At 62.5% G+C, this 57671-nt stretch carries 45 protein-coding genes, 1 tRNA gene and 1 pseudogene (2 of these 47 running past the window's edge); 30 read left to right on the forward strand and 17 right to left on the reverse strand.

What is annotated here, in order from left to right:
• Window positions 1-652: the 5' portion of a M15 family metallopeptidase gene (locus AC1DYO_RS18860; protein WP_477265768.1), read on the reverse strand. The gene continues 635 nt to the left of window position 1, outside the view; only the first 652 of its 1287 coding nucleotides appear in the window; the start codon lies at window positions 650-652; the stop codon falls past the left edge of the window.
• Between the two features lie 799 nt (window positions 653-1451).
• Here AC1DYO_RS18860 and AC1DYO_RS18865 point away from each other — a divergent pair.
• From AC1DYO_RS18865 to AC1DYO_RS18875, 3 genes are read left to right on the forward strand one after another with little or no spacing between them, the layout of a single operon-like run.
• Window positions 1452-2666 (forward strand): glycosyltransferase family protein, encoded by a 1215-nt coding sequence (locus AC1DYO_RS18865; RefSeq protein ID WP_477265770.1) that lies wholly within the window; start codon window positions 1452-1454, stop codon window positions 2664-2666.
• 1 nt (window position 2667) lies between these two features.
• The gene (locus AC1DYO_RS18870; protein WP_477265772.1) at window positions 2668-3912 is read left to right on the forward strand and encodes a glycosyltransferase family 4 protein; all 1245 of its coding nucleotides are present in this window, start codon (window positions 2668-2670) and stop codon (window positions 3910-3912) included.
• Window positions 3909-5057, forward strand: a complete 1149-nt coding sequence (locus AC1DYO_RS18875; protein WP_477265774.1) for a glycosyltransferase family protein — start codon at window positions 3909-3911, stop codon at window positions 5055-5057. The genes AC1DYO_RS18870 and AC1DYO_RS18875 overlap by 4 nt, the downstream gene beginning before the upstream one ends.
• Window positions 5058-5220: 163 nt before the next feature.
• On the opposite strand, the gene AC1DYO_RS18880 is transcribed toward AC1DYO_RS18875, so the two are convergent.
• On the reverse strand, window positions 5221-5895 hold the full coding sequence (locus AC1DYO_RS18880) for a class I SAM-dependent methyltransferase (protein WP_477265776.1): 675 nt from the start codon (window positions 5893-5895) through the stop codon (window positions 5221-5223).
• Window positions 5896-6157: 262 nt separating this feature from the next.
• Here AC1DYO_RS18880 and AC1DYO_RS18885 point away from each other — a divergent pair, with 262 nt between their 5' ends.
• Genes AC1DYO_RS18885 through AC1DYO_RS18895 form a run of 3 tightly spaced genes read left to right on the forward strand, consistent with a single transcriptional unit; the run spans window position 6158 to window position 10231 of the window.
• Window positions 6158-8872 (forward strand): ABC transporter transmembrane domain-containing protein, encoded by a 2715-nt coding sequence (locus AC1DYO_RS18885; RefSeq protein ID WP_477265778.1) that lies wholly within the window; start codon window positions 6158-6160, stop codon window positions 8870-8872.
• Between the two features lie 34 nt (window positions 8873-8906).
• On the forward strand, window positions 8907-9353 hold the full coding sequence (locus tag AC1DYO_RS18890) for a cyclic nucleotide-binding domain-containing protein (protein WP_181060586.1): 447 nt from the start codon (window positions 8907-8909) through the stop codon (window positions 9351-9353).
• A 23-nt stretch (window positions 9354-9376) separates the two neighbouring features.
• Window positions 9377-10231 (forward strand): MBL fold metallo-hydrolase, encoded by an 855-nt coding sequence (locus tag AC1DYO_RS18895; RefSeq protein WP_477265780.1) that lies wholly within the window; start codon window positions 9377-9379, stop codon window positions 10229-10231.
• Between the two features lie 63 nt (window positions 10232-10294).
• On the opposite strand, the gene AC1DYO_RS18900 is transcribed toward AC1DYO_RS18895, so the two are convergent.
• Entirely contained in the window at window positions 10295-11056 is a 762-nt protein-coding gene (locus AC1DYO_RS18900) for a polysaccharide deacetylase family protein (RefSeq protein WP_477265782.1), read from the reverse strand.
• Window positions 11053-12141, reverse strand: coding sequence for a glycosyltransferase family 4 protein (locus tag AC1DYO_RS18905; RefSeq protein WP_477265784.1), 1089 nt, complete (start codon window positions 12139-12141; stop codon window positions 11053-11055). Before AC1DYO_RS18905 ends, AC1DYO_RS18900 begins: the two co-directional genes overlap by 4 nt.
• A gap of 74 nt (window positions 12142-12215) precedes the next feature.
• Here AC1DYO_RS18905 and AC1DYO_RS18910 point away from each other — a divergent pair, with 74 nt between their 5' ends.
• The 8 genes from AC1DYO_RS18910 (at window position 12216) to AC1DYO_RS18945 (ending at window position 23186) form a co-directional block, all read left to right on the forward strand.
• Window positions 12216-13397: a DUF3095 domain-containing protein gene (locus AC1DYO_RS18910; protein WP_477265786.1), complete on the forward strand. Its 1182-nt coding sequence runs from the start codon at window positions 12216-12218 to the stop codon at window positions 13395-13397.
• 110 nt (window positions 13398-13507) lie between these two features.
• Complete coding sequence (locus tag AC1DYO_RS18915) at window positions 13508-14851, forward strand: nucleotide sugar dehydrogenase (RefSeq protein WP_477265788.1); 1344 nt, start codon at window positions 13508-13510, stop codon at window positions 14849-14851.
• A 234-nt stretch (window positions 14852-15085) separates the two neighbouring features.
• On the forward strand, window positions 15086-16426 hold the full coding sequence (locus AC1DYO_RS18920; RefSeq protein ID WP_477265790.1) for an adenylate/guanylate cyclase domain-containing protein: 1341 nt from the start codon (window positions 15086-15088) through the stop codon (window positions 16424-16426).
• A gap of 153 nt (window positions 16427-16579) precedes the next feature.
• Window positions 16580-18475, forward strand: a complete 1896-nt coding sequence (locus tag AC1DYO_RS18925; RefSeq protein WP_477265792.1) for an ABC transporter ATP-binding protein — start codon at window positions 16580-16582, stop codon at window positions 18473-18475.
• Window positions 18476-18501: 26 nt separating this feature from the next.
• The gene (locus tag AC1DYO_RS18930; protein WP_477265794.1) at window positions 18502-20370 is read left to right on the forward strand and encodes an ABC transporter substrate-binding protein; all 1869 of its coding nucleotides are present in this window, start codon (window positions 18502-18504) and stop codon (window positions 20368-20370) included.
• 2 nt (window positions 20371-20372) lie between these two features.
• Window positions 20373-21371, forward strand: a complete 999-nt coding sequence (locus AC1DYO_RS18935) for an ABC transporter permease (protein ID WP_181060595.1) — start codon at window positions 20373-20375, stop codon at window positions 21369-21371.
• On the forward strand, window positions 21368-22549 hold the full coding sequence (locus AC1DYO_RS18940) for an ABC transporter permease (protein ID WP_477265797.1): 1182 nt from the start codon (window positions 21368-21370) through the stop codon (window positions 22547-22549). The genes AC1DYO_RS18935 and AC1DYO_RS18940 overlap by 4 nt, the downstream gene beginning before the upstream one ends.
• Window positions 22550-22694: 145 nt before the next feature.
• Window positions 22695-23186: a class I SAM-dependent methyltransferase gene (locus AC1DYO_RS18945; RefSeq protein ID WP_477265906.1), complete on the forward strand. Its 492-nt coding sequence runs from the start codon at window positions 22695-22697 to the stop codon at window positions 23184-23186.
• Here AC1DYO_RS18945 and AC1DYO_RS18950 read toward each other — a convergent pair.
• Window positions 23171-24586 (reverse strand): DUF5939 domain-containing protein, encoded by a 1416-nt coding sequence (locus AC1DYO_RS18950; RefSeq protein WP_477265799.1) that lies wholly within the window; start codon window positions 24584-24586, stop codon window positions 23171-23173. The two genes, AC1DYO_RS18945 and AC1DYO_RS18950, sit on opposite strands and share 16 nt — an antisense overlap.
• A gap of 206 nt (window positions 24587-24792) precedes the next feature.
• Between AC1DYO_RS18950 and AC1DYO_RS18955 the strand changes: the two genes are divergently transcribed.
• The 3 genes from AC1DYO_RS18955 (at window position 24793) to AC1DYO_RS18965 (ending at window position 27647) form a co-directional block, all read left to right on the forward strand.
• Complete coding sequence (locus AC1DYO_RS18955) at window positions 24793-25617, forward strand: hypothetical protein (protein ID WP_477265801.1); 825 nt, start codon at window positions 24793-24795, stop codon at window positions 25615-25617.
• Window positions 25618-25749: 132 nt separating this feature from the next.
• Window positions 25750-26268 (forward strand): GNAT family N-acetyltransferase, encoded by a 519-nt coding sequence (locus AC1DYO_RS18960; protein WP_477265803.1) that lies wholly within the window; start codon window positions 25750-25752, stop codon window positions 26266-26268.
• A complete protein-coding gene (locus AC1DYO_RS18965) occupies window positions 26268-27647 on the forward strand; it encodes a hypothetical protein (protein WP_477265805.1) in 1380 nt (459 codons plus the stop codon). Before AC1DYO_RS18960 ends, AC1DYO_RS18965 begins: the two co-directional genes overlap by 1 nt.
• A gap of 16 nt (window positions 27648-27663) precedes the next feature.
• On the opposite strand, the gene AC1DYO_RS18970 is transcribed toward AC1DYO_RS18965, so the two are convergent.
• Entirely contained in the window at window positions 27664-29427 is a 1764-nt protein-coding gene (locus tag AC1DYO_RS18970; protein ID WP_477265807.1) for an adenylate/guanylate cyclase domain-containing protein, read from the reverse strand.
• A gap of 291 nt (window positions 29428-29718) precedes the next feature.
• Here AC1DYO_RS18970 and AC1DYO_RS18975 point away from each other — a divergent pair, with 291 nt between their 5' ends.
• The gene (locus AC1DYO_RS18975) at window positions 29719-32997 is read left to right on the forward strand and encodes an adenylate/guanylate cyclase domain-containing protein (protein ID WP_477265809.1); all 3279 of its coding nucleotides are present in this window, start codon (window positions 29719-29721) and stop codon (window positions 32995-32997) included.
• 21 nt (window positions 32998-33018) lie between these two features.
• Complete coding sequence (locus AC1DYO_RS18980; RefSeq protein ID WP_477265908.1) at window positions 33019-33699, forward strand: peroxiredoxin-like family protein; 681 nt, start codon at window positions 33019-33021, stop codon at window positions 33697-33699.
• 66 nt (window positions 33700-33765) lie between these two features.
• Here AC1DYO_RS18980 and AC1DYO_RS18985 read toward each other — a convergent pair whose 3' ends face one another.
• From AC1DYO_RS18985 to AC1DYO_RS18995, 3 genes are all read right to left on the reverse strand, one after another.
• Window positions 33766-35208 carry a DUF5939 domain-containing protein gene (locus tag AC1DYO_RS18985; RefSeq protein ID WP_477265811.1) on the reverse strand — a complete coding sequence of 481 codons (1443 nt, stop codon included), beginning with the start codon at window positions 35206-35208 and terminating at the stop codon, window positions 33766-33768.
• A 180-nt stretch (window positions 35209-35388) separates the two neighbouring features.
• On the reverse strand, window positions 35389-37542 hold the full coding sequence (locus AC1DYO_RS18990; protein ID WP_477265813.1) for an SAM-dependent methyltransferase: 2154 nt from the start codon (window positions 37540-37542) through the stop codon (window positions 35389-35391).
• A gap of 555 nt (window positions 37543-38097) precedes the next feature.
• Complete coding sequence (locus AC1DYO_RS18995) at window positions 38098-39117, reverse strand: MBL fold metallo-hydrolase (RefSeq protein ID WP_477265815.1); 1020 nt, start codon at window positions 39115-39117, stop codon at window positions 38098-38100.
• A 367-nt stretch (window positions 39118-39484) separates the two neighbouring features.
• Between AC1DYO_RS18995 and AC1DYO_RS19000 the strand changes: the two genes are divergently transcribed.
• Both AC1DYO_RS19000 and AC1DYO_RS19005 read left to right on the forward strand, forming a co-directional pair.
• On the forward strand, window positions 39485-39988 hold the full coding sequence (locus tag AC1DYO_RS19000) for a TetR/AcrR family transcriptional regulator (RefSeq protein ID WP_477265817.1): 504 nt from the start codon (window positions 39485-39487) through the stop codon (window positions 39986-39988).
• Between the two features lie 59 nt (window positions 39989-40047).
• Window positions 40048-40119: pseudogene (locus AC1DYO_RS19005) on the forward strand (cation transporter); the annotation flags it as partial.
• Window positions 40120-40263: 144 nt separating this feature from the next.
• Here AC1DYO_RS19005 and AC1DYO_RS19010 read toward each other — a convergent pair.
• Window positions 40264-40338 (reverse strand) — tRNA-Gly (locus tag AC1DYO_RS19010).
• A 226-nt stretch (window positions 40339-40564) separates the two neighbouring features.
• Between AC1DYO_RS19010 and AC1DYO_RS19015 the strand changes: the two genes are divergently transcribed.
• The 4 genes from AC1DYO_RS19015 to AC1DYO_RS19030 all read left to right on the forward strand — a co-directional run bounded on the left by AC1DYO_RS19015 (window position 40565) and on the right by AC1DYO_RS19030 (window position 43336).
• On the forward strand, window positions 40565-41062 hold the full coding sequence (locus AC1DYO_RS19015) for a prolyl-tRNA synthetase associated domain-containing protein (protein WP_477265819.1): 498 nt from the start codon (window positions 40565-40567) through the stop codon (window positions 41060-41062).
• A gap of 86 nt (window positions 41063-41148) precedes the next feature.
• Window positions 41149-42144, forward strand: a complete 996-nt coding sequence (trxA, locus tag AC1DYO_RS19020) for a thioredoxin (protein WP_477265821.1) — start codon at window positions 41149-41151, stop codon at window positions 42142-42144.
• Between the two features lie 185 nt (window positions 42145-42329).
• The gene (locus tag AC1DYO_RS19025; protein ID WP_477265823.1) at window positions 42330-43001 is read left to right on the forward strand and encodes an LON peptidase substrate-binding domain-containing protein; all 672 of its coding nucleotides are present in this window, start codon (window positions 42330-42332) and stop codon (window positions 42999-43001) included.
• A gap of 95 nt (window positions 43002-43096) precedes the next feature.
• Window positions 43097-43336, forward strand: a complete 240-nt coding sequence (locus AC1DYO_RS19030; RefSeq protein WP_477265825.1) for a Trm112 family protein — start codon at window positions 43097-43099, stop codon at window positions 43334-43336.
• 260 nt (window positions 43337-43596) lie between these two features.
• Here AC1DYO_RS19030 and AC1DYO_RS19035 read toward each other — a convergent pair whose 3' ends face one another.
• From AC1DYO_RS19035 to AC1DYO_RS19045, 3 genes are read right to left on the reverse strand one after another with little or no spacing between them, the layout of a single operon-like run.
• Window positions 43597-46875: an error-prone DNA polymerase gene (locus AC1DYO_RS19035; protein ID WP_477265827.1), complete on the reverse strand. Its 3279-nt coding sequence runs from the start codon at window positions 46873-46875 to the stop codon at window positions 43597-43599.
• On the reverse strand, window positions 46872-48374 hold the full coding sequence (locus AC1DYO_RS19040) for a DUF6504 family protein (RefSeq protein WP_477265829.1): 1503 nt from the start codon (window positions 48372-48374) through the stop codon (window positions 46872-46874). Before AC1DYO_RS19040 ends, AC1DYO_RS19035 begins: the two co-directional genes overlap by 4 nt.
• Window positions 48292-49326 carry an ImuA family protein gene (locus AC1DYO_RS19045; RefSeq protein ID WP_477265831.1) on the reverse strand — a complete coding sequence of 345 codons (1035 nt, stop codon included), beginning with the start codon at window positions 49324-49326 and terminating at the stop codon, window positions 48292-48294. Before AC1DYO_RS19045 ends, AC1DYO_RS19040 begins: the two co-directional genes overlap by 83 nt.
• Before the next feature lie 183 nt (window positions 49327-49509).
• On the opposite strand from AC1DYO_RS19045, the gene AC1DYO_RS19050 reads away from it, so the two are divergent.
• Complete coding sequence (locus AC1DYO_RS19050; protein WP_181060613.1) at window positions 49510-49932, forward strand: metallopeptidase family protein; 423 nt, start codon at window positions 49510-49512, stop codon at window positions 49930-49932.
• 226 nt (window positions 49933-50158) lie between these two features.
• Here the strand turns inward: AC1DYO_RS19050 and AC1DYO_RS19055 are convergent, their stop codons facing one another.
• Together AC1DYO_RS19055 and AC1DYO_RS19060 are read right to left on the reverse strand one after the other, a co-directional pair.
• Window positions 50159-50365 (reverse strand): DUF1737 domain-containing protein, encoded by a 207-nt coding sequence (locus tag AC1DYO_RS19055; protein WP_477265833.1) that lies wholly within the window; start codon window positions 50363-50365, stop codon window positions 50159-50161.
• Window positions 50366-50408: 43 nt separating this feature from the next.
• Entirely contained in the window at window positions 50409-51290 is an 882-nt protein-coding gene (locus AC1DYO_RS19060; RefSeq protein ID WP_477265835.1) for an HpcH/HpaI aldolase/citrate lyase family protein, read from the reverse strand.
• A gap of 346 nt (window positions 51291-51636) precedes the next feature.
• Here AC1DYO_RS19060 and AC1DYO_RS19065 point away from each other — a divergent pair, with 346 nt between their 5' ends.
• The 4 genes from AC1DYO_RS19065 (at window position 51637) to AC1DYO_RS19080 (ending at window position 56697) form a co-directional block, all read left to right on the forward strand.
• Complete coding sequence (locus tag AC1DYO_RS19065) at window positions 51637-53172, forward strand: DUF4153 domain-containing protein (RefSeq protein ID WP_477265837.1); 1536 nt, start codon at window positions 51637-51639, stop codon at window positions 53170-53172.
• Between the two features lie 2 nt (window positions 53173-53174).
• Window positions 53175-53867 carry a response regulator gene (locus tag AC1DYO_RS19070; protein WP_477265839.1) on the forward strand — a complete coding sequence of 231 codons (693 nt, stop codon included), beginning with the start codon at window positions 53175-53177 and terminating at the stop codon, window positions 53865-53867.
• The gene (locus AC1DYO_RS19075) at window positions 53855-55450 is read left to right on the forward strand and encodes a sensor histidine kinase (RefSeq protein WP_477265841.1); all 1596 of its coding nucleotides are present in this window, start codon (window positions 53855-53857) and stop codon (window positions 55448-55450) included. The genes AC1DYO_RS19070 and AC1DYO_RS19075 overlap by 13 nt, the downstream gene beginning before the upstream one ends.
• An 80-nt stretch (window positions 55451-55530) precedes the next feature.
• The gene (locus tag AC1DYO_RS19080) at window positions 55531-56697 is read left to right on the forward strand and encodes an NAD(P)/FAD-dependent oxidoreductase (protein ID WP_477265843.1); all 1167 of its coding nucleotides are present in this window, start codon (window positions 55531-55533) and stop codon (window positions 56695-56697) included.
• Window positions 56698-56740: 43 nt separating this feature from the next.
• Here AC1DYO_RS19080 and AC1DYO_RS19085 read toward each other — a convergent pair whose 3' ends face one another.
• Both AC1DYO_RS19085 and AC1DYO_RS19090 read right to left on the reverse strand, forming a co-directional pair.
• Window positions 56741-57232: an SRPBCC family protein gene (locus tag AC1DYO_RS19085; RefSeq protein ID WP_477265845.1), complete on the reverse strand. Its 492-nt coding sequence runs from the start codon at window positions 57230-57232 to the stop codon at window positions 56741-56743.
• 38 nt (window positions 57233-57270) lie between these two features.
• Window positions 57271-57671: the 3' portion of an SRPBCC domain-containing protein gene (locus AC1DYO_RS19090; RefSeq protein ID WP_477265847.1), read on the reverse strand. The gene runs 49 nt beyond the window's last position; only the last 401 of its 450 coding nucleotides appear in the window; the start codon falls outside the window, past its right edge — the gene reads right to left on this strand; the stop codon is at window positions 57271-57273.

Genomic DNA, 57671 nt, shown 5'->3' on the forward strand with positions numbered 1-57671 from the left:
TGCTGAGTTGCGTGGGCGAGTTGACATTGGGCCTTATGTTGAAGCCGCCGACGCTCTTGATCTGGTCCAGTGCTGTCAGCGCCTTCTTGGCGGTAAGCAGCGCGACGGTGTTGGCCAACCTGGTCTTGAGTGCGGGATGCACCGGCGACTTGAAGCTCGCCCTCGGAAAACCGGCGCCCAGCATCTGCTTGTAATAGGCGTTGACCCGGTCGATCGCCTTGGCCGGATCGCTGGGCGCGCCGAACTTCGCATACAGCCGGGTACGAATATTCTGAAATCCGGAAAAGCCATCGCTGATGTTGTTTCTGACGAAGGCCGAGAGCTTGTTCCATTCCGCCAGTATGTCGGCAGCACTTGCGGACGAGGCGGCCTCGAGAGGGTTGATCCGGTCCAGCGCCGTCAGCAGCGCCAGCCGTAGCGTAGCGGCCAGTTCGCGCCGGTTGAGCGCCTGCGGCAACGCGGTCACGGCCGGCGCCTCGAACCCGGGAAACAATGTCGTCTGCAGGTGGCCGTCATAGGCCATCAGTTGCTTTTCGAGCTGCGGCCACAGCCAGATCAGCGCCTCGCGGTCCGTGATCCGCGCCGTGATCGCCGCAACGATCGCCTCGACCCCGTACTTGGCAATCTGATCGACATTGGCATCGGCTGTCATGGCAAATCCCCTAGGATATGGCGCGACTCAGTCAGAAAGACCGCAGAATCGCGCGCCTCCCATCTTGCCGGCCAGCGCTTGAAAAAAGACGAATCCACTGCACCCCCCGGTCAAGCAGTCGCAAACATCTGACGCGATATTATCGCATCCCGTTTTTCTTTCAACGGCGAAGTGATGCTTTTGTCTCAGAACTATAGTTTGCTCTCCGCAAGCGTCAAAGTCACGAACAACTTGGGCTGTGAGCGGTTGCACCTTGTGGCGATCCGCGTCACCGAAATCAGCGTTGACCGATTGGGCAGATCATCCGCGCCCAACTGTTTTCCTTGGCCCAGGTGCGGCGGGCGCTATCCGGAAATCCTCCACGTAACGGAGGCTTGCTACCGGCCGAGGGTGATGGCAGGATAAAAGGCCGCAACGAGCGGCCTCTGGCGGTCGTTGCGTTCCGATGGATTTTGAAGCATTTTCCCAAGGTGCGGGTTCTCCTCACAATGTGCGGCAGCCTCGTTTCTCCTTGGTCGCCCTTAACTTTTCGCAATGTGCGCTCTGCCTGCCTCAGGCCGCAGGGCATGTAATTCCACGGGGTCAAGCCTCATGACAGAGATTTGTGCTCGAGGCGTATGCCGTCGGCGAAGACAAGGCATCGCGTCACAAACAGCGGCCCTTGGCATTCGTGTCCGGGCGAAGAATGCCGTTGCGTACCTCACGCCCTTATGTCTCAAAACAGGTCGGTAGACCTGCGGATGATTTCGAAGCTGCGGGGTTGCCCACGGTCCGGCGAGAATTCTAAAAGACGTTCATAATGACACAGCACGCAAAAGACGCTCGAATTCTCATGTACAGCCACGACACGTTCGGGCTCGGCCATTTGCAGCGCTGCCGAACGATTGCGCATTCGCTGGTCGGGGATTTCCGCGGACTTCAGGTGCTTATCATTTCGGGTGCGACGATCGCCGGCGCCTTCGACTACCGCGCCCGCGTCGACTTCGTGAAGATCCCCAGCGTCATCAAGCTGCGCAACGGCGAATACACCTCGTTGGAAAAGGATATCGACCTGCATGAGACGCTGAGGATGCGGCAATCGATCATCCGCCACACGGCCGAGAGCTTCCGGCCGGATATCTTCATCGTCGACAAGGAACCGCTCGGCCTTCGCGGCGAGATCGAGGACACGCTGTCCTACCTCAAGACGCGGGGCACCACGCTCGTTCTTGGCCTGCGCGAGGTGATGGATGCGCCACATCTGCTCGAAGCGGAGTGGGCACGCAAGGATGTGATGCGCAAGATCGGCCTGTTCTACGACAAGGTCTGGGTCTATGGCCCGCCGGATTTCTACGATCCGTTGACCGGCCTGGATGTGCCGCCGGCGGTCAGGGCAAAGATGAAGTTTGTTGGTTTCCTGCAACGGAGCCTGCAGCAGAACCAGTTGCCCGGTCACCGGCCCGAGGGCGACTATATTCTGGTAACCACCGGTGGCGGCGGCGACGGTGCCGAACTGATCCACAACGTCATCGACGCCTATCAGCAGGATCCGCGATTGCAGCACAGGGCGCTGATCGTGCTTGGCCCCTACATGCCGGCGCGTAAGCGCAACAAGCTGGTCAGGAAGGGGGCCAAGATCCCCTATGTGAAGATCATCGAGTTCGACAACCGCATGGAAGAGCTGATTGCCGGCGCCAAGGCGGTGGTGGCGATGGGCGGTTACAACACCTATTGCGAGATATTGTCTTTCGACAAGCCTGCGCTGATCGTGCCGCGCGTCACGCCGCGCGAGGAACAACTGATCCGGGCACGGCGTGCAGCCGAACTCGGCCTCATCGATATGCTTTTGCCGGAAGAAGCCGAGGATTCCCAGCGGTTTGCCGATGCACTGGAGATGTTGCCGAACCGGCCCCGCCCATCGCAGAGCAATGCGCACATGACGCTGGAAGGACTGCCTCATATCTCCGAAATCGTCGCGGAACTGCTCGACCGCCGGGCCGGCCATTACCTTTCGGTCATTGAAGGCATGAACTGAGTTGCAAAACCGCAAGATCGTCGTGGTTCTGAAGGGCTATCCGCGGCTCTCGGAAACCTTCATTGCGCAGGAATTGCTCGGCCTGGAGCGTGCGGGCTTCGACCTCATACTTTTCGCGCTCCGGCGGCCGACCGACGCAAAGCGCCACCCCGTGCACGACGAGATCAAGGCGCCCGTCCATTATCTGCCGGAATATCTGCATAGGGAGCCGTTGCGCGTGCTTCGGTCGCTGTTTGCTTGTCTGCCGCGGCCGGGCTTCTGGCGCGCGCTCGGATCGCTGGCTGCCGATATCCGCCGCGACTTTACGCGCAATCGCGTGCGCCGCTTCGGGCAAGCGCTGGTGCTGGCGGCCGAATGGCCGCAAGACGCGGGCTGGCTGCATGCCCATTTCGTGCACACGCCGGCATCGGTGACGCGCTATGCCAGCCAGCTTCGTGGCCAGCCCTGGAGCTGCTCGGCCCATGCCAAGGACATCTGGACGTCGGCGGACTGGGACCTGGCCGGCAAGCTTTCCTCCGCGCGCTGGACGGTCACCTGCACGAAAACCGGCTTCGACCATTTGAAAAAACTCGCCAACGGCAACTCGTCCGTGCATCTGAGCTACCATGGGCTCGACCTTGACCGCTTCGGCAGTTTCGGCGCGGCGCGACAGCAGCATAACGGCTCGGCGCAGGGCGAACCGGTCATCATCCTGAGTGTCGGGCGCGCCGTTGCAAAGAAAGGTTACGACACGTTGCTGGAGGCTCTCGCCCTCCTGCCTGGTGATCTGGCGTGGCGTTTCGAGCATATCGGCGGCGGTGAGGAACTGGAACGGCTCAAGGCGCTGGCGCGAAAGCTCGGACTGGATGGTCGCGTCACCTGGAACGGTGCGCTGGCGCAGAAGGAAGTACTTGAGCACTACCGCAGCGCCGACATCTTCGCCCTGGCCTGCAGGATCACCGCGGATGGCGACCGGGACGGTCTGCCAAATGTTCTGGTGGAGGCGGCCAGCCAGCGGCTTGCCTGCGTGTCGACCGATATTTCCGGCGTGCCGGAGCTTTTATCGTCGGATGAAACAGGGTTGCTGGTGCCGACGGAAAACCCGACTGCCCTGGCACAGGCGCTGGAGCGCCTGATCCGTGATCCCGTGCTGCGCGCCCGCCTCGGCGACGCCGCAGAGCGGCGCGTGCGCGGCAATTTCGATCATATGGCAAGCATCGGACAGCTCAAGGACCTGTTCGAGCGGGAGTGGCGGGCCGCCGAATGACGCGGCTGCGCGCTTTCTTCTATGTCCAGCACCTGCTCGGCATCGGCCATCTCGCGCGCGCCAGTCGCATTGCGGCGGCTCTGGCCGATGACGGGTTTGACGTAACCGTCGTGACCGGCGGAGCGCCGATCGCGGGCTTTCCGGGACTGGGCGTGAAATCCGTAACCCTGCCGCCTGTGACCTCCGGTGACGAAGGATTTTCCGGCCTTGTCGACCTGCAGGGCAAACCCATCGACGATGATTTCAAGAAATCGCGCTCCGAGATGCTGCTGCAGGCATTCCGCGATTGCAGGCCTGACATTGTCATTGTCGAGGCGTTTCCCTTTGGGCGCCGGCAGATGCGTTTCGAACTCTTGCCGCTGATCGCGGCCATCGATGCGACGTCGCCCAGACCGCTTTTGGCGACGTCCGTCCGCGACATCCTTCAGGAGCGGGTCAAGCCGGGCCGAAACGAGGAAACGGTCGATCTCGTCAACAGGCATTTCGACCTTGTCATGGTCCATGGCGATCCGGCTTTCGCAACCATCGACAAGACATTTCCACTGGCTGGGGCGATCAGGGCCGAGGTCGCCTACACCGGACTCGTTGCCGCGCCGCCCGCGCCCGCGGCCGAGCGCTTCGACATTCTGGTGTCGGTTGGCGGCGGGGCTGCCGGAAAGAGCCTTGTCCGGTCCACTGTCGCAGCGGCGCGGAATGCCGACAACGCCTGGAAATGGTGTTTGATCACCGGCCCAAACCTGCCGAAGGACGAGTTTGACGTGATCTCAGGCGATGCCGTGCCGGGCCTGTCCATCTTCCGGTTCCGTGAGGATTTCGCCAGCCTGCTGACCGGCGCCCGGCTGTCGGTCTCGCAGGCGGGTTACAACACGGTCTGCGATGTCCTGCGCGCGGGGTGCCGCTCGCTGCTCGTTCCCTTTGCAGCCGGCGGGGAAACCGAACAGACGGTTCGCGCCCTGATGCTCGAAGAACTCGGTCTTGCTACCGTGCTGACGGAAAAGGATCTGACGCCTGAGGGTCTGGCGCAAGCGATCGAACAGGCGCTTGCGGGGCCGGCGCCAGCCGCGCATCGTCTCGATATGGAAGGCGCGCGTCGCTCGGCGCAAATCCTGCGCGAGCGGCATCGAACCTGGTCCCCGAAATCCTAGAACGGTTCACCGTTTCACGGAAACACCGAACCGCTCTATCTCTTTGTTTTTACGCAATTCCCAAGGGAAAGCGCACCGCGCTTTTCCCGGGAAAACCGTTTCACACTTTTCCTGGAATTGCTCTAACGCAGGTCGCATCTCGGTTGGATTCGCGCAACGCGCTTCAGACAGTTCCAATCAGCATGAAGCGTGTGTATTTTTTTGTCGGCAGTTCGCCGGAGAACCTGATCTCCCGTAGCGCCGCCATGGCTTCGAAGGCTGCAATTGAAGGCACGCAGTTGATGTGCGTCGGCTCGCTGAAATAATCGTTCGATTGCAGCAGCACATTCGTGCCCCGCGGAAGCAGGGCAAGCCAGGCACCCAAGTCGGCTATGTGTTCGCAGCTCGTATTGACCACTAGGTCGGGCCGCCCGGCCGCATAGTCGAGTGCGTACATGTCTGCCGTCAGCGCCCGGAAGCGGTCGCCGGCTTCCCGGTTGAGGGTCCGGGCGACCGGCCCGACTTCAGGATCGATGTCGATGCTGTCGATCGTCGCGATGTCGAAACGGGCGTCGTTGAAAAGCATTGCCGGCAAGACGCCGTACCATCCACCCAGAACCCATATGCGCCCGAAGCGGCCGCCGTCGCTTTCGAACAGCTTGTCGAGCGCCCACATCTTGCAGGCGACCTGCTTGTGGTTGAAGGCGTTGGCGATATCGGCCTGCGGATGCTTGGCGATGACGCGCGCCAGCCCGGCCACGAGAGGATGGTTGACGTAGGCGGCAATTCCCCGTGTTAGGTCCAGGGCTTGCTCGTGCCCGTCCAAGCCGGCATTGCGTGGTTGCGTGACATCCATCATATTCGTCTTGTAGGGTGGGATTTCGGGCGACACAACGCAATCTTGCCCCCTGCAAGGCTGTTTGATCCGCGGACATGATTATGCTGCTAGCCGCTTCGCCATTGCCCGGAGAGAACCGGTTGCATCTGTCCGGACCCTTGGTGTCCTGCATGCATTGCGGCTTCGAGTTTGTCGTTGGCGACGAAGACATTGCCGATACGCCCTTCGCCGGCAGGTGCTTTTGCATCCTGCATCCTGCCAACTGAAGGACCCACAGTCGCATATGGAACCCAGCCTAGCCCGCTATATCTGGAAGCACACCAGGAAGCAGCAGATCTGGATATTGGCGATCGTCTTGCTTTCGATGATCCCGTATTTCATGTCCTTCGACCTGCCGAAGCTGATCGTCAACGGCCCGATCCAGGGCAAGGGGTTCGAGCAACCGGGCGCGACCCTGCCATTCATGAGGCTGCACTATAACCTTCCGTTCATTGGCGAGGTCCAGTTCTTCTCCGGTTTTCAACTCGACCGCACGGAGACGCTGCTTGCCCTGAGCCTCGTGTTCCTCTTGCTGGTCGTCATCAACGGCCTGTTCAAACTCTACATCAACACCTACAAGGGCCGCCTCGGCGAACGCATGCTGCGACGTATCCGCTTCGATCTGATCGATCGTGTGCTGCGGTTTCCGCCGATTTACTTCAAGCGGGTGAAATCCGCCGAAGTGGCGACCATGGTGAAGGACGAGGTGGAGCCGCTGGGCGGCTTCATCGGCGATGCCTTCCTGCAGCCGGTGCTGCTCGGCGGCCAGGCGCTGACGGCGATGCTGTTCATTATGGTCCAGAACATCTGGCTCGGAATGATAGCGATGGTGATCGTGGCGGTCCAGATCGTGCTTATTCCGCGAATGCGGCGGCGGCTGATCGTGCTCGGGCGCCAACGGCAATTGACGGCGCGCGCGCTTTCGGGCCGGGTTGGCGAAATCGTCGACGGCATCGGCGCGGTTCACGTCCACGACACGTCAAACTACGAGCGCGCCGACATAGCAGCCCGGCTCGGGCTCATCTTCAAGATCCGCTTCGATCTTTACCAATGGAAATTCATGGTAAAGTTCCTCAACAATTTTCTCGCGCAGCTCACGCCCTTTCTGTTCTACATGATCGGCGGCTATCTGGTCATCGGGGGCCGGCTGGACGTCGGCCAGCTGGTGGCCGTGATCGGCGCCTACAAGGACCTGCCCGGACCGATGAAGGAACTGATCGACTGGGATCAGGATCGGCAGGATGTCCAGGTCAAATATCAGCAGGTCGTTGAACAGTTCACCGTCGAGGATATCATTGCGCCGGGAATCGGAGCACTGACGATCGACGATCCTGGTCCAATGACAAACCCGCTGTCGGCGGTCGGTCTGTCCATAGCAGACGATGGCGGTGCAATGCTCCTCAACCGTATCTCCATGCAGGTCAAGCCGGCTGAGACGGTGGCGCTGGTCAGCACCCCAACAGGTGGAGCGGAGGCGCTGGCAGAAGCCTTCGCGCGGCTGAACTGGCCGGAAAGCGGAAAGGTCGCTTCGGGCGCCGATGACCTGCTTGAACTCCCGGAAGCAGTGACCGGCCGGCGCATGTCCTACGCCTCGTCGGATGTTTTCCTGTTCCAGGCAAGCCTGCGCGATAACCTGCTCTACGGGTTGAAGCATGCGCCGCTGACATCGGTGACTTATGACGGCGCCGCGGCAGACCAGCAGCGCTGGAACATCGACGAGGCGCGCCGGTCGGGCAATCCGGATTTCGATACCCACAGCGACTGGATCGACTATGCTTCCGCCGGTGCTACCGGCCCGCACGACCTCTTTGAAGCCGTGCGCCGGGTGCTCGACGCGGTTCTTCTGTCGCGCGACATTCTGGATCTTGGCTTGCGCTCTTCGGCCGACCTCACGCGTCACACGAAGCTTGCCGGGCGGATCGTCGAACTGCGTGCAGCGCTGCGAACCCGGCTGGAACAGGAAGGGCTGCGCGAACTGGTGGTTCCTTTCGAGCCGGGCGCTTACAACACGGAAGCGACGATCGGCCAGAACCTACTCTTCGGCGCTGCCGCCGGCCCCGAACTGGCCGACAAGGCACTGGCGGCCAATCCCTATTTTGCTTCCGTGTTGAAGCAAGCCGGCCTCGACCGCACGCTCTACGAAATGGGTATGGAGATCGCCGAACAGGCGATCGAGCTGTTTGCCGACCTGCCGCCCGATCACCAGTTCTTCCAGCAGCTCGCCTTCATGAGCGCCGAGGAGATACCCGCCTACGAGACCTTGCTGCAGCGGCTCAAGAACCGTCCCTACGAGGCGGTTTCGGAGGCCGACCGGGCCATGATCATCACCTTGAGCTTTGCCTATATCGAGCCCCGGCACCGCTTCGGTCTGCTGACCGACGAGCTGATGAGCAAGATCGTCGCCGCACGCAACCAGTTTTATGAAAACCTGCCGTCCGAGCTGCAAAACGCGATCGAACGGTATGATCCTGGCAAATACATTGCCGCGGCCACCGTCATGGACAATGTCCTGTTCGGGCGTGTGGGCAACAACCATCCCGACGCGCCGGACCGCATACGCTCCATCGTCTACGACATTCTTGACGAGCTGGGGCTTTACGCCGAGCTTCTGGATGTCGGCCTGGACTTCAACGTCGGCGCCGGCGGCAGGCGGCTGACCGGTGGACAGCGACAGAAGCTCGACGTTGCCCGGGCTCTGCTCAAGCGTCCCGATTTTCTCATTCTCAACCGGCCGCTGTCGGCGCTCGACCAGCGTGTGCAGGACAAAGTTCTGCGAAACGTGCTCGAGGAAGCCAGACGCGAAGGCCATTCGCCGGCAATTGTCTGGGTGGTGACGAGTCCGGCAATGGCGATGATGTTCGATCGCGTTATCGTCTTTGACTCAGGCCAATTGGTGGAAGACGGTACACACGAGACACTTTTGGCAGACAACGGTATCTTCAAGGAACTTCTGTCATAGTCTGGCAGACGCGAATTTAGGAAGGTTTGCGACAATGCTGCTCAAGGATGAAGTTGGAATGCTGCAACGCGTTCCCTTGTTCTCTGGCATCGAGCCGGCAAAGCTCAAGCTGCTCGCGTTCACGTCCGATCGCGTGAACTACAGCGCCGGCCAGATTCTTTTCCGGCAGGGCGACGAGGCAGACGCTGCCTATGTCATCCTCTCAGGCAGGGCGGATATTCTGGTCGATTCCGACAGCGGGCCGATAAAAGTTGCCGAACTGCTGCCAAATTCGATCGTCGGCGAGATCGCCATATTGTGCAACAGCTCCCGCACTGCCACCGTCAGAGCGGCAAGCGATCTGGAGGCCTTGAGAATCCGCAAGGATCATTTCCTGAGGCTTATGAAGGAGTTCCCGGAAATGACCATCGAGATATTGCGGGTTCTTGCCGATCGGCTAAGCCATACGACCGCGGATCTGATCGACGCACGAACCGCCTAGAGCTACGATGGGCGAAAAGTAGCATGGACGACGATTTTTTCCTGGTCAGATTTTGGGGCGTGCGCGGCAGCATTGCGGTATCCGGGCCAGAATTCGTTCGCTATGGCGGCAACACAAACTGCATTGAGATGCGATGCGGCAAGCATACGCTTCTGTTCGACGCCGGCTCTGGCCTGCGGCCTGCCGGCAGGGCGTTTCAGGCGGCGGATGTGACCGATTTCGACCTGCTTTTCACCCATTGCCACTACGATCACATCATCGGGCTGCCGGCTTTTGCGCCGATCTTTGACCCGAGCGTCAAACTTACGGTTTGGTCCGGGCATCTTGCAGGACGCATGACGACCCGGCAGATGATCGATGAGTTCATACGGCCGCCGTGGTTTCCGGTGAAAATGGACGTTTGCAAGGCAAAGCTCGACTGCCGCGATTTCGTGTCCGGAGACGTGCTTCGGCCGCGCGAAGGGGTGGTGGTTCGGACCGGCAGTCTCACCCATCCGGGCGGCTGCATAGGCTACCGGGTCGAATGGGGCGGTCGCGTCGTGGCGGTGATCACAGACACCGAGCACGAGCCGGACAAACTCGATCAGTCGGTGCTCGGCCTGATCGAAGATGCCGACCTCGTCATTTACGATTGCACCTACACCGAGAAGGAAATGGAACGCCGCCGCGGTAACGGGCACTCGACATGGCAACAGGGCGTCAAGCTCTGCGAAGCGGCCGGTGCGCGGGGGCTCGCGCTGTTTCACCACGATCCGACACGCACCGACGAGCAACTGGACGCGATGGAGAAACTGGCCAAGGACAGGTTTGCCGGCGCTTTTGCGGCGCGGGATGGCCAGACGCTCCAATTCCCGGTCTCATTGCACAAAAAGCGCTGAGCTATTTTTCCTCTCCTTGTTTGAGCATGATCTTATCCGAAAACCGGATTCCACTTTTCGGGATCATGCTCCAGCGGCGCTGCGCCCAATCAATGTCCGGATCGGAAGCCATGCGCAGGCTTCAGTCCGCGCGGTGACTGCGAACAGCCGTTCGAGGAAAAGCCATGCCGATTCATCATGGACGAGATGGTGGGTGAGCAGGCCGACCGGTTCGCCGCCGTCGAATGCCTGCTGCAATTGCGCGATGATGGCCTGAACCAACAGGCCATGGTCGCGGCAGCCGCGCGTGCCATGCCAATCCATGATGTCGACATTGCTGTTGATGACCGCCAGAGGAGCCGGCTTCGGCGGCCCGAAGACCGACAAAGCCGCAAATCCTATCGATCCAAGGTCGGACACCAGGCCGGCGTCGATCCTGTTCCAGGGCGGCACCAGCATCGGAACGGCACGTGCGCCGTGCAGTCCGGTCACGTGCGACAGCCCGCGAGCCAGTTCATCGAGCACCGCCTCGCGTGGTCGATGCGCGCCGAGCTCCTGCTTTTTCTGGTCCCCGGGCGCATGATTTCGGTGCGCCCAGCCATGGATGGCGACCGTGGCATGCGGCGCCTCGTCAAGCCGGACGACAAGCGTCTCGTCGGTCCGCGCCGGAATGACGGCCAGAGTGACCGGAACCGCGAATTCACCGGTGAGGTCGAGCAGCCGGTCGAGCGCCGGCGTCGGATCCACGGCGTCGTCGTCGCGCAGCCAGAACTCCGCCTTGCGGCCCGCCCGTTGCAGGCGCGCCAGTTCTTCCACCAAGGGCTGCCAGATCGGATCGGATGTCATGAGACCGGAATCTTCTTGAGAAGTTCGGCCAGACGCGCCGCTGCACCATCGAGGGAACGTTCCTCAAGGACGAAACGTCTGGCCTCCGCAGCCATGATGGTTCTTTCGTCGTTACTGGCCAGAAGCCGTTCCATGGCGGAGGCGAACGCCGCGACATCGCCCGGCGGGGTGAGAAACCCGGTCTGGCCATCCCGCACGACCTCCGGTACGCCGGCAATGTCCTGGGCCACCACCGGAAGGCCGGCGGCCTGCGCTTCAAGATAGGCAACGCCATAGGCCTCGCCATAACCCGGCCAGACGTAGATTCCCCCGCTGTAAAGGACATCCGGCACGGCCGCCGGCTCGATTGCGCCAAGCCATTCGATACGGTCGGCGGGCAAGCCGGCGAATTGCGCTTCGACCTCGTCGCGGGCAGGCCCGTCGCCGACGACCGACATGGTCCAGGGCAGGTGGCCGATCGAGCCGAGCGCTTGCGCCAGCATGCGATAGCTTTCGACTTTGTCGCCCGGGCGCATCATGGCGACGGTAACGAGGCGCGTCGGACAACCCCGTGACGGCATTTCGCGAAATGCCGATGTGTCGATGAAGGGCGAAAGCATGCCGAAAGTGGCGTCGGGAATCGCATCTGCCAGCCCCTGGCGATCCCTTTGGGTGAAGCAGATGTTCAGCGCCGCCTGTTCGATGGCTCGCGCTACCAACGCCTGGCTATCGGCCCACAAGCCGGCGTTGCGCCGCCTCGAATAGGAGGCTTCCGCTGTCACATAGGGGACAGCGAAGGCCGACGCCAGCTCGGGCCCGATCAAGTCGGGCGCCTTGTAATAGGGATGATAGGTGAACCAGAGATCGGGCTTGCCGTCACGATGCCAAAGCTTGGTCAGCCGCGCGGCTTCGTCCGCGGCCTCAATCTTGAACGCATCGAAACTTTTCGGCTCCGGCTGGCGTAGATAGAAGCGCAACTCAGATGCCAGTTCGACGCTATGCCCGCCATGCTCCAGCGCCTTGACCAGCATCCGTGCCATCTGGCGGTCGCCGGAGACGACGGGATGATTGGGTGACTTAAGCGGCGCGTAGAAGGCAATTCGCATCGCGCGACCCTATCATCGGAAAGCCTGCGCAAGTCAATTTCGAAGCATGATCGACTTCACCTTCAAGCGTTGGAATGTGCTATCTAATGCTCATGGAAACAGCTGTCGCGTCCGACCCGTTTGTCGGTTCCTTGCCGGTCTTCGCAAAGTTCGAAAGCGTGGCCGATATCGACAATTATCGGCCTCTGCCCGATGGCTGGGCGCTGGCCACCGCCGACATTGTCGGCTCGACCAAGGCGATCGAGGCGGGGCGCTATAAAACCGTCAATATGGCCGGCGCCAGCGTTATTTCGGCGCTGCTCAATGCGCTGGGCCGGCAAGATCTTCCCTATGTCTTTGGCGGCGACGGCGCACTCGTGGCGTTTCCCGGCTCGGCGCTTGAGATCGCCCGCAACGCGCTGGCTTCTGTCCAGAGATGGGTGGCGGACGAACTGGACCTGACCTTGCGTGCGGCAATCGTGCCGATAAAGGACATAAGAGCCCAAGGCTTCGATGTTCGCGTGGCGAGGTTCCAGGCCTCCGAAGCGGCGTTCTATGCCATGTTCGCCGGCGGTGGCGGCAGTTGGGCGGAAGCCGAGATGAAAGCCGGGCGCTACCGCATCGACCCCGCGCCGGCCGGCGCGCGGCCGGATCTGACCGGCCTCTCCTGCCGCTGGAACCCGATCGAAGCCCGGCACGGCGAAATTGTCTCGATCATAGCCATACCGGGCGCGTCGCGCGACCTGCGCGGTTTTCAGTTTCTGGCTTCCGACATCATCGCCCTTGCCGGCAGGCAGGAGCGCGATGGCCACCCGGTGCCGGTGGACGGGCCGGCCTACAGTCTGTTGCCCGCCGGCCTCGATGTCGAGGCGCGGGCCACGGCGCCGCCAGGGCGGCGGTGGCGGGTGAAACTGTGGGTGATGTTCCTGATGACGCTTACGGCTGTCACCGATAGATTTGGCTGGACGATCGGCCGTTTCGATCCGAAGGTCTACAAACGCGAGGTGGCCAGCAATTCGGATTTCCGCAAGTTCGACGACGGCTTGAAGATGACCATCGATGTTGACGCGGATGTCTTGCAACGGATCGAGAACCGGCTGAAACAGGCGGAAGAGGCGGGCATTTCCAGCTATGGCCTGCACCGCCAGAAGTCGGCCTTGATGACCTGCCTCGTCATCTCGCCGCTGCAGCCCGATCACGTTCATTTCATAGATGGCGCCGATGGCGGCTATGCGATGGCTGCGGCAAGCCTGAAGGCGAAGGCGCCGGTCCAATGACGGCTTGCGGAAATCGATTTTCGGCAATATGCCTCGCCATGGTTCTTTGGGACCCGGTGAGCCTCGCCATGGGCGCGGTAGTCTGTCCGAATTGATGGGAAAGCAGTTATTTGGACGCCTCACGATCGACATATGACCGTCTTCTGAACCGGATTTCGACGCGTTCCGCGCAAGTCGGCGTGATCGGACTGGGCTATGTCGGGCTGCCGCTGTCGGTTGCGATCGCACGCGCCGGCTTTCCGGTTTCCGGCTTCGATATCGAAGTCCAGAAGGTCGAGAGCCTGAACAACGGCCAATCCTATATCGAGGCGGTGACGTCGACGGCCCTTGCCGGCCATGTGGCGAGCGGACGGTTCCGCGCCACAGCGGATTTTGCCGAACTGGCCGTCTGCGATGTCATCATCATCTGCGTTCCGACACCGCTGACCAAACACCGTGAGCCCGACCTCTCCTTTATCAGGAACACGGCAGCCACCATCGCCAGGCATCTGCGTCTCGGCCAGCTGATCGTGCTGGAATCGACCACCTATCCCGGCACCACCGACGATGTGATCAAGCCCATACTGGAAGAAACCGGCTTGCGGTCGAAGACGGACTTCTTCCTCGGCTTCTCGCCCGAACGCGAGGACCCCGGCAATCGCAGTTTTGAAGTCGCGACGATCCCCAAGGTGGTGGCAGGTGACGGCGTTGAAGCCGCGACGCTCGTGCAGGCTTTCTACCAAAGCGTGGTCAAGACCGTGGTTCCGGTTTCCAGCACGGCGACCGCCGAAGCGGTCAAGCTGACGGAAAACATCTTCCGCTCGGTCAACATAGCCCTCGTTAACGAGTTGAAGGTCGTGCTCGGTGCCATGGGCATCGACATCTGGGAGGTGATCGAGGCGGCAAAGAGCAAGCCCTTCGGTTACATGCCTTTCTATCCCGGCCCCGGACTTGGCGGGCACTGCGTTCCGATCGATCCCTTCTACCTGACGTGGAAGGCGCGCGAATACGAACTGCCGACCCGCTTCATCGAACTGGCGGCGGAGATCAACACGGCCATGCCGCGTCATGTGGTCGATGAACTGGCCAAGGCGCTGGACCGGCGCTGCGGCAAGGCGCTCAGCCGCTCGCGCATTCTCATCATCGGGCTCGCCTATAAGAAGAATGTGCCCGACATCCGCGAAAGCCCCTCATTGCGGCTCATTGAACTCATCGAGGAATGGGGCGGCAAGGCGGAATTCCACGATCCGCATGTTGCCGAGATTCCGACCACACGCGAGCATATGGCGATCAAGGGGCGTCGCTCGGTCGAACTGACCGAGGCGGCCTTGAAGGAGTTCGATGCGGTCGTCATTGCTACCGACCATGACGCGATCGACTATCAGGCGATCGCTGATCACGCTCTTTTGATCGTCGACACACGCAATGTCTTTGGCCGCCTCGGGCTGGTCCGAGAGACGGTGGTGAAGGCCTGACGGCGGCTGAGCCGGCGAATTTCTTGCCCGATGTCAAGATCGGGATTGCACTCCGCCGGCAGCCTCGCCACATAATGTTCCGCGAGTTGAATGCGGTTACGCCTGTTTGCTTCCTGCAAGGACAGTCATTCGGGACATTCTTCGCCGGCTTTTGCCCCCGAAGCCGGCTTCATTGACTTAGAGGATTTGGCAGATCAAAGGAGATGGCTCGTCTTCGACGGGTTCCGAGATAGCATGAGCACAACGCAAGCAGAAATTTCCAGCATTCTCATGGACAAGGTTGCCGATTGGCTGACCCAGTCGGCGCTGGCGGGCGACGACCTGGAGACATTGGTAAAGGGCTTTTGTGAACGGCTGGCTGCGGCCGGCCTGCCGTTGAGGCGGGTGCATTTGAGCTTTTCGATGCTTCATCCGCTTTATGACGCGCTCGGCTTCACCTGGCTTCGCGGCCAGGGCCTGGAAGTGGAAGGGTTCCGCAGTGAGAACGGCGTTCATTCCGACAGATTCCTGACCAGCCCATACTACCATCTGCTCAGCAACAAGCTCGACCATCTGCGGCGCCGGCTCGACCCGTCGGTGCGGTCGGAGTTTCCCGTTTTCGATGAACTCAGGCTTATGGGCGTCACCGATTACATGGCTTTCGTCCATCCCTTCAACGGCGATACCAGTCAGGGCATGATGGGGTCCTGGTCCACCGACGGTGCTTCAGGCTTCAGCGACAGCATGATTTCGGCGCTGCTGCGCATCCAGAACCATCTCGCCATCGCAACCAAGATGGCGGTGCTGACCAAGCTCGCCGACAACATGATGACCACTTATCTCGGTGGCGACGCCGGCAGGCGGGTGCTGGACGGTCAGATCAAGCGCGGCGAGGGCGACACAATCCGGGCCGCACTGGTCATGGGCGATATGCGCGGGTCGACAAGGCTGGCCGAAACCTCCGGCCGCGAAATCTATATCGATACGCTGAACCAGTTTTTCGATGCCATTGCTGCACCTTTCAATCGCAAAGGCGGGCAGATCATGAGCTTCCTGGGGGATGGCTTCATTGCCGTCTACCCCTGCGAAAGGCACCGCGCGCAGTCCGAGATCGCCTGCCAGGCTGCTCTTGCGGCAGCGCACAAGGCCAGCGCGCGCATGATGGAGCTCAATCTGCGCAGAAAGGAGAAGGGGTTGGACGACATAAAATTTGGTATCGGCCTGCATGTCGGCAATGTGATGTTCGGCAATGTCGGGCTTACCGACCGGCTCACATTCTCTGTCTTCGGCTCGGCTGTAAATGAGGTCCAGCGCCTCCAGACCCTGACCAAGAAATATCCGCACAGCGTACTCGCCAGCAAGGACTTCGCCGGCTATTGCGGCGCCAACAGCTGGCTGACGCTCGGCAAGGAGGAATTGGCTGGTATCAAGCAGAAGCTGACGGTGCTTTCACCCGATCTGTCGGGTGCTCTCGCACTCGATGAAGACGCTGTGCTGCAGCCGTTTCACGACCGGATATCGGATGCCGAGCAGGTCATGCTGCTTCATCGCGATGCCGCGCGGCTGTTGGCGGGCGACCGGAGGAAGCTCCAGTAGCCGCCACGATCTGACCAGAACGCCTGGGTTGACGGTCCGGTCGCAGGGTCCGTCGGAGAACTCGTTCGAATCCAAGTTGCTCTGGGCTGCCAATACGCTAGTCTCGCTTTGTGGGGACGGCCGGTAGGCTGATAGAGTGGGGCTGGTGTGAGGATGAGTTCGAGCGTGGATTTGCTGCGGATCGAGGACGTTGGCATTTCTTTTGCTATTGTGGGGGGACCTTTGCATGCCGTCAGGCGTGCAAATCTTCGCGTCCTGCCCGGCAAGGTTACAGCGCTTGTGGGGGAGTCCGGATCCGGGAAATCGGTTCTAAGCCAGGCAGTGATGGGCATTTTGCCGAACACAGCCCATGCTCGCGGCCGTATCCTGTTTTCCGATCCTGAAAAGCCCGGCACGACACAGGATATCCTGAAGATGCCGCGTGATGGACCCGAAATCCGTGCGTTGAGAGGCAGCCGCATCGGCAAGATCTTTCAGGAGCCGATGACATCACTGTCGCCGCTGCACACGATTGGCAATCAGGTCAGCGAATCCCTGCAGATTCACACGCCCATGACTCGAGCGGAGCGCAAGGCGCGGGCCGAGGAAATGCTGAGCCTTGTCGGCTTTCCCAATCCCAAGCGCGCCTATGACATGTATCCGTTTGAACTTTCGGGAGGATTGCGGCAACGCGCCATGATCGCCATGGCGCTTATCTGCCGGCCCGCTCTGTTGATCGCCGATGAACCGACGACGGCGTTGGACGTCACCATCCAGGCGCAGATCCTGCAATTGCTGCGCGAGCTTCAGACCAAGCTGAACATGGCGATGCTGCTGATCACACACGACCTCGGCGTTGTCGCAAATGTCGCCGACGAAGTGGTGGTCATGTACCATGGCGAGATCATGGAAGCGGGACCTGTGGAGGCGATATTCCGCCGGCCAGGTCACCCTTACCTGAAGGGCCTGATGGCAGCCGTTCCGCATTTCGACTTGAAGCCTGGCGAAAGGCTAAAGGCGCTGCGCGAGGTGCCGGTGAATGTCGGCAACCTGCTGGGCAAGCAGACGGCGCCGGACTCGAAGGGACCGGACGACATCCTGCTGTCGGTCAGGGATCTGACAAAGACCTTCACCACCCGCAAGTCCGCATGGTTCGGCGGGAGCCATCAAACCTCCGTTCGCGCCGTGGACGGCGTGAGCTTCGATATCAGGCGGGGCGAGTGCCTGGGTCTGGTCGGCGAAAGCGGCTGCGGCAAAACCACTGTCAGCAAGATCCTGATGCGGGCTATCACCCCCAGCGGCGGCTCCGTGACCTTCAACGGCCGCGAAGGACCGATCGACGTCCTGGAGGCCGAGGGAGACGCCCTGCGGTTGCTGCGCGCGAAAATCCAGATGGTCTTCCAGGATCCGGTTTCGTCGCTCTCACCTCGCATGACGGTGGAGAACATCTTGAGCGAGCCGCTGGAAATCCATCAACGTGGCAATGCCGCCTCCCGACTCGCCACGGTCAAGAGCCTGATGCAGGCAATCGGGCTCGATCCGCGCTTCATCAAGCGTTATCCCCACAGTTTCTCCGGCGGGCAGCGTCAGCGTATCGGCATCGCGCGCGCGTTGGCGCTGGGGCCCGAACTGCTGATCTGCGACGAGCCGGTTTCGGCGCTCGACGTCTCTGTCCAGGCGCAGATCCTGAACCTTCTGAAGGACCTGCAGAAGGAACTGGGCCTGACCTACCTGTTCATATCCCACAATCTGGCGGTGGTGGACTACATGGCGGACCGCATCGCGGTGATGTGCGGTGGGCGTATCGTCGAGCTTGCGCCGCGCGAAATTCTGCTCAGGAAACCGATCCACCCCTACACGCGCTCATTGCTCGCCGCAGTCCCTTTCCCGGATCTCGACCGGCCGATGGATTTCAAGACGCTGAACCTCGGCGGCGCTTCCGACGCCAGCGCATGGGGACCGCAATTCCACGACGAGGGCGAAGAGGACACGCTGTCGCCGATCGATCTTGGCGGCGGCCACCTCGTGCTGGCCCGACGTTCGGCCGATATCAGAGAGTTACGCCATTGATCAGCCGACGCATCGTCCTTGGCCTCATGGCTTCTGCATTTCTGCCGGGCACGTCGCGCGCCGGCGACCTGGAGCCGGATTTTCTTCAGCCGCAGCTGACGGCCAAGGCGCTGCCGGCGCTCGCTGAGCGCTTGCCCAAGAGCCCGCGCGCGTTGAATCTCGCTGCGATGGGCCGGCAGCCCGGCCAGTATGGCGGTACGCTGCGGACCATCATAGGCAGCCAGAAAGATATCCGGATGATGACGATCTACGGGTATTCCCGGCTGGTCGGCTATGACGAAAAGCTTAACTTGCAGGCCGACATTCTCGAAAGCTACGACGTAGCGGATGATCGCATCTTCACGTTCAAGATACGGGAAGGACATAAATGGTCCGACGGCAGCCTGCTGACGCCGGAGGACTTTCGTTATTGCTGGGAAGATGTCTGGCTGAACGATGAGCTTTCGCAAGGCGGGCTCGCTCCAGCCCTGATGGCGGATGGCAAGCCGCCACGCTTCGAGATCGTCGATCCGTTGACGGTGCGCTACAGTTGGGATGCGCCCAATCCCGACTTCCTGCCCAAGCTCGCTGCCGCCGCGCCGCTATCGCTTGTTCTGCCGGCCGCCTATCTCAAGCAGTTCCACAAGAAATATCAGGATCCATTCCGGCTCGCCGGCCTGATGAAGGAGAACCGGGCCAAGAAATGGACGCTCCTGCATATCCGCATGTCGCGGCAGTATCGCCCGGAGAATCCGGATCTGCCGACGCTCGATCCCTGGCAGAACCGGACCAAGCCGCCGGCCGAGCAGTTCATCTTCGAGCGCAACCCGTTCTTTCATCGAATAGACGAGAATGGCCGGCAACTGCCCTATGTCGACCGGATCATCATGAATGTCAGCTCGTCGGCGATCATCTCGGCCAAGACCGGTGCGGGCGAGAGCGACCTGCAATCCATGGGAATTGACTTCACCGATTACTCCTTCCTGAAGGACGCGGAAAAGCGCTACCCGGTGAAGATGCATCTGTGGAAACGCACACAGGGTTCGCGGCTTGCGCTGCTGCCCAATCTGAATTGTGCCGACCCGGTGTGGCGTGGCCTTTTGCGTGACGTGCGCGTGCGCCGCGCACTTTCGCTCGCTGTGGACAGGCGCGAGATCAATTTGGCCGTGTTCTACGGGTTGGCGCAGGAAAGTGCCGATACGGTCTTGCCGGAGAGCCCGCTCTACCGGCCGGAATTCGCGAAAGCCTGGGTCGCCCATGATCCCGACCAGGCCAATGCCCTGCTTGACGAGGTCGGGCTTCAGGCACGTGACGATGACGGCGTGCGAATGCTTCCCGATGGACGCTCCGCGAAGATCATCGTGGAAACGGCCGGCGAAAGCACGTTGGAAACCGACGCGCTCGAACTCATCACCGATCACTGGCGCCAGATCGGCATCGCTTTGTTCATCCGGACTTCGCAGCGCGACATCTTCCGCAGCCGCGCGCTTGGCGGCCAGATCATGATGTCGATGTGGTCGGGCATCGACAATGGCGTGCCGACCGCCGACATGAACCCGTACCAGCTTGCCCCCACCATCGATGACCAGCTGCAATGGCCGCTCTGGGGTGCGCACTATCTGTCCCATGGCAAGATGGGTGAGGCGCCCGATCTTCCTGAAGTGGTCGAGCTGATGGCTTTGCTCAAGCGCTGGAACGGATCGACCGGAGCCACGGAGCGCGCCGAAATCTGGAATTCAATGCTGTCGATCTACACCGATCAGGTGTTTTCGATCGGCACTGTGAACGGAACGCATCAGCCGATTCTGGTGTCCTCGCGGCTGCGCAATCTGCCTGACAAGGCGCTCTACGGCTACGACCCGACCTCCTATTTCGGTGTCTACATGCCGGATACATTCTGGCTTGGAGGCTCCTGAGCGTGCTTCGATATCTTGTCTGGCGCATCGCCGTGATGGTTCCAACGCTGCTGGTCATATCGGCGCTGGTGTTCACGATCATCGAACTTCCACCGGGCGACTATTTCGACAGCTATGTCGCCGAGCTTCGGGCCCAGGGCGAAGCGGTGGACTCCGATCGCATCGAGATGATGCGTAAGGAATATGGTTTCGACCAGCCACCGGTCATTCGCTACTTCTACTGGGTCGGCGGAATGCTGCACGGCGATTTCGGCTATTCCTTCGAATATGAGCTGCCGGTTCGCGACGTCGTCGGGGACCGAATGTGGCTGACCGTGCTGGTTTCCTTTGTCACGATCATCTTCACCTGGCTCATCGCTTTTCCGATCGGCATGTACTCCGCAACGCATCAATACAGCTGGGGCGACTACGGCCTGACTTTCTTCGGCCTTCTCGGCCTTGCCATTCCGAATTTCATGCTGGCGCTGATCCTGATGTATTTCGCCAATATCTGGTTCGGCACGTCCATCGGCCATCTCATGGACCAGCAATATCTCGGCGAGGCGATGAGCTGGGCCAAGGCGAAGTCGATCCTCGCCCATCTCTGGATCCCGGTCTTGATCATCGGCACCGGGGGCACGGCAAGCATGATCCGGCGGCTGCGCGCCAATCTGCTCGATGAGTTGCACAAGCAATATGTCGTGACCGCGCGCGCCAAAGGCCTTCATCCGTTCAAGGCACTGGTCAAATATCCGCTGCGCATGGCGCTCAATTTCTTCATTTCCGACATCGGCTCCATCCTGCCGGCCATCATCTCCGGCGCCGAAATCACGGCGATCGTGCTGTCGTTGGAAACGACCGGGCCGATGCTGATCAAGGCGCTGCAAAGCCAGGATATGTATCTGGCAGGGTCGTTCCTGATGTTTCTCGCCTTCCTGACGGTCATCGGCGTGCTGATTTCCGACCTGGCGCTGGCGTTGCTTGATCCACGAATTCGTTTGCAGGGCGGCAGCACCAAATGAACACGCAATCGCCGCTGCCCGCTCCGGGCGCTCCACTGCAACACTACGTTTCCATCGCGCCTTTTGACCTGCAGTCGGTCGAGGCGATGACACCCGAGCAGTCGAAGGTCTTTCAGGCGTCGCAGCTGCGGCTGATGTGGTGGAAATTCCGCAAGCACCGGCTCGCGCTTATATCCGGCATATTCCTGGCGGTGCTGTATTTCGGGATACTGATCAGCGAGTTCCTGGCGCCCTACAATCTGCACACGCGCAACATGGACTACATCTATTCGCCGCCGCAGCAGGTGCACCTGTTCCACAATGGCGAGTTTGTCGGGCCGTTCGTCTATGGCCGCCAGATGAAGCTGGATATGGATACGCTCAAGCGGAACTACATCGAGAACCACGACGATGTTCAGCGGCTCCGCTTCTTCTGCAAGGGCGACAGTTACCAGTTCTGGGGCCTGATCGAAGGTGACAGGCATTTTGTCTGCCCTGCCGACAACGGCCAGCTGTTTCTGGCCGGCACCGACAGGCTGGGGCGTGACGTGCTCTCGCGCATAATCTATGGCGCACGCATTTCACTGACAATCGGCCTCGTCGGCATCAGTTTCAGCTTCCTGCTCGGCATCTTCATCGGCGGACTGGCCGGCTATCACGGCGGCATCTTCGACCTGATCGTTCAACGAATAATCGAAGTTCTGCAATCGATTCCCAGCATTCCGCTATGGCTGGCCCTGGCGGCGATCATGCCGATAACCTGGAGTCCGATCCTGATCTATTTCGGCATCACCGTCATCCTCGGACTGCTCGACTGGACCGGACTGGCGCGGGCTGTGCGTTCAAAGCTTCTGGCCCTGCGCGAGGAGGATTACGTTCTGGCCGCGCAGTTGATGGGCGCCGGGAGCAGCCGCATTATCAGGCGGCATCTCATTCCCGGTTTCATGTCGCACCTGATCGCGACGGCGACGCTCTCCATACCCGGCATGATCCTGGGCGAGACGGCGCTGAGCTTCCTCGGGCTCGGCCTGAGGGCGCCGATAACCAGCTGGGGCATCCTGCTCACCGAGGCGCGCAGCGTCAGCGTGATCGCGTTCTATCCATGGCTGCTTTTGCCGATGCTCCCCGTCATTCTCGTCATCATGGCGTTCAACTTCCTCGGCGACGGCTTGCGGGACGCCGCGGATCCCTACAAGTGAGGATCACCATTCCGCCGCGGCTTGCCGACGACTCCGCCCGGTATGACGTTTGTCGGCGGCCGGTTGGGTTATTGCAGGGTTCGTCGTTCGCCTCTATATGCGGCAAGCCCGATCGGGGCTGCTGGTTCAGGACATACAATCGCATATGAGTCGCCTCGATAATTTCATCAGCAGGATGACCGCACAGCGCGACATTCTCAATCAAATCTGCCCCGAGGTGGCGAAGATGGAGGGGCTTGTGCTCGAACTCGGCCTCGGCAATGGCCGGACGTTCCACCATCTGCGCGAGCTTCTGCCCGGGCGCCGGATCGTGGTGTTCGACCGCGAAGTTGGCGCACACGCCAGCTCAATTCCCGACGCTGAAAACCTCGTGCTCGGCGAAATACGCGAGACGGCCCGCAAGTTCATTGGCATCGACGCCGCTCTTGTTCATGCCGACATCGGCACCGGCTATGACGATCGCGATGCCGTGACCGCTACCTGGCTTCCCGATCTGATTGCGCGCCTGCTTCGCGTCGGCGGCTTCGCGGTCAGTGGCACGCCGCTCGATCACCCGCTGCTGCAACGCCTCCCGCCGCCGACTTCGGAGCCCGCCGATCGTTATTTCCTCTGCAGGCGCGTTCAGGGGATCGTATAGACTGCGATCTCCCGCTCAATGCCGCGCAGCGAGACCTCGTGAGCCACGGGCGTCAGCGCGTTCCTGTGCAGCAGTTCGGCGGTGAGATTGTCGTCGACCACCGCACGCGTGGCGAAGATCGCCTGTGCGTTGGCAAGGTTCTGGACCCGCGAAGCAATGTTGACCGTCTGGCCGAAATAGTCCTGCCGCTCGTTCATGGACACGGCGATGCACGGGCCGGCATGGACTCCGATCTTGAGCAGAAGATCCTCGCGCCCGCTTTTTTCATTGAGCGCACGCATGGCATCGCGCATCCTGAGGGCCGCGGCAATCGCACGATCCGGCGTCGCGAAGGTCGCCATCACCGCATCACCGATCGTCTTCACCACCGCGCCCGCCTCCGCCGCGACGATCTCGTGCAGAACCTGGAAATGCTCGCGCACGAGATCGAAGGCTGAAAGGTCGCCCACCCGCTCGTAAAGCTCGGTCGATCCGCGCAGGTCGGTGAACAGGAAAGTCAGGCTGGTGATCTTCAGGCGCTGGTCGATATCGAGCGTATCCGTGCGATAGAGATCGCGGAACGTCTGGTTGGTGAGCAGGCGCTTGGCGGTCACGAAGGGCCGGCGCTTGCCGATGAAATCATGCAATACCGGGCAGGCGATGAAGACCGTCGGCAGCACGCGGGTGTCGCTCCTGTTTTCCAGCGAAATGCGCAACGGGCCGGGTTGCATCTCCAGCGTCTGGTTCTGGACATGGTCGCGGTCGAAGACCAAAGAGAGGCTTCGGCGCTCTGTTGCTGGTTCGCCCTTCACGTCGATGAATTGCGCCGAATGGGTGACCGGCTCGAAGACGATGATGAATTGGGACGGAAGCTGTATGTGCAGAACCGCCTTTTCACCGGGCGCAAGCTCCATATCCTCCAGCGAGAACGCTTCCATCTGTTTCGCCAGATCCTCGTCCGGCAGATCGGCGCCGGACGCCCAGTAGATCTGGCGGTAATATTCCACCAAAGGCAGTTCGTGTGGATTGTGGGCGGCAATCCTGCGCACGCGGGGACTGACGGTGAATGTCACCTCGACCATCTCGTCGAGGGTCGGCGAATAGCCCTGGGAACAAAGCGCGCAGGTATATTCGTCTTTCTGCATGGTTTTCAGCGTGGCGTTGGTGTCGAGCACGCCGCCACAGCCGGGGCACAGAACATTCCAGGAAATGTCGAAGATGCCCACCCGCGCCGCATGGAGAAAGGCGCTGATGGCGCGTTCCTCGTCGAGGCCATTCTTGCTGGCGAAGGCCAGCGCATTGATGCGGCAAAGTTCGCGGTCCTTGCCCTCGGCGATGGTTCGCCGGATCGCGTCGATTGCCTGCGGGTCGACATCGGTCGATTGCCGCAAAAGCGAGAACAGATCCTGAGCTTCGGTCATCGTGCAGGCTCCGGAAAATGCGCCCCGAGGCGTGTTGGCTGGACCGGTCCTCGGCCCTAGCCGCTCCATCTTACGTCGAAACGAGCCGAACGGCCATTCGAATGGACAAGCCTGGTGACAGCTCAATTTCCACTCGGCGGATTTTCACCGGCCGCAAGCGGCACTATGATGGGTCCATGGGGCATTCATCTCTAGGGCTTTCTCCCGTGCCGACACCCGACAACCCGCCATTTCCCGCGGCCCTGCGGCTTTTCTCGGCGGCGGTCATCATCGTCCTGATCGTCGGCGCCGGCCTGTTTTTCGCGCCGGCGCTGGTCAAGCCGCGCTGGCCCTGGCCCGTCACGCCATTCAGTGCCCGCTTCCTCGGCGGCTTCTACACCGCCGAAATGGCGGTGATGGCGGCGCTCTTGTTCTGGAATCGCTGGTCGCCCGGCAGGCTGGTGCTGGTCATGGCCTTCATCTTCACCGTCATCGTGTCGGCGGTTTCGTTGATCAATCTCGGCTATTTCAACTTCGAGCGAAAAGCGGCCTGGCTATGGTTCCTGGTCTATCTTGCCTCGGCTGCGGTATCCGGGCTGTTCCTGTGGCGGGCCAGGGCTCGTCCTTCAGCWAAAGGCGTGACCCTGAACCCCGCATGGCGCGCCTACATGCCGGCGGAAACGGCGATCCTCGGGCTCTATGGCGTCGGCATGTTGCTGTTTCCCCAAATGGTCAGCAGCACCTGGCCATGGCCGGTCGATCCCTTCCACGCCCAGGTCTACAGCGCGATCTTCCTCGCCGGTGCTGGCGGCACCTATCTCGTCTGGAAAAGCGCGCCGCGCGAAGAATTGCTGGTGCTGGGCCTGGCGCAGTTTCTGGTCGGACTGCTTTCCATCCTTGGGCTCGTTATCACCGACGCCGCGGTGCACCGGATCGGCTGGACGGCGGCCGCTACATTGTGCTGGCTCGCCCTTTTCGGCTGGATCGGCATCAGCGGCGCCTTCAAACTCTACGCCGCCTCCCGGCATTTTGGCGCGCAGCCGGCAGCATAGGGTGCAGAGACGGGCTGGATTTTCAGATAACGTCCGGTGCATCGTGCCGGGCCGATTATCACTTTGTTCTGACGCAATTCCGGGCGGAAAACCGCTCACACTTTTCCTGGAATTGCTGTAGCCGGGAACGCCATGACCAGTACGCCATCCTCCGAAACGATCCAGCCGCAGCTCCGGGCCGTCCGGCCAAGCGATGCGGAGGCGCTTTGCGCTATCTTCAACATGCCGGGCTTCCGCTGGGGCACGCTCAGGATGCCGTTCGAGATGGTGGAGCAGGTGGAGCGGCGCATCGCCAAGTCCGGCCAGGAAACCACCTGGATCGTCGCCGAGCTGGACGGCAAGGTCGTCGGCCATGGCAGCCTGGTCGTGCAAAGTTCGCCGCGCCGTTCGCATATAGGCGAGATCAATATCGGCCTTGACGATGGCTTTGTCGGCAAAGGTATCGGCTCTGCCATCCTTGGCGCGCTGCTTGACGTGGCCGACAACTGGCGCGCCCTGAAGCGGGTCGAATTGAGCGTCTATGCCGACAACGAACCGGCCATCCGCCTCTACAGCAGCCACGGCTTCGAGGTCGAAGGCCGGCATGTGAAGGCCGGTTTTACCGACGGGCAATATCACGACCTCCTGAGCATGGCGCGGCTGCGGTTCTGATGACCGCCGTCTTCGCCCCAGCCCCTGCGCCCCCGGTGGACATTCTGGCTTTGCTGTCGCTGCTCTGCCCGGAAGTCGTGCGTGACATCGAGCAGAACTGGAATGCACCGGTTTCCGAATACGCCCGCCATCTGTGGCGACCGGTGGCAAGGCCCGCATCGGGCCCGTCGATCGCTGCCCGGTCGATCCTGCGCGACGTCCTGCATCGACGCCTTGGCGCGATGATGCAGCCTGAACAGATCGGCAAGGCCCTCGAAGAATTCGAGCACAGACCGGTGATCCAGTCCGGCCTGCACTGCCTGCTGCTGATGGACCGTATCACCTTCGATGCTCTGCTGCTTGCCTGGCTTGGTGCGGTCGAAAACGGGCTGTCGGCCTTCTTCGGCTTCATGGGCGCAACGATGACCATGGAGACCGTCGGCCGGGAGGGACCGGGGTGGCTCGATGTCGGCGACGACAAGGTCAACCTGTTTGGCATGGGGCGCCACAAACTGTGCCGCAAAAGCGTCTGCGCGGCCGGTCCCGTCACCCTCAACACACGCGCGCTCGAAGCGGTGGGCAATGAGACGGATGCCAGCCGCTGGCTGGGCACACTACTCGCCAGCCAGGACAAGGTGTTTGCAACCGCCGCCGATGCGCTGACGGAACTCAACGAGGACCTGGTCGCCGACTGGGACAGTTCCGGCATGGCCCGGCCGGTTTTCATCGACGACCGGCTCGCCGCTTCTGCCGTGGCGGGGCATCTGGACCATGACGGCAGCCTTCTTTCCAGGCTGCTCCTTGAGCCGGCAAGGCGCCAGCGTCTCGACCATGCCTTGCAAGAGGCCGCATCGGGCCCATTTGGCAGGTTCCTGCCCAACGCCACGGCCTATTTCTGGGGCATTCGCGAGCAGCGCGTGCGCAAGCTCGTCCTCGAGAACGGGCATCTGATCGAGCCTGACCGGCCGCATGGTCTCTCCATCCCGTTCGAGCGGCTGCATCTCAAGCAGGCGCTGCTGGATGGCGTGCTGTTGCCGGACTTGTTCCTGGCGTTCCTCATCCTTGCCATATTGCCGCGCGTGCGGGTTGTGGGCGGGCTGAGACAGATTGGCTATATAGCGCTTTTCCACTCTATCCTGCTGGCTGCGCTGGATGAAAACGTGCCGGAAGAGCGCGATCTGGCTGCGGAGCTGCAGGTTCGGGAAAATGCCTGGGGCATGCGGGTCATCGATGACAAGATCTCGGTGCGCGACCAGCTTGCCGGCCTGCCGGAAGGGGCGCTGTTCCCGGACTTACTCCGGCAATATCGTTTGCGGACATTTGCCGAGACGACCGACGACCTGAAACTGGTTCGCGAAAACGCCCGATGGCGCAAGATCGGCCGCGCCTTCGGCTTATAATCGGGCCGCTACCCGGTCATTGCACAACGCCGGCCTTGCGGAGCCCGTCGACCATGAGTTCGAAATCGGCAGGGTTCTTGTAAGGCAAGACTTTGCGACGGTATTCCAGCGAATAGTCGGGATTGACGCGAAGCACCTCCTGCCATGCCGCGCGGGCCTCTTCCAAACGGCCCAGATGGCCGTAGCTGGCGGCCAGAAGCGCGCGCGAGACGTCGGTGGTAGCGTTGCGGGCCAGCCGTTGCAGCAGGAGCTCAACAGCCTCTTCGTACCTTCCCAGTTGAAACAGCGCCAAAGCCTGGAAGTGCAGAAGCACATCGGGAAAGTATGGGTTCAAAATCTTTCCCCGGGCGAAACTCTCAAGGGCCTCCTCGGGCCTGCCCGAATAGTACAGCGTCTCGCCGCGGCAGACATGCGCTTCGGCGAAGTTCGGATTGAGGACCAGTGCGCGCTCGACCTCGTCGACGGCCTCATCGTGCCGTCGTGTGTACAGCTTGGCTATCGCCAGCGCCCAGTGCGCCCAGGGATCGTTGTCATCCAGCGCTACCGCTCGCGTTGCGGCCTCTTCGGCTTGCGCCATCGATTCCGGCGGCGACGCACCCCACCTGTTCAGGTAATCGATGCCGTGCGTGAGGGCGAGGAAAGCGTAGGCAGAGGCAAAGTTCGGGTCCAGTTCGGTGGCACGTTGCAAGAGGTCGCGGGATGCGACGTTCGTCTCCTTCGTCAGCCGGTGCCACAGCTCCCGGCCGCGCAGGAAACAGTCGTACGCCTCCGTGTTGCGCGGGTGCTCCGGCGCCAGCCGCTGACGGGCATCGTCAGTCAGGTTGAGCGCCAGCGCACCGACGATCTGCTGCGTCACGTCGTCCTGCACCGCGAATATATCGGTCAGGTCGCGATCGAACCGCTCCGCCCAAAGATGGCCACCCGAAATAGCATCGATGAGCTGCGCGGTGATGCGCACCCTGTTGCCCGACTTGCGGACGCTGCCCTCAAGCACATGGCGTACGCCGAGCTTCGTGCCCACCTCCTGAACATTAACGTTCTGGCCCTTGAAGGTGAACGACGAATTGCGCGCGATGACGAAGAGCTGCGACAGTTTGGACAGCGCCGTGATGATGTCTTCGGAGATGCCGTCGGCGAAGTAGTCCTGTTCGGCGTCACCGCTCATGTTGGCAAACGGCAGCACGGCGATCGACAGTTTCGGCGGCGCTGCGGCGGCCGGCCGGCTCGTCGCGGTTTCCGGGGTCGCGGCCGCCTTGGCCCCGACTTGCAGCGAATAGACCCGGATCGGCTCGGCGATGTTCTTGAGCTGCGTGCTGCCGAGATCGCTGACCGAGAGGTCAAGCCTGGCCTTGACCTGGCGATAGGCATCCTCGGACAGGCAGATGGCGCCGGGCGCCGCGACACCCTCCAGACGCGAGGCGATGTTGACGCCGTCGCCCATCAGGTCGCCGTCGCTTTCTTCGACCACGTCCCCCAGATGGATGCCGATCCTGAACTCGATGCGGCGGTCCTGCGGCACGCCAGCATTGCGCTCGACCATGCCGTTCTGGATCTCAACGGCGCAGCGCACGGCATCCACCACACTGCGGAACTCAACCAGCGCCCCATCCCCGGTGCGCTTGATCACCCGCCCGTTGTGTACTGCGATGATCGGATCGATCAGGTCGCTGCGCAGCGTCCGCAACCTCGCCAAGGTACGCTCTTCGTCCGCGCTCGCGAGCCGACTGTATCCGACCACATCTGCGGCCAGGATTGCGGCCAGCTTGCGGTTCTCACTCATGCGTCGGTCTCCTTACCTCCACGATAGCAGGAAGACGGCGGGTGGAGGGAACTTTCGCAAACGACGCCCGCACAGCCGCCTGTTTTCGCAACGCTTTGCCACCGAACCCATGCGGTTGCCCATTTGCACTGCCGCTTGCCGGATGACGGCCATCGGTTCATCCTTGTGCATGGCCTGGCCGTGAAGTGCGTGGCGAGATCACGCGTCATGGCTCCAGGTCAAAGAGATTGAGCATGATGTCGTCCGAAAACCGCTTCACACGTTTCGGCATCATGCTCTGGTGAGGTGTCCATGGACTGCTCGGGCTGCGGTTTCGAGATTGAGGGCGGTTACGCCTTCTGTCCGAAGTGTGGCCGGCGCCAGCCAGTGCCGTGCGCCAGTTGCGGCTACGCCTGCGCACCTGATTTCGAGTTCTGTCCGAAATGTGGGGCAAGCGTCGGTGCGTCCGCAAAAGCCCTAGAACGGCCTGCTCCGAGCCGGACCATTGTGGCGCCTCCTCGAACTCCGTCGCCGAACATCGAAAGCGAAGAAGGGCCGCCTCCCGTCTCCGACGCCGATCGACGGACGGTAACGGTCCTGTTCGCCGATCTCTGCGGCTTCACGACACTCAGCGAACAGCTCGACCCCGAGGTCATGCAAGCGCTGCAGAACGAGCTGTTCAAGGAATTGACGGCGGCCGTGCAGAACTTTGGTGGTTTCGTCGACAAATTCATCGGCGACGCCCTGCTCGCCTTGTTCGGTGCGCCGGTGGCGCATGAGGACGATCCGGAACGCGCGCTTCGCGCCGCTCTCGACATGATCGCCCGGACGGCGCGGCTCGCTGAAAGCGCCCCCCACTCCGGCTCGCCTCTGTTGCTCCACATCGGCATAAACACGGGTCCGGTCGTCACCGGTGGATTGGGCATCGGCACCGCCAAATCCTATTCGGTGACCGGCGACACGGTGAACACGGCGCAACGCCTGCAATCGCTGGCCGCACCGGGTGAGGTGCTGGTCGGCGAACTCACGCACAGGTTGACCCGGCATGCCTTCTCCTACGAGTCGCTTGGTGATGTCGCGCTTCGCGGCAAGGCCGGCAGTGTGCTCGTCCATCGACTGGATGCACCGCTTGCGGCGCCCCGTGCAGCGCGCGGGCTCGAGGCGCTCGGCCTCAATGCGCCGATAATAGGCCGTGATGCGGAGCTCAACAGAATGCTGGCGAGCCTTGACCAGGCGTGCGGCGGTTCGGCCCAACTCGTCCGCCTCGTCGGAGAAGCCGGTATCGGGAAATCGCGGCTGGTGAAGGAGTTCGTCGCCCGCGTCGGCGACGACGATCGTTTTCGCAACGTCGCCGTGCGGCAGGCCTCGTGCTCGCCGCTGGGTGAACAATCATTCGGCGCCCTGGGCGCAGTGGTGCGCAGCGCCGCCGGGATGATGCAAAACGACAATGGCGACGAAATGCGGGGGAAGCTCGCAGCCTTGCTTAGCGATCTCGGCCTGCAGGGCGAGGAGGCGAAGCGGCTGATGCCTTTGCTCTACCATGTGCTCGGCCTTGGCGACCCCGATGCCACCTTGCAGCACGTCGAGCCCGAGCAGCTGCGGCGGCAAATTCTCTATGCGGTCCGCACAATCATCGAACGCCGGCTTGCGTTGTCGCCGCTGTTGATTGTCGTCGAAGACCTGCACTGGGCCGACGCCGTCTCGCTCGAGGCACTGCGTTTCGTGATGGACAGGCTGGAACGCACGCGCTTGATGTTGTTGGTCACGCATCGTCCGGCGCCGGACAACGACCAGCTCGACTCGAGTCGGGTCAGTCACACAGCGCTCAGGCTTTCGCCGCTCAACAGCCATGACGGACGCAGCCTGGTGGCGGCGCTTTTCGGCGAGAGCTGGGTAAACTCCGCAGGAGGGCTTCTCGACCAGATTCTCGAGCGCGCGGGCGGCAACCCGCTTTTTATCGAGGAGATCGTTCGCGGCCTTATCGATCGCGGTGTATTGATGCGCGAGGGCCAGCAATGGCGGACCGTGGCAGGCGAAGTCGCAACCGGCATTCCCGCCACCATCCAGGCAATGTTGCTTGCGCGCGTCGACCGGCTGCCGCAAGAGGTGCGGCGGTTGGCCCAGGAAGCCGCGGTGATCGGCCCGCGCTTCGATGCCACCCTGCTGAAAACCGTGACAGCCGACCCCGGCCGGCTGGAAGCCGGCTGCGAACTGCTTTGCGATGCGGAAATCATCGAGGAAGTTGCCGGATCCGGCTCGGTCTCGTCGCAAAGCTACCGCTTTACGCAAACATTGCTGCAGGACGTGATCTACCAGAACCTGCTCCTGCAACGCCGGACCGACATCCACGGGAGGGTCAGTGCCGCCCTGGAGCAACTGTGCGGCGACAAGCCGGAACGGTTCGAGGATTTGGCCGCGCTTGGTCATCATTTCGCACAGAGCGCCGAGCGGGAGAAGGGGGCGCATTACCTGCAGGCGGCGGGAGATCGCGCTCGCATGATATACGCCAATGACGACGCCCTTCGTTTCTACGAGCGAGCGATGACTGCGTTGGGCGCGACCGGGCAAACACCGCTCAAACTGGCAATTGCAGAGCGCATTGCCGATTTGAGCGGCCCTGCAGGCCGCCGCGAGATCGCGCACCGCCACTACGAGGCGGTGTTGCAGGCCTATCGCGAATCAGCCGATCGTGTCGCGTCGGCGCGCGTTTTGCGCAAGATCGGTCGGCTGCTCTGGGACGTGGGCAAGCGGGACGAGGCAGAAACCCGCTACGCTGAAGCGGCAACGCTCCTCGATGGCGCGGATGCTCCGATCGAGCAGGCGCATCTCTGGCAAGAACGTGGCCGACAGGCGTTCCGCAGCGGAGATCACGCTCTCGCGGCAAAATGGGCGGACGCGGCGCTGGATTGCGTAAGCACTTTGACAACGGAGCATGTCAGCGAGGATGCCACTCTGGTGACCGCCGAGGCGCTTAATACCAAGGCTGTTGCGCTGGCTCGTCTTGGGCGAAACCAGGAAGCCGTGCGGGAGGTTGAGCGCAGCATTGAATTGGCCGAAGCCGCCAGCCTATTGGGCGCGGCCTGCCGCGGCTACACCAATCTCGGCGTGCTTTACACGACCATCGATCCGGCCCGGGCGATGGAGGTCTGTCGACGCGGTCTGGACGTGGCGCGCCGCATTGGCGATCTGGGCTTCCAGGCGCGCCTCCTCGCCAATCTGGCGGTGGCTTGTTGTACCTTCACGGATCGCTGTCCAACGGAGGGCGTGCCTGCTGCCGAGAAGGCCATCGAGATCGACCGGGCGCTCGACCAGCGCGAGCACCTGCCGGTGCCGTTGATCGTGCTTGGGCAGATCCACCAGTGCAACGGCCGTCCGGAACTGGCGGTTGGCTTGTTCCAGGAAGCGCTGGACGTAGCCCGTGAAACGGGCGAGCCACAACTGCTGTTTCCATGCTATGATGGCCTCGCAACGCTTAATCTCGACCTCGACAATCTGGCCGAGGCCGAACGCTACTTTTCCCTGGCGCAGGGTATATGCTCCCAGCACGGGCTCGACCCGGAAGGGCTTGTGGTGCTGCCTTTTCTCGACTAGCCGGGGGGTTGGAGGTTGGAAATGTCCGCGCCTACTGACTTGCTGCCGCTTCAGCCGGGCGACCGTGCGCCGAACGTGATCCTCGACGCCATTACCCAGGAAGGCAAGATCGCCCTTGACGACTTTCGCGGACAAAAGCCGGTGCTGGTCGGCCTGTTTCGAGGTCTGCATTGTGCGTTTTGCCGACGCCACATCGCCGCCCAGGCGCGGCTCGATCCGGAGCTGCGCGAAAGGGGCGTTGAGAGCCTGACGGTGGTCAACACGCCGATCGAACGGGCGCGTCTCTATTTCCGCTACCACCCGATGCCGAACCTGCTGGCGGCCTCGGATCCTGAACGCGCTTCACATCGTGCTTTTGGGCTGCCCAATCTCGAATTCACCGAGAACGAGACGAACTGGCCGTACAAGGTCGCGATGGCCGAGGCAATGGGTATGCGGGTCGACATACCTGGCGAATTGCCCGGTCCCATGGATCCTATGACGGCCGCCGCAATCCTCGACAAGAAGGACAATTACGAAGTGACCGAAGCCGACGAGCAGATGATGGCAACGGGACACGGACAACTGATCGGCCAGTTCCTGCTGGACCGGCAGGGGATTGTCCGCTGGAGCTTCACGGAGGTTCCGGAGGGTGGGCGATACATGTTTGGGGCGCCAAATCCGAAGGAGCTGATGTCAGCCGTGTCCCAGGTCGCGCAATAGACTTGCGAACGGGGTAAACAGGCGGGGTCACTGGTGGCGAGGCAATGGTTGCGGCACGCAACCGCGCTATCCTGGCATAATGCGATAGACAGTTGCATCGCCCTCTACACCTCGAAGAGGCGCATCAAACGCGACGACGCTTCGGCCCGCAAGCAGGTCGCGTACACCGGGCGCGCAATAGAGCGCCTCGGAGATGCAGACCTGTCCGGCTTCCGCCAGTGACTGCACGCGTGCGGCGACATTCACGGTCTGGCCGAAATAGTCGAGGTTGTCGTTGAGCGTGACGGCAATCGATGGTCCACAGTGGGCACCGATCTTGAGGATGATCCCCGGCCCGTCGTGGTCGCCGTTGAAGCGATCGATTTCTTCAAAAATGTTGAGGGCGGCCGAGATTGCATCCGATGGCCGCGAAAATACTGCCATCACCGCATCTCCAATAGTCTTGACCACCGCTCCGGAATGTTGCTGAACCGCCGCGTTGACCAGAGCGAAATGCTCGCGGACCAGGGCATAGGCGTTGAGATCGCCAAGGCGCTCATACATGGCGGTGGACCCCTTGAGGTCCGTGAACAGGAAGGTGATCTGCCGGATGCCGAGCCCCTCCTTCTCGTCGACACGCTCGGAACGGAAGAGGTGGCGGAAGGTTTGCCGCGCAAGCAGCGCCCCGCCGGAAACATATGGGTCGAAATCGAGCGTCGGTTTGGTCGTCAACGCGACGAGCTCGGGCGGCCAGTTGATGAGTAGCAACGCGCCACGACCGGGTCCGGTATTCGCAACCTCAATGACGACCGGACCGGGTGGCAGGACCGGCAACGCCGGCAAGAAACGCTTACCGTCATAGTTGATCTTGAGAAGTGTCGGCTCCAACACCGGATCCCCTGATATGGGTACAGCGAATGCCGCCTGTGTCTGCACGTTGACGCCCGACAGGGAGCCCGGACCGAGATCAGCGCGCAGCATTGTTGTGGTGCCCGGCGGCAGGAAGGTCATGCCCCGCACGAAGCCTCGCAGAACGTCAAGAAAGCGAACGTCTTGCCCGGGCAGCCGCCCGTCATTGCCGAAGCGCAGCTTCCAGTGAAAATCCTCGACAGAGAGCGTTTGGGGCTCGTGGAAGGGAAGGCGCCGCAGATGGGGCGATACGGAGAAGGAGACCTCGATGAAATCGTCGAGGTCGGTATCGCCCGATATGTCGCACAGGCCACAGACGTAATGCGTCTGCAGCGTGCGCAGGGCGCCGAAACTGTCGAGCACCATCCCGGACTGGGGACAGAGCACGTCCCAGCTCATATCGAACAGGCCGCAGCGGGCCGCGTAAAGGAAGAGGTCGATCGCTTCAGGCTCGGCGATTGCGCGGTCGCGGGCGAAGGCCAGCGGATTGACACGATAGAGCGCCTGGTCGTCGCCGCTCCTGATGAGCGTTTCGAATTTTGAGATGACGCGCGGGCTCCATGCTCGCGCTTGCTCGATCTCGGTCATCTTGCCTTCGAGAAGGCGATCGTTGACCACCATCACGGCGAAATCCCCAATTTGCCTTGCGGCAACCTACTAGAAAATCCTGCCCGATGCGAATGGATGGAAATCCTTCGCGTGTCTCAGGACTTGGGGCGGCACGCGCCGCACCGGTGCAGACGCTGTGAATGTCGGCGTCGGGTGGTCATTAGCCGACTTTTGCAGGCGCTAAGTTCACCGTTATTCGAGTACGGCCTCGACAGTGGCAACAAAGTCATCGAGCGAGCGGTCTCCGCGAATCTCGATGCGCGGAAGGTCGATGGGATCGCTATCGAGGTCCGCCGGCCCGTGTCTGCGGCCGAAGCCTACTCGATAGCCGCACTCCCTGGCCAGCCGGCCAAGCCGTCGGTCGGTGGCTGAGAAGGGGGCCGCGAGCGCCGTGGTTGGCCGACCGGTCCAGCGTTCGATGAACAGACGAGAGCGCAGGAGTTCGGCGGCCAAGTCAGGGCTCGACAGACCATCGATCGCGCGATGCGTCGCCATATGGCTTCCGAAGAGCGCACCTTCGGCGGACAGGCGTCGCACCGTCCCGGCACCCATAAGCGGCGTCGGCGGACCGATGTCGGCGTCCCATTGTGCAGTTTCACCCACCAGATCCGTCACCAGGAACACTTCCGCCGTCAGGTCGTTGGCGCGCAAGATCGGCCAGGCATGGTCGGCAAAGTTCTGGAAGCCGTCATCGAAGGTGATAACCACCGGGCGGCCAGCGAAAGGCTGATGATTGGCGATGGACACTTCCAGCTGCTCGGATCCAATGGCGTGAAAGCCATTGGCGCGCAGCCATGCCATCTGGCTGGCGAATGCTGTGGGCGTGAGCCGAAAACGGGCGAGCGCGGCCGGACCTTCATCGGCGACGCCGTGATACATGAGGACAGGGATGCGCTGGCGCCGCTCGCTGCGCGCGACGTCACGGCGCAAGGCCCGTGCCCCGCCCCAGACGATGTTTCGCGCCACGCCGATTTCGATGGGCGCGCGGATCGGCACATGATCGATCACCGGCTCCGTCGCCACATCGTTTGGTGACAGGCGGCGGAACCGGTCTATGCGGTAGAGCTCGGTCTGGATCGATTGCTCCAGGACGAGGCCTTCGGTCGCCGCCAGCGTCTCGGAGATCGCCTGGGCACCGAATGTGTTCCAGTCGAAGCCCGTCTTTTCGACATTGTCACGCAGCACGAATGCGTGTGCGCTGATGAAACTGCCGCCGGGCGCCAACGCCGCAGCGAATTTCTTGGCAATGCGCCGCAACTCGGCGAGGTCATCGAGGTAGTAGAGCACTTCCGAACAGAAGATCAGATCCATCCCGCCCGGCAGCGTGTCGGCAGCGAAATCCAGGACGCCGAACTCAATGTTCGGCTGATCGCTGCATCGCGCACGGGCCCGTTCGACGGCTATGGCGGAGATGTCGGTTGCGGTCAAATGGCCCACACGCGGCGCCAGCTGCCGTGTGAAATGGCCCTCCGCGCAGGCCAGCTCAAGCGCCCGTCCGATGGGACCGGCAGGCAGGATTTCGAGCTGCCGCTGGTATTTTTCCTGCTCATAGAGCGAGCCGTAGTTCCACGGATCCTCGGTCGCGAAATAGCTGTTCCAGAACGCCGTGCGATCATTCCTGTCCGTGGTCCGTGCGCGGCGCGGCGCGGCAGGAGGCTCCGCTGGTTCGGCGCTCGACCGAACCAGCTCCCGCGCTTGCGCGGCCAATTGGGCGAGTTTGCCGAAGTGGCTGTCCGGATCGGGCTCGCGCTCCGCTGAGGTCGACAATGCCTCGGCTGCAAGGCTAAGCCGCTCAGCGGGCGCGACATTCTGGATCAATTCAATCCAATGGTCCCTTGTCACCGCCCCGAGGACGCCGAACTGCACGACAGCCTCGATCTGGCCAGCCATCATCAGATGGGCGTAGATTTGATCGATTCCTTCCGGAAGTTCGGTCGCGGTCGGATTTCGGGCGTCGATGCGAATTCCAAGTGTCCGCGTCAGCCGGCGCGGCGCGGCAAGATCGTCGGCGTCGAGAAGCATTTGCTCAAGCTGGTACTGGATGCGGAGAGCCGCGCCGGGATTGTCCCAGAGCTTGCCGAGTTCGATGATCAACTCGGTGATGGCGCCGCCGAAGCTGTCCCACCGGGAAGCCAGTTGCGCCGGCGCCGACAGGCTTCCGGCCATAAGGCCATCCAGGGCCACCCTGGCGATCTCATGCGCCCACTTGCGCCCCGCCGGGAGCGCGCGCAGGGACTGCGGGTCGATCGAGCGCGATCCGCGGCCGCAATCCGCCGCGGCGTTCCGCAACGCGAGCCATGCGAGTGCTTCGGAAGCGGTGCCGCCGTTCGCCGAATTGGAAACCAAGGGATTATGCGCCACGCCGTCTTACCCGCGCCTGGTTACAAGGTAGAACGAGAGTCCCGCAACGCGCTTACATTGCCGGTGTAGAAAAAGCAAAAGGCGCCCCGAAAGGCGCCTCTTCATCGCTTGATTCCCTTTTGAGGAAACTGGAGCGGGTGAAGCGATTCGAACGCTAGACGCCAACCTTGGCAAGCCATTGATTCTAAGACACTTCTCGTCGCGAGTCGTTACCATTCATGCCAGAAAAGGATTGTCCAGCGCCCTGGGGAGCTGAACACTGTGTCCGACGGAGTTCCGTCGAAAACCGCGCCTTTCGGCTTCCCTGCTATCCGCTGCCATCGTCGACGATCCGGAACAACTTCGCTCATGGATTGCGGCGGCTCGCCGCACCGCCGCTCAGATTCGATCGAGCGGCCGTATGACCAAGCGAAAATTGAGCGCGTCTGACAGGGAGAGCACGCAACACCCCTCCGGTCGCCCGGCAAAACATGAGACCGGGACCGAAAACTCGCTTTCCCCGACCGTCGGCTCGGCAACCGCTCTGCCGGCCAAAACAAGTCACCACGTCCAGGTGTTGGGTTCCCAGGCGTAGCCGCCGGCGCTGCGGGCGACGTGGCCAAGGCCGGGGAATGGAAAATGGTAGACCATGGCGAGTGTTCGATCAGTGGCAAGCCCATCGAGAAGCCGCTTGCGCGTCGCAACGGCAAGGTTGCTGTCCTGATCAAAGATCGGATGCCATTCCGGATGAGCGAGCGCTGTGACTGAATGATGCACGACATCGGTGGTGTGGATCAGCGTTTCGCTGCCGCCATCGACCACGAGCGAGAGGTGGCCTGGCGTATGCCCTGGTGTAGGCAAGGCATGGATGCCAGGCACGATCTCCCGATCGCCTACGACCATATGCACACGATCCTTGATCGCGCCGAGATTGGTCCGCGCGCAGGCCTTGGCAAAGGTCTTGAACTCGTCAGGAAACTTGAGCCCGGACAGGTCGGGATTCTCCTGGGTCCAAAATGCCCACTCCTTATCCGAGATGTAATATTGAGCATTGGGGAAGGCTAGCTTGCCGTCTGTTCCGGTTGTCGCAAGGATGTGGTCGGGATGGGCGTGTGTGATAACGATCGTGTCGATGTTTCCTGGATCAATGCCGGCCATCCTCAGATTGCGTGGCAGAAAACCCATCATCGATCCGAGCGCCGACGTCCCGCCGGTATCGACCAGAACAAGGTTGCGGCCCGTGTTCACGACAAGATGGTTCATGTGGAAGACGCCACGCTTGGAATCGAGGTAGTGCTCCGCGGCCAGCGCGTCAAACTCGGCTTTGGCCGCGTTGAGGCCGACCGACGGGAACAGCGGTTCGATCAGCAGGGCACCGTCGCTGATGGAGAGCGCATCGAACATGCCGATCTTGAAGCTGTAAAAGGACGGTGGACCGGCCTGCGGCAGGCTAACGGGCGCAGCGGACGCCCGGCCATCCACAGAGAGCGCGGCAGCAGAGATCAGCCCTGCCGCCCCGGCGAGGAAACTGCGCCGCGAGGCTAAAGGAAGACGGGAAGTTGTTGATGATTCGACGATCATTGGAGGCTCCTCATTGGCAAAGCGATCATGGAAGGCGTGAAGTCGACAAGTGGTGCGGGAACTATGATGCCGGCTGGACGATGCCGATCTTGTGACCGTTGTGCGTGTAGAGGTCGATCACGATGGCGTCTCCTTTCGTCACCTCCACCTCGTCGCATTTATGGAACGATATGTCAACAAATAGGCAAAGGCCAATTTTTCGTGATGTCACTGTGATATCTGGCTTTACTTAGAAGGTATGATTGTTATATAGACCGATATGACAAGAAATATTTCCTTGCGCGGTCGGCCGCGCGAATTCGATCTTGATGTTGCCCTTGAGACCGCGATGCGGGTGTTTTGGCGCAAGGGATACGAGGCGACGTCGATGTCCGATCTGGTCGATGCGCTCGGCATCAACCGTGCGAGTCTTTATGCCGCCTTCGGCGACAAGGAGGCGCTGTTCCTGCGTGTGCTCGACCGCTACCGGCAGGATTTTACAGAACGTCCGGTCGCCGCGCTCAACGAATTCGAGGACCCACGTGAAGCGGTTGGCGCGTTCCTCTATCGGACAGCCGAGCACCTGACCGACGACAGACTGCCGCGCGGGTGTCTGTTCGCAAATGCGATCCTGGAAAGTCCAGGCGGCTCGGAGCGGATCTGCCAGGCGGTGGCAAATGGCGTCGCTGGCCTCGAGGATGCAATCTACCACGTGCTGCTGCGTAGCAGCGGCACAGACAAAATCCCGGTCGGCACGGACTGTCGGGCTCTGGCTCGATTTTTTGTCGGCGTTGCCCAGGGCATGGCCTTGATGGCCAAGGTCTCACCGGACAAGTCGCTTGTCTTGGACATCGCCCGCACCAGCATGGCGATCTGGCCGACGGCGGGATAGCACCGTCCGGTCTCACATCCGAAAGATACCGAGTTGGCCGACCGCCAACCAGCGCCAATAATGTGCGTTCGGTCTGGCTGTGCTCTCGCTACGATGCGGTCGGTAATTTGGCCGCGGCTCTTGGGGTCTGGGTATGACGAGCGCGCGAATAGGCATCCGCAATGTGAGCAGATAGCAGCGCTTCCGCTTTGCCGACCACTCCGCGTCTGAACGGCAAAAACGAAAAAGCCGCGGCGGACCGCGGCTTTTCGATGCTTGATTCCCTTTGAGGAAATTGGAGCGGGTGAAGCGATTCGAACGCTCGACCCCAACCTTGGCAAGGTTGTGCTCTACCCCTGAGCTACACCCGCTCACACGGCCTTTGGGCCGCAAGCCGGGCCTATATGGCTGAAGAGCGCGGCGATTGCAACAGGGAAATGACGGGCTTTTTGGTCGCGCCAAATCGCCTGGCCGAACCTCGTTGGCCACGCTGGTGGTTCATTGACTTCCCGCATGACGGTCTTGTCTCGGCGGCATCATTGGCCGTAAACGGCTTTGCGCGCGGCCAGACTTGTACCAGATAGGGAAAGACCATCGATGCCGAAGACAGAAGCCGAGCTTTTCGCCTTTCTTGCCGATCTCGGCATATCAGTGGCGACCGTGCGCCATCCGCCGCTCTATACGGTGGCCGATTCGCAGTCGCTGCGCGGCGAGATACCGGGCGGGCATACCAAAAACCTGTTCCTCAAGGACAAGAAGGACAATTTCTTTCTGGTCAGTGTCAGCGAGGACGCGGTCGTCGACCTGAAGCAGATCCACACGATCATCGGCGCCGCTAGCCGGGTGTCCTTCGGCAAGCCAGAGATGCTGATGGAGCTGCTCGGCGTCATTCCGGGCGCGGTCACCGTGTTCGGCCTGATCAACGACGCTGAAAGACGGGTCAAGGTGGTACTCGACCAGGATTTGATGGCGCATGCGGTGGTCAATGCGCATCCGCTGACCAATGAGGCGACGACCTCGATCGCTTCCACCGACCTCATCAGATTCGTCGAGGCAACCGGACATGATGCTGCTATCTTGAAAGTCTCGGCTTGATCGCCACATGGATGGCGAAAACTGACCTCTAGCATGGATGTCGCGCCTGCTCCGCTGGCGAGGGGCGCGACCGGAAGGGCGACGACATGAGCGACAACAACAATCCGTTTGGCGGCCAATTCGGCGGCAATGCCGGCCAGTACACCACCTCCGTGCAATATGGCGGCGCCGAGCCGGCCAAGGCCGGGCCCGGCGCTGCTCCAGCCGGTGGAGACCTGATCAAGGACACCACGACTGCCGCCTTTGCCGCCGACGTCATCCAGGAATCGCGGAAACAGCCGGTGCTGGTCGATTTCTGGGCGCCGTGGTGCGGGCCCTGCAAGCAGCTGACACCGCAGCTGGAAAAGGCGGTCAAGGCCGCCGGCGGCAAGGTCAAGCTGGTCAAGATGAACATTGACGACCACCCCTCGATTGCCGGCCAGCTCGGCATCCAGTCGATTCCGGCGGTTATCGCCTTCAAGGACGGCCAGCCGGTCGATGGCTTCATGGGCGCCATCCCCGAGAGCCAGATCGGCGAGTTCATTACCAAGGTCGGCGGCAAGGGCAATGGCGCGCCGCCGGTCGCCGAAGCACTGGCCGCGGCAGCCGAAGCGCATGCGGCGGGCGATGCGCAGACCGCAGCCGACATCTATGACGCCATATTGGCGCAGGCGCCGGAGACGATCGAGGCGATCGCCGGGCTGGGCGAGCTTCTGTTCGAGGCCGGCGACAGCGAGGGCGCCGAGGCGCTGCTGGCAACGGCGCCGGAAGCCAAGAAGGATGCGCCGGCACTTGCCGCGCTGCGCGCCAAGATGACGCTGGCCGCGGAAGCGGCAGCGCTTGGCAATCCGGCCGAGTTCGAGCAGCGCCTGGCCGCCAATCCCGGCGACCACCAGGCGCGTTTCGACCTCGCCATGGTCCAGAATGCGCGAGGCGATCGCCATGCGGCGGCGGATAACCTGCTGGCCATCATCAAGGCGGACCGCACCTGGAACGAGGACGGCGCCAGGGCGCAGCTGTTGAAGCTGTTCGAGGCTTGGGGGATGACCGACGAGGCGACGCTGGCGGCACGGCGCAAATTGTCGTCGCTGCTGTTTTCCTAGTGCATGATCCCGAAAAGTGGGAGCCGGTTTAAGATCATGCACCAGCAAATAGCCGTTCGCTGGCGAAATTACCGGCGGAATGGTTTTGGGACCTTGCGGTCGGCGTCGGCTGCGCCAGATTAGGGCGATGCTGACGATGCCGGGCTGCGGTGGCCGCATGGCGACGAAGCGATCGGAGGACATAAGTGCAGGTCGGAAACGCATATTACCGGGTCGGCAAGGATCTGCCGTCGACCATCCCGGTGTTTCCGCTTGCCGGCGCGCTGCTTTTGCCGGGCGGCCGCATGCCGCTCAACATTTTCGAGCTGCGCTATCTGCAGATGGTGGATGAGGCGATCGCCGGCGCGCGGCTGATCGGCATCATCCAGCCGAGCCTCGATGGCGCGCTGCGCGCCGATGGCGAGCCGGAACTGTGCAATGTCGGCTGCGCCGGGCGCATCATCTCGATGGCCGAGAGCGGCGACGGCCGCTATCTGATCTCGCTGCAGGGCGTATGCCGGTTCCGAATCGCGCATGAATTGCCGGTGAAGACGCCGTTTCGGCAATGCAAGCTGGCACCGTTCCTTACCGATCTTAGGGAAGACCAGGCGGCAAACGAGGTCGACCGGCCGGCGCTGCTCAAGGCATTTCGTGCCTATCTGCAGGCCAATGAACTCGAAGCCGACTGGGAAAGCGTTAGCCGCGCCGAGAACGCCATGCTGGTCAATGCGCTGTCGATGATGGCGCCTTACGGCCCGGCCGAGAAACAGGCGCTGCTGGAAGCGCCGGATTTGAGGGCGCGGGCCGAGACGCTGATCGCCATCACCGAAATGGCGCTGGCGCGCGAGAATGAGGATTTTGGCTCCAGCCTTCAATAAGATGCGTCGATATTCAGGTGAGGCCGGCCTGACTTGAATCTCGACACATCTTGGGCAGACGATGTTGGCAACTGGCGGACGAAAGGAGGACTGCGATGGCTGCGGACGGGCGTGACGGCAAGGCCAATGTCGACCCGAAACTGCTGGAGCTGCTGGCCTGCCCGCTGACCAAGGGGCCGCTGGCCTGGGACCCGGAGCGCGGCGAGCTGATCTCGAGGATCGCCAAGCTCGCCTATCCCGTGCGCGACGGCATCCCGATCATGCTGCCCTCGGAGGCGCGGAGCATTTCGGCGGAGGATGTGCTGTCGCCGCCGCGGCTGGGTGGGCCTTCCTGAATTTCGAGCATCGTCGCGACGCGCAAGTTGGCAGAGGTTTGCGGGACAGCGCCCCCCTCTGCCCTGCCGGGCATCTCCCCCACTTGGGGGGAGATCGGCAGCTTCGTCGCCCAGCCCGTCTTTAACGTTGGAGATTGGCGAAGGCGGAGATGACGGCCAATCTCCCTCCTTGTGGGGGAGATGTCCGGCAGGACAGAGGGGGGCGCGAAGGATCACCGTCGCTTCGCATTCGTTCCTGTGGGACGATGAATGAGCTGCGATTACTGAAAATTGCGGCCCTTGGGCATGACCCTCTCGGCCTTGTCCGAGAGCGCCGCGATATTCGGCAAGGCCGGCACAGCCGGCGTCATCTCTTCCAGCAGCACGGTCAGCCAGGGCGTCAGATCCTCGATCTTTTCGGCGACGATGTGGATGACATCGGATTCCGACTGCAGCTTGCCGGTGACCTTGACGAAGCGTGCGCCCATGACGATCGGCCGGAACCGGGTAAACGTCCTTTCCCAGAAAATGACGTTGGCGACGGCCTTGTCGTCCTCCAGCGTCAGGAAGATCGCATTGCCCTTGCCGGGCCGCTGCCGCACCAGCACCAGCCCGGCGACGGAAACCCGCCTGCCGTCGCGAACCGAGCCAAGGTTGGCATTGGGGATGACGCCGGCGCGGTCGAGGCGCTCGCGCAGGAAGGCGACCGGATGCGCCTTCAGCGACAGGCCGAGCGCGCGATAATCGTGGATGACGTGTTCGCCGAGCGGCATTGTCGGCAGTTTGGTTTCGGGCTCGAGCTCGCGCAGCCGGATCGCCGGCTGGTCGAACAGCGGCAGTTTTTCGGCGGCGCTCTTGCCGTCCAGCGCGCGCACCGCCCACAAGGCTTCACGACGGTCGAGGCGGAGCGAGCGGAAGGCGTCGGCCTGCGCCAGCCTTTCGATGTCGTCGACATCGAGGCCGGAGCGCAACCAGACATCCCGAACGGATTCGTAGCCTGAGCCGCGCCGCTCGGCGAAAGCCTCCATGCGCTCCTTGGACAGGCCCTTGATCTGCCTGAAGCCGAGCCGAACCGCATGCTTTGTCTTGATGACACTGCGCATCTGGGCATGGCGTGGGAGGATGCGGCCGGGATCGAAGGCGTCTTCCTCCAGTGTGCAGTCCCAGTCGGAAAAATTGACGTCAACGTCGCGGATGGCGACGCCATGGTCGCGTGCGTCGCGCACCAGCTGTGCCGGCTGGTAAAACCCCATCGGCTGCGAATTCAGGATCGCGGCGCAGAACACGTCGGGATAAAAGGTCTTGAACCAGCAGGAGGCATAGACGAGCAGCGCGAAGGAGGCGGCGTGGCTTTCGGGAAAGCCGTACTCGCCAAAGCCTTCGATCTGCTTGAAGCAGCGCTCAGCGAAGTCTTTTTCGTAGCCCCTATCAGTCATGCCTTTGATCATGCGCTGGCGATAATTGCCGATGGTGCCAGTGCGTTTGAAGGTGGCCATGGCGCGGCGCAATTCGTCGGCTTCGCCCGGCTTGAAGCCACCGGCGACGATGGCAATCTTCATCGCCTGCTCCTGGAACAGCGGCACGCCCAGCGTCTTGCCTAGGATTTCCCTCAGTTCCGGCTTGGGGTACTCAGGCATTTCCTTTTTCTGCCGACGGCGCAGATAGGGGTGAACCATATCGCCCTGGATTGGACCGGGCCGCACGATCGCCACCTCGATGACGAGGTCGTAGAATTCGCGGGGCCGGAGACGCGGCAGCATCGACATCTGGGCGCGCGATTCGATCTGGAAGACGCCGAGCGTGTCGGCGCGGCAGATCATGTCGTAGACGTCGTCGTCTTCCGGCGGCAGGGTGGCCAGCACATAGGGTCGGCCGTAATCATCCCGAGCCCTCGGATAATGGTCGGTGAGCAAGGTGAAGGCGCGCTTCAGGCAGGTCAGCATGCCGAGCGCCAGCACATCCACCTTCAGGATTTTCACCGAGTCGAGATCGTCCTTATCCCACTCGACCATCTTGCGCTGGTCCATTGCCGTCTTGACGATGGGCACAATCTCATCGAGCCGATCCTTGGTGATAACGAAGCCACCGACATGCTGCGTCAGATGGCGGGGAAAACCCATGATCCCATTGGCGAGCTCGATCACATGCCTGGTCGAGGTCTCATTGCGGTCGAGGCCGCCGGCATGGGCCTCCTTCTCGCCGAGCTCGGATGTCGACCAGCCCCAGATCGAGCTGGAGAGAGCCGCCCTGACGTCCTCCGACAGACCCATGGCCTTCGACACCTCCCGCAGCGCGGATCGGCCTCGATAGCTGATCACGGCGGCCCCTAGTGCCGTGTGTTTGGCGCTGTATTTCTCGTAAATGTACTGCATGACGGTTTCGCGCTTTTCATGCTCGAAATCGACATCGATGTCGGGCGGTTCGTTTCTCTCCTCGGAAATGAAGCGCTCAAAAAGCGAATTGATTTTTTCCGGCCCCACCTCGGTGATGCCGATGCAGAAGCAGACGACCGAGTTGGCGGCCGAGCCGCGGCCCTGGCAGAGAATATCCTGGCTGCGAGCGAACTTGACGATGTCGTGGACGGTCAGGAAGTAGCGAGCGTAGTTGAGGCGTTCGATCAGAGCGAGTTCTTCCTCGATGCGTTTGGTCACGGATTCAGGTACACCGGCCGGATAGCGGTTGACCGCTCCCTCCCGCGCCAGTCTTTCCAGCTCGGCCTGCGGGGCGAGGCCAGATTCCGTCGGCTCGTCTGGATAATTGTACTGGAGATCGCCAAGCGAGAAGCTGAGCTCGCCGGCAAAGCGCAGCGTCTCGGCCAGAGCATGCGGATGGCGCCGGAAAAGCCTGGCCATTTCCAGCGGCGGCTTCAGGTGGCGTTCGGCGTTGACTGCCAGTTGCAGTCCCACCTCGGCAACGGGCGTGTTGAGGCGGATCGCGGTGAGCACATCTTGCAACGGACGCCGCTCGGCGCTGTGATAAAGCACATCGTTGGTCGCCATCAGCGCTACGTCGGCGGCGTCGGCCATGGCGGCCGCCTGCTCGATGCGAAAGCGGTCATTGCCGCGATAGTCCGGCGCAACGCCTAGTCGCAGATTCCTGCCGAAACGATCCTTCAGCTGGTGCAGCAGGGCCAGCCCGTCGCTAGCGCCCGCCGTCAGATCAGGCAGGATTGCCAACGACATCAGGTCCCCCCATTCGAGCAGGTCGCTGCGTTGGAGAAGAGTGGCGCCCTTTTCGGTTTCGTCGCGCAGATTGGCTTGGGTGAGCATGCGGCAGAGATGTCCCCAGCCCTTGCGGTCCTGCGGATAGGCGAGGATGTCAGGCGTACCGTCTTCGAACACCAGCCGACAGCCGGGGTGATAAGAGAAAGTTTCCGCCTTGGCCTGCTGCCAAGCGCGTACGACGCCGGCCACGGTGTTGCGATCGGCAAGGCCAATCGCGGAGAATCCCATGAGCTTGGCCGCCACGACCAACTCCTCCGGTTTGGAGGCGCCGCGCAGGAAGGAGAAGTTCGACTGGATGCCGAACTCGGCATAGGGGATGACGGTCAATGCGTTCATGCGAAGACCCCATGCATGAACCAGCGTGGCGGCACCTGCGGGTTGCCGTAAAGGCCTTGCCGGTAGAGCCAGTAGCGGCGGCCGTCGGCATCCTCGATGCGGAAATAGTCACGAGTCGATGTGACCGGGTCGCTCACGGCTTCATGCCACCATTCGGCGGCGATGCGTTCGGGTCCCTCCACACGCGTGACCCGGTAGAGCGCGCGCCGCCAGCGGAAGTGCAGCGGCGGCCCCTCCGGCATTTCGGTCGCCGGCACTTCGATCGGCTCGGGCGAACGGAACAGCCGGATCGGCCGCTCCGGCGGGAAGATGGTTGCGGGCGGTGCGTCTTTCCGGTCCGGCTTTTTCGGTGGCGTGGTCCGTTGCGGCGCCTCGGAGAAGGGGATAGTGGCGACGGCGCGCTCCGGCAGATGGCTTTCGACGGCGACCGCTTTCAGCACAGCATTGTCGCCGAGCCGGGCGCGGATGCGGTCGGCAAACAGCGCAATGTCGGCGCCGTCATCCTCGGTCTCGCCGGCAAGATCGGCCTGCTGCATGTCGAAGGCGGCGGCGGCCAGCACGGAAAGCCGCACCAGATCGAAACCGTAGCCGGCATCGATGTCCTGTTCGAGCGCTGTTAGCCGCTCGTGGAACAGGCGCTGGATCAGCTTCGGTTCGCGCAGGGGCCGCGAGGTGCCGACAGCGATGCGGCTGACGGCGCCGTCGACGCGAAACAACAGCAGCGCCAGCATCCGGGCGCCTTCGCCGCGGCGTTCGAGATCGACCTTCAAGGTCACCGCCAGCATTTCCACCAGCCGCTCGATCTCGGCGGTGAGCACGACCGGTTCGGCGAGATGGCGTTCGACCGAAAGCGGCGCCACCGGCAGGCGCGGCGAAACCGCCTCGTCGAGGCGGCCGAGCGCCTGGTCGAGGCGCAACAGCAAGCTGGCGCCGAAGCGGCGGGCGAGCGGGGCGCGCGGCGCGGCCATGACGGCGCCCGCGGTGCGCAGGCCCACACTTTCCAGGCTGGCGCGGATATCAGGCTCGATGCGCAGTGCTGCCAGCGGCAAGGGGGAGAGCAGCGCTTCCTCCTCGCCGGAGGGAACAATGCGATCGCCGCAGAAGCGCGCCGCCGCCCAGGCCGCGCCCGGCGTCGCGGCAAGCCCGGCGCGGACATCGAAACCCTGCTGGAAAAAACGCGCAAGAATGTCGTCCAGCATGGCGCGTTCGCCGCCGAACAGATGCGTGCAGCCGGTGACGTCGAGATAAAGCCCGTCGGCGCCGTCGAGCGCCACCAGCGGCGTGTAGCGATCGCACCAGTCGGCGAGGCCTTCGAGCAGCCGGCGATCGGCTTCCGGATCGGCCTCGACAATGTCGATCGAGGGATGCATGGCGCGCGCGTCGGCAATGCCCATTCCGCGCTTCAGGTGCAGCGCCTCAGCCCGCTCGTCGAGGGCCGATATGCGCTGGGCGTTGCGGTCGCGATGGCTGATTACCAGCGGTGGGTGGGATGGCGGCAAATGATCCGACGGCCGGGAACGCCACGACCGTCCCAGGCGCTGGCGCAGGATCCGCTCCGCCCCGAGATGCGGGAACCACAGCGACAGAATTCTCTGGCCTTCTCTCTTCGAAACGGTGCTCATCGGGGTTCCACTCCAGTGTGAATTGTCCGGGCAGAGCCGTGCGGCTCTTGCCGATGCTGACGGTGAAGGCAGGGTGGCCGATCGAGCCGGCGAGCGGCCCGGCGATGGTCCGGCGCGATGTTGCGGGTGCGGCCGACACGATGAGACGCACCGGGGCGGCGGTCGGTTCGGCCTCGCCGGCCTGGCGCAGCAGGAACACCGGCCGGCCGGCGCTTTGGGCGCGGGCGTGCAACCGGCGCGTTGCGGTGAGGTCGAGCCGCTGCGGGCTGCCGCGGATTTCGAGAATGACTGCGGCGAGCGCGGTCATCTTCGCGGCCTCCTCGGCCACCCACAGCGCATCGGTGAGTTTCGGCGCCTCGGAAAACAGCAATTGCTCCGGCGCGATGCCGAACAGGCCCTGCAATCCCCTGGCATAGGGGAAGCCGGCCTCGCGAAAAATCTCCGACGTGCCGATCCACAGCACCGGCAGGGCCTGCCCCTTGAGGATCAGGCTGACCAGCGACAGCACAAAGCCGGCGACGGCCCCGGCATTGCGGGTCTCAAGGCCGTGGATTTCGCTCAGGGCGGCTTTCGGCAGGCCGCCGCTCAGCGCGGCATCGAGGCGCTCGACGCCGGTGGGCAGGAAGGCATCCGGCGAAGCAACGGCAAGGCCACGCCGGATAATGGTGATATCAGGGGCGACATCGAGATCGGGCGCGTTGCCGTCAGCACGCGCGCGAGACCGCTCGCCAGCCGGCGCGGCCAAGCGCTCGGGCAGCGTTCCCTCGATCTTCGCGATCTGGCGGCGCAGGGCAAAAACAGTCTCCCGCGCCACGGCTGATGTCGCCATGACGGTCAGTTTCTCTCACAATTGTTCCTGTTATGTTCCTATAGATTCCAGAGGGTGCCGGAAGAGTCAAGCGGAGTCATGCGGAATTTATTCCTGTCCGCGAATCGAGAAGACGGACGACAGCCGCGCTCATTTGCCGATTCCCGAGGGAAAGCCTATATGCCGGGATCAAAGGACTAAAGCATGGCCCGCATCTACAAGACCCGCACCTGGCACGACGAACTCTCGCCCTCGATCGAGGAAATGGAGTTCCTGGCGCTGGAGGCCTATGCGCATCTGCCGGACGATTTTCGCAAGCTGACCGGCGAGATCGTCATCCAGATCGCCGAGTTCCCGACCGACGAGATCATGGACGATCTGTCGCTGGAGACGCCGTTCGACCTGCTCGGCCTGTTCGAGGGCCGCGGCATCGCCGAGCGCTGGAACCCGCAGACCGGCGAAGGCCCCAACCGCATCACGCTGTACCGCCGCGCCATCCTCGACTACTGGGCCGAGAACGAAGAGACGCTGGGCGACATCGTCACCCATGTGCTGATCCACGAGATCGGCCACCATTTCGGCCTGTCGGACGACGATATGGAGAAGCTCGAAGAGGCGGCCGAGTAAGGCTGCGTCGATATTCAGGTGAGGCTCGCTTGCGAACGGCAGATACCTGCGCTTCCGGACTTCGCCGGCCGAAGCCTGCATGAGTGGTTGCGGCAGTTAAGGCTACGGCCGGCGTAGGCCGGTGCTCACGTACTTCAAGTACGCTCCGCTCCGGTTCTCGGTATCAGCCATTCTCGACTCGACCTGACCTGAATCTCGACACAGCCTGCGTCGGTGCCGGCAAAGCCTACCAGTCGCTCAGCTTGGTGTCCGGCCCGTATTCGTGGCCGTCGACGTCCTTTACCACTGCCTGGCCGCAGCGCATCGACTTGGTCTTCTTGTCATAGGCGTAGGTCGGCGAGCCGAACAAATGCCAGCCCTTGTTCAGCGCCGCCGTCACCTTGTGACAGAAGGTGGAATCGTCGGGAGCGGACAGAAAGCGGTAGAGTTTCATGGTTTTAGTCCTGTCGTGAGTTCTTGCTAGCCGGCTTAGGCAATCATGCGCCGATGGCGGCGGCTTTCGCCAGCAGTTTTTCGGCCTGCGCCAGATGCAGCCGCTCGACCATCCTGCCGTTCAGCGCAATCACGCCCTTGCCGGCGTTTTCCGGCAAGGCGAAAGCATCGCTCACCGCGCGCGCCTCGGCCATGGCTTCGGGCGCGGGCGCAAAGGCATGGTTGGCGGCGTCGACCTGGGCCGGGTGGATCAGCGTCTTGCCGTCGAAGCCCATGGCGGCGGCTTCCGTGCATTCGCGCGCAAACGCGTCAGGATCGCGAAAATCGTTGGAGACACCGTCGAGCATGTCGATGCCGCCGGCGCGCGCGGCCAGCACCATCTGCATCAGCCAGGGCACGAGATAGCGCCGGTCGGGCGTCGCCAGAATGCCGGTCTCCTTGATCAGATCGTTCGTTCCGGCAACGAAACAATTGAGACGCGAGGCCGGGTCGCGGCCGAGCTCGGCGATGGCGCCGATGTTGAGCATGGCCTTTGGCGTCTCGATCATTGCCCAGAGTTTGACGCTGTCGGGAGCAAAATTGTCGTCGAGCACGTCACCGACTTCCAGAATGTCGCGCGGTGTGGCGACCTTGGACAACAGGATGCCGTCGGGCTCGAATTTTGCCGCGGCCAGCAGATCATCGTCGCCCCATTCGCTGGACAGCGCGTTGACGCGCACCACCATCTCGCAGCGCCGCTTCGGCCGGCTGGCGAAAATGCCAGCCAATTTTTCGCGCGCCGCGACCTTGTCGGCGGGCGCGACGGCGTCTTCGAGATCGATGATGACGGCATCGCAGGCCAGCGCTGCGATCTTGGCCAGCGCCTTGTCGTTGGAGGCCGGGACGTAAAGCACCGAGCGGCGTGGGCGGTAGGGTTCGTTTGTCATGGCCGATCTATGCCGTCTGGGCGCGAGTGAGGCAAGGGCGCGCGGGCTAGGCTAATCGCAGGAACTGGCGCTGACTCCTGCACGAAAACTGCACATCTCTGCGGAAAACCTCCTCCGCTCCGCCCCGGCGCCTCCATGCGAGCCCGCGACAACAGCGGCATGCAACAGCGAAGCACCCACCGTTGGTCCCTGCCTTATCGGCTGCGCAGCGAAAGCTGGTGGCTTGCCGATCCGCCGCGGCCGGAGGCCCGTCCTTGCCCGGAGGCCCACCCTTGCCCTGAGGCAAGCCTGCTCCCTTTATCCGCCCGCCCGTCGGCCGGATCCAGCCCATCAGGAAAGTCCGCGCATGACGTCGTCCTTTCATACGCCGACCTTTTGCAGCCGCTTCGGCATCGCCGTCCTGCTCGTCGCGCTGGCGGATTTTTTCTTCTATGACCAGCCGGCTGGCATCACCGTCCTGCTGTTTGCCATCATGGTCGCCGGTGCGGTCGTCGCCGTGCATCCTGCCGCCCTGAATTCCACCAAGCCATGGCTCAGGCCGGCCGGCCTGTTCGTCGCGCTGCTGCCGCTGGCCGAGAATGTCAGCCCGCTGTCGGTCGCGATCGCGCTTGTAGCGCTGGTGGTGTTTGCGCTGTCCCTGGCAGGACGGCTGCAGCACCGCATCGCCCGCATTGCCGGCCAGATCGCGCTGTTCCTGCTGGCGGCGCCGCTGCGCCTTATCAGCGACTTCTTCCGCTGGCGTCGCACGGTGCGCCGGCTTGGCGGCCGCCGCATCCGCCTGGCGTCAGTCATCGTCTGGGTCATGCCGGTGACGCTGGGCGCAGTGTTCCTGCTTTTGTTCGGCGCCGCCAATCCGGTCATCGATTACTGGCTGTCGCTGATCGACCTGATGAAGCTGCTCGATCTCATCCAGCTTGCGCGGATCGTCTTCTGGCTGTTCGTGCTCGCTGGCGTCTGGGCTTTCCTGCGGCCGCGCCTGCCGCGCTTCCTGCGCCGCCTTCCACGTCTCGCGCCGCCTGCAGCTGTTGTCGCGCCGGCCGAACCCAAACGCGCCACGACGATCGAGGACATCGTCTTCGGCAAGGCGGCGATCTTGCGCGCACTGATCGTCTTCAACGCGCTGTTTGCGCTGCAGACGGTGCTCGACGCCGCCTATCTCTGGGGCGGGGTCACCCTTCCCGACGGCTTGAGCTACGCCGCCTACGCGCATCGCGGCGCCTATCCGCTGATCGCCACCGCGCTGCTGGCCGCCGGCTTCGTGCTGGCCGCGCTGCGGCCGGGCAGCGAGACCTCGGGCGATCCGTTGATCCGCCGATTGGTCTATGCCTGGGTGGCGCAGAACATCGTGCTGGTGATCTCGTCGATCCTGCGTCTCGACCTCTATATCGGCGTCTATGCGCTGACCTGCTGGCGCATCGCGGCTTTCGTCTGGATGGGGTTGGTGGCATCAGGGCTTGCGCTGATCATTGCCCGCATAGCACTCAGAAAATCCAACGAATGGCTGTTCTCCGCCAATCTTCTGACGCTATCGGCGACGCTTTATGCCTGCTCCTTCATCAATTTCGCAGCCCTGATTGCCAACTTCAATGTCGACCATTCTCTTGAGATGTCCGGCTCCGGCACCCCGCTCGATACCGAGTATCTGCGCTCGTTCGGCGCTGTCGCCCTGCCGGCATTGGACCGCTACTACATGCATCAGACCGGACATCTGACCACCTGGGTGGTCGACCTGCAGATGGCCGACGACTATATCGCCGAACAGAAGAAGTGGCGCGCCTGGAGCTTTCGCGGCTGGAGGCTCGTGCAGGTTCTCGACAAAAGAGGCCCGCTCGTGCTTCCTCCACCTACCCAGTCCTCGCAACCTTCCATGCCGGATCGCTAGACATGCCGCATCAGATCCTGGTCGCCGACGACGATCCGCACATACGCGAGATCATCTGCTTTGCGCTGGAAAAGGCGGGGATGAAGACGCAGGCCGTGGCAGACGGCGCGGCCGCCTTGCAGGCCATCGAACGTCGCGAACCCGATCTCGTCGTGCTCGACATCGGCATGCCGGAGATGGACGGGTTGGAAGTCTGCCGGCGGCTGAGACAACGCTCCGACGTGCCGGTGCTGTTCCTGTCCGCACGCGACGAAGAAATCGACCGCATCCTCGGGCTCGAAATGGGTGGCGACGACTATGTGACGAAGCCGTTCAGCCCGCGTGAGCTGGTGGCGCGCGTCAATGTCATCCTGCGCCGCGCCCGCGCCGTGCCGGATCCGGCCGACGACCGGAATTTCGCGCATGGCAAGCTCAGCCTGACGCCGGCCAGCCACGGCGCCAGTTTCGACGGCAAGGCACTGGCGCTGACGGCGATCGAATTCTCGATCCTGAAAGGGTTTCTGGCGCGGCCGGCGCATGTGCTGGGACGCGACCTGGTGGTGGCCAGCGCCTATGCCGCCAACATCCATGTCGCCGACCGCACCGTCGACAGCCATATCCGCAACATCCGCGCCAAGCTGGCGGCGGCGGGCTGTCTCGACGCCATCGAAACCGTGCATGGGGTCGGCTTCCGGCTCGGCCGATGCGGCGCCTGAGCGACGCCAAATGGATCGGCACCAAATGGCGGCCAAGGCTGGCCACGGTGGTTCTCGCCATCCTCATCATGGTGCTGGCGCTGCCGCTGGTCGGCCTGTTCTTCTTCCGGCTTTATGAAAACCAGCTGATCCGCCAGACCGAGGGCGAGTTGATCGCCCAAGGCGCCGTCATTGCCGCCATTTATGCGCAGGATATCAGTGACGCCGGCATTTCCCCGGACAAGCTCGGCGCGCCCGTGGAAGCGCAAAGCGACGATGCCAGCCGCAGCGACGACTCACCCTACCAGCCGATCGAGCCGAGCCTCGACCTTGCCTCCGACTATCTGCTGCCGACCCGGCCCGCCGGCATCACTGCCGCCACCGATCCGGCCTTTGCGGCGATCGGCGCGCGGTTGTCGGGCATTCTCGACGCCACGCAGAAAACCACGCTGGCCGGCTTCCGATTGCTCGATCCCAAGGGCGTTGTTATTGCCGGGCGCGACGAGATCGGTCTGTCCCTGGCCGATGTCCAGGAGGTGCGCGATGCGCTCAACGGCCGCTATGCCAGCGCGCTCAGGCAAAGGATCCCCGATCAGCCGCCACCACCGCTGTATTCGGTCAGCCGCGGCACCAAGGTGCGGGTCTTCGTCGCCATGCCGGTTGCAGTCGATGGCCGGGTGGCCGGCGTGATCTATCTGTCGCGGACGCCGAACAACATCGTCAAACATCTCTATGGCGAACGCGGCAAGGTGACGCTGGCTGCCATCGCCATGCTTTTCGGCACATTGCTGATCGCGCTGGTTTTCCTGCGCACCGTCAGCCGGCCGATCTACGCGCTGATGGAGCGCACACGGCGCATCGCCGCCGGCGACCGCGACGCGATCCGGCCGCTAGACCATCACGGCACGCGCGAAATGGCCGAGCTTTCCGCCGCCTTTCTCGACATGGCCGAAAAGCTGCAGGCGCGTTCCGACAGCATCCAGACTTTTGCCACGCATGTCTCGCATGAGCTCAAATCGCCGCTGACGGCGATCCAGGGCGCGGCCGAGCTGCTGCGCGATTCCGGCGAGGCGATGGACGCGGCCGAGCGCAAGCGGTTTTCCGGCAACATCGTCAACGACGCCGGAAGGCTCAATCTGCTGGTGCGACGCCTGCTCGACCTGGCGCGGGTCGAAAACCTGGCGCCGAGCGGCGAAAGCACATCGCTCGATGCAGCGCTGGAACTGCTGCCGGTGGACGGCAGGTTGGCGGTCACTATCGAGGCTGGCGGTGCGATTGGTTTGCGGATATCGGCCGAGAATGTGGCGATCGTGCTTGCCAATCTGATCGACAATTCGGCCAGGCACGGCGCGACGCAGGTTTTGCTGTCGGCAGCCGGCGTCGACGGCAAGGTGACCATTACGGTCAGCGATGATGGCGCCGGCATTTCGCCGAGCAATCGGGCGCGCATCTTCGAACCGTTCTTCACCACGCGGCGCGAATCCGGTGGCACCGGCATGGGCCTCGGCATCGTGCTGGCCCTCCTGAAAGCGCATGATGGCACGATCGCGCTGGTTGACTCCGGGCGCGGCACGCGCTTCGAGATTTCCTTGCCCGCCGCGTGAAGGATGTAGGCGAAATAAATAGAGCATGATGTCGTCCGACTTCACACTTTTCGGCATCATGCTCAAATCGGAGAACAAGAGTGCGCTACGACATCGTCATCATCGGCGGAGCCATCGTCGGCTCCTCGGTCGCCTATTATCTGCGCGAGGAAGGCTTTTCCGGCTCGATCGCGCTGATCGAGCGCGATCCGCAATTCGCCCATGCGGCAACGACGCTGTCCTGCGCCTCCATCCGCCAGCAATTCTCGATCCCGGAAAACATCCGGCTGTCGCAGTTCACGCTGAAACTGTTCCGGCGGCTGAAGGAAACCTTTGGCGCGGATGCCGATATCGGCTTTCACGAGGGCGGCTATCTGATCCTGGCCGGCGAGGCCGGGCTGCCGATCCTGAAAGCCAACCACGAAGCGCAGATCGCAGAGGGCGCCGACATCGTGCTCGAGGACGCCGACCAGCTGGCGCGGCGGTTTTCGTGGCTGTCGACGGAAGGCATCAGCGCCGGCGCCTACGGCCGGACCGGAGAGGGCTGGTTCGACGCGCATGCCATGCTGATGCTGTTCCGCAAGGCGCTGCGCGCGAAAAAGATCGATTTCATCGCCGCCGATGTCACCGGCATCGAGCGGCAGGGCAACCGCGTCACCGGCGTCACCCTCGACAATGGCGAAAAACTCGAGGCGGGCATCATCGTCAACGCCGCCGGGCCGAATGCAGGCAAGGTGGCAGCCATGGCCGGGCTAGCTCTGCCGGTCGAACCGCGCAAGCGAAACGTCTTTGTGTTCGAGGCGCGCGAAAAATATGCCGACATGCCACTGTTGGTCGACCCGAGCGGCATCTGGCTCAGGCCGGAAGGCTCGGTCTACATCACCGCTGGTGCCGAGCCGGAAGAGGGCGATGGCCCCGCCGACCCCCGGGATTTCGACGTCGACTGGTCGCTGTTCGAAGAGGTGATCTGGCCGGTGCTAGCGACGCGCATCCCTGCCTTCGAGGCGATCAAGGCGACCCGCGCCTGGGCCGGCCACTACGACTACAACACGCTCGACCAGAACGCGGTGATCGGCCCGCATCCCGAAGTTGGCAATTTCATCTTCGCCAACGGATTTTCGGGCCACGGCCTGCAGCAGGCGCCGGCGGTCGGCAAGGCGCTGGCGGAGCTTTTGGTGCATGGCGGCTACCGGACTGTGGATTGCTCGGCGTTTGGGTACGAACGGGTGGCCGAGGGCAGGGCGTTTCGGGAATTGAATGTGATTTGAGTGACCCTTTCCTTCTCCCTAGGGAGAAGGAAAGCACGCGCCTCTATGCCGCCAGTTTTCCAGCCTCGACATACGCCTGCAGCCATCCCAACATCCGTCCCCAACCCTCGGCATGTTCGGCCGCCGCCTCGCCCAGCCCGCCAAAGCCGCCATGGCAGATGGTGAGGCGTGTGCCGTTGTCGGTCGGCTCCAGCAGGTAGGCCACCGTCGTCTGCCGCCGGCCAAGTGTCGGATGGTCCCAGTCATAGGCCCGCGTCTGCACGATCCGGCGCGGCGCCTGGATCTCGAGGAACTCGCCGCCAGCGGGATGGTCCTTGCCAGCAATGGTCCTGGCGATGACTTGCCACCGGCCGCCGACGCGCAAGTCGGCCGTCCAATCGACCATCCGATAGCTTTCGGAAGAGCCCCACCAGCGCTCGACTTCATCCGTAATCAGCGCCTTGAAGACGCGCTCCGGTGGCACGGCGATCTCGGCGCTCGCCATGATGGTCTCGCCATTGGTCATGCTTTGCGCCACCACTGGATCGTGCATCATGGCAACCTCCCTAGCGATTGTTTCGTTATCGAAACGAGTTAAGCCGCCTTTGATGCCGGGCGCGACAAGCCCTTGCCGGTTTCGAGCAGGCTCTTCAGGCTTGACAGCACCAGCGGCCAGCCATTGCCGACATGTTCCAGAAGACGGTGCGGACCGTCCGCGGCATGGGTGACGGCGAGCTTCATCATGTCGCCTTCCTGCTCGATGACGAAGGTGCAATGCGTGTAGCCATCGGCCTTCACGTCCGGCATGAACTCATTGCGCCATTTGAGGACCAGGCGCCTTGGCGGATCGACATCGACAATCTCGCCGCTGTCGGTGACACGGCCGTCGGGATAGACCATCTTCCACGCCGAGCCTTTCTTCCAGTCGCTCTGCATCTGGGCGCCGAGGAAGTATTGCAGGTGGAATTCCGGTTCGGTCAGCGCCTCCCAGAGCT

Source organism: Mesorhizobium sp. P2_F5 (assembly GCF_056403715.1).

Bases quoted from the DNA above. Each gene is read 5' to 3' on its own strand.
- AC1DYO_RS18865 (WP_477265770.1), top strand. From the start codon at position 1,452: ATGACACAGCACGCAAAAGACGCTCGAATTCTCATGTACAGCCACGAC.
- AC1DYO_RS18875 (WP_477265774.1), top strand. From the start codon at position 3,909: ATGACGCGGCTGCGCGCTTTCTTCTATGTCCAGCACCTGCTCGGCATC.
- AC1DYO_RS18880 (WP_477265776.1), bottom strand. From the start codon at position 5,895: ATGATGGATGTCACGCAACCACGCAATGCCGGCTTGGACGGGCACGAG.
- AC1DYO_RS18885 (WP_477265778.1), top strand. From the start codon at position 6,158: ATGGAACCCAGCCTAGCCCGCTATATCTGGAAGCACACCAGGAAGCAG.
- AC1DYO_RS18890 (WP_181060586.1), top strand. From the start codon at position 8,907: ATGCTGCTCAAGGATGAAGTTGGAATGCTGCAACGCGTTCCCTTGTTC.
- AC1DYO_RS18895 (WP_477265780.1), top strand. From the start codon at position 9,377: ATGGACGACGATTTTTTCCTGGTCAGATTTTGGGGCGTGCGCGGCAGC.
- AC1DYO_RS18900 (WP_477265782.1), bottom strand. From the start codon at position 11,056: ATGACATCCGATCCGATCTGGCAGCCCTTGGTGGAAGAACTGGCGCGC.
- AC1DYO_RS18905 (WP_477265784.1), bottom strand. From the start codon at position 12,141: ATGCGAATTGCCTTCTACGCGCCGCTTAAGTCACCCAATCATCCCGTC.
- AC1DYO_RS18910 (WP_477265786.1), top strand. From the start codon at position 12,216: ATGTGCTATCTAATGCTCATGGAAACAGCTGTCGCGTCCGACCCGTTT.
- AC1DYO_RS18920 (WP_477265790.1), top strand. From the start codon at position 15,086: ATGAGCACAACGCAAGCAGAAATTTCCAGCATTCTCATGGACAAGGTT.
- AC1DYO_RS18925 (WP_477265792.1), top strand. From the start codon at position 16,580: ATGAGTTCGAGCGTGGATTTGCTGCGGATCGAGGACGTTGGCATTTCT.
- AC1DYO_RS18930 (WP_477265794.1), top strand. From the start codon at position 18,502: ATGGCTTCTGCATTTCTGCCGGGCACGTCGCGCGCCGGCGACCTGGAG.
- AC1DYO_RS18940 (WP_477265797.1), top strand. From the start codon at position 21,368: ATGAACACGCAATCGCCGCTGCCCGCTCCGGGCGCTCCACTGCAACAC.
- AC1DYO_RS18945 (WP_477265906.1), top strand. From the start codon at position 22,695: ATGAGTCGCCTCGATAATTTCATCAGCAGGATGACCGCACAGCGCGAC.
- AC1DYO_RS18950 (WP_477265799.1), bottom strand. From the start codon at position 24,586: ATGACCGAAGCTCAGGATCTGTTCTCGCTTTTGCGGCAATCGACCGAT.
- AC1DYO_RS18960 (WP_477265803.1), top strand. From the start codon at position 25,750: ATGACCAGTACGCCATCCTCCGAAACGATCCAGCCGCAGCTCCGGGCC.
- AC1DYO_RS18965 (WP_477265805.1), top strand. From the start codon at position 26,268: ATGACCGCCGTCTTCGCCCCAGCCCCTGCGCCCCCGGTGGACATTCTG.
- AC1DYO_RS18970 (WP_477265807.1), bottom strand. From the start codon at position 29,427: ATGAGTGAGAACCGCAAGCTGGCCGCAATCCTGGCCGCAGATGTGGTC.
- AC1DYO_RS18975 (WP_477265809.1), top strand. From the start codon at position 29,719: ATGGACTGCTCGGGCTGCGGTTTCGAGATTGAGGGCGGTTACGCCTTC.
- AC1DYO_RS18980 (WP_477265908.1), top strand. From the start codon at position 33,019: ATGTCCGCGCCTACTGACTTGCTGCCGCTTCAGCCGGGCGACCGTGCG.
- AC1DYO_RS18985 (WP_477265811.1), bottom strand. From the start codon at position 35,208: ATGGTGGTCAACGATCGCCTTCTCGAAGGCAAGATGACCGAGATCGAG.
- AC1DYO_RS18995 (WP_477265815.1), bottom strand. From the start codon at position 39,117: ATGATCGTCGAATCATCAACAACTTCCCGTCTTCCTTTAGCCTCGCGG.
- AC1DYO_RS19000 (WP_477265817.1), top strand. From the start codon at position 39,485: ATGTCCGATCTGGTCGATGCGCTCGGCATCAACCGTGCGAGTCTTTAT.
- AC1DYO_RS19015 (WP_477265819.1), top strand. From the start codon at position 40,565: ATGCCGAAGACAGAAGCCGAGCTTTTCGCCTTTCTTGCCGATCTCGGC.
- trxA (WP_477265821.1), top strand. From the start codon at position 41,149: ATGAGCGACAACAACAATCCGTTTGGCGGCCAATTCGGCGGCAATGCC.
- AC1DYO_RS19030 (WP_477265825.1), top strand. From the start codon at position 43,097: ATGGCTGCGGACGGGCGTGACGGCAAGGCCAATGTCGACCCGAAACTG.
- AC1DYO_RS19035 (WP_477265827.1), bottom strand. From the start codon at position 46,875: ATGAACGCATTGACCGTCATCCCCTATGCCGAGTTCGGCATCCAGTCG.
- AC1DYO_RS19045 (WP_477265831.1), bottom strand. From the start codon at position 49,326: ATGGCGACATCAGCCGTGGCGCGGGAGACTGTTTTTGCCCTGCGCCGC.
- AC1DYO_RS19050 (WP_181060613.1), top strand. From the start codon at position 49,510: ATGGCCCGCATCTACAAGACCCGCACCTGGCACGACGAACTCTCGCCC.
- AC1DYO_RS19055 (WP_477265833.1), bottom strand. From the start codon at position 50,365: ATGAAACTCTACCGCTTTCTGTCCGCTCCCGACGATTCCACCTTCTGT.
- AC1DYO_RS19060 (WP_477265835.1), bottom strand. From the start codon at position 51,290: ATGACAAACGAACCCTACCGCCCACGCCGCTCGGTGCTTTACGTCCCG.
- AC1DYO_RS19065 (WP_477265837.1), top strand. From the start codon at position 51,637: ATGACGTCGTCCTTTCATACGCCGACCTTTTGCAGCCGCTTCGGCATC.
- AC1DYO_RS19070 (WP_477265839.1), top strand. From the start codon at position 53,175: ATGCCGCATCAGATCCTGGTCGCCGACGACGATCCGCACATACGCGAG.
- AC1DYO_RS19075 (WP_477265841.1), top strand. From the start codon at position 53,855: ATGCGGCGCCTGAGCGACGCCAAATGGATCGGCACCAAATGGCGGCCA.
- AC1DYO_RS19085 (WP_477265845.1), bottom strand. From the start codon at position 57,232: ATGATGCACGATCCAGTGGTGGCGCAAAGCATGACCAATGGCGAGACC.